Origin of the sequence: Nocardia pseudobrasiliensis NBRC 108224 (assembly GCF_001613105.1) — a bacterium.
In the GTDB taxonomy this organism is placed as follows: Bacteria; Actinomycetota; Actinomycetes; order Mycobacteriales; family Mycobacteriaceae; genus Nocardia; species Nocardia pseudobrasiliensis.
Map to the genome: position 1 here is coordinate 1 of NZ_BDBS01000070.1, position 48,212 is coordinate 48,212.

At 68.3% G+C, this 48,212-nt stretch carries 30 protein-coding genes and 1 tRNA gene; 11 read left to right on the forward strand and 20 right to left on the reverse strand.

The genetic code is table 11. The annotated features are described in order from the left end of the window. The 5 genes from NP4_RS37510 to NP4_RS37530 all read right to left on the reverse strand — a co-directional run. Window positions 1-5,841 (reverse strand): non-ribosomal peptide synthetase (locus NP4_RS37510; protein ID WP_373863902.1); only part of this gene is annotated, 5,841 nt, incomplete at its 3' end. Window positions 5,842-6,022: 181 nt separating this feature from the next. Further along, on the reverse strand, window positions 6,023-13,357 hold the full coding sequence (locus NP4_RS37515; RefSeq protein ID WP_068008715.1) for a non-ribosomal peptide synthetase: 7,335 nt from the start codon (window positions 13,355-13,357) through the stop codon (window positions 6,023-6,025). Window positions 13,358-13,602: 245 nt separating this feature from the next. Continuing rightward, window positions 13,603-20,928, reverse strand: a complete 7,326-nt coding sequence (locus NP4_RS37520; protein ID WP_068008718.1) for a non-ribosomal peptide synthetase — start codon at window positions 20,926-20,928, stop codon at window positions 13,603-13,605. Window positions 20,929-21,078: 150 nt separating this feature from the next. Further along, entirely contained in the window at window positions 21,079-22,056 is a 978-nt protein-coding gene (locus NP4_RS37525) for a helix-turn-helix transcriptional regulator (protein WP_068008721.1), read from the reverse strand. Between the two features lie 31 nt (window positions 22,057-22,087). Then, a complete protein-coding gene (locus tag NP4_RS37530) occupies window positions 22,088-22,960 on the reverse strand; it encodes a M23 family metallopeptidase (RefSeq protein WP_068008724.1) in 873 nt (290 codons plus the stop codon). Window positions 22,961-23,147: 187 nt separating this feature from the next. Here NP4_RS37530 and NP4_RS37535 point away from each other — a divergent pair, with 187 nt between their 5' ends. Next, window positions 23,148-24,191, forward strand: coding sequence for a nitronate monooxygenase (locus NP4_RS37535; RefSeq protein WP_174556220.1), 1,044 nt, complete (start codon window positions 23,148-23,150; stop codon window positions 24,189-24,191). 58 nt (window positions 24,192-24,249) lie between these two features. After that, window positions 24,250-24,642 (forward strand): SCO5389 family protein, encoded by a 393-nt coding sequence (locus tag NP4_RS37540; RefSeq protein WP_062507133.1) that lies wholly within the window; start codon window positions 24,250-24,252, stop codon window positions 24,640-24,642. Between the two features lie 93 nt (window positions 24,643-24,735). Here the strand turns inward: NP4_RS37540 and NP4_RS37545 are convergent, their stop codons facing one another. From NP4_RS37545 to NP4_RS37560, 4 genes are all read right to left on the reverse strand, one after another. Then, on the reverse strand, window positions 24,736-25,569 hold the full coding sequence (locus NP4_RS37545; RefSeq protein WP_068008726.1) for an SAM-dependent methyltransferase: 834 nt from the start codon (window positions 25,567-25,569) through the stop codon (window positions 24,736-24,738). 222 nt (window positions 25,570-25,791) lie between these two features. Beyond that, the gene (locus NP4_RS37550) at window positions 25,792-27,408 is read right to left on the reverse strand and encodes an acyl-CoA synthetase (protein WP_068008729.1); all 1,617 of its coding nucleotides are present in this window, start codon (window positions 27,406-27,408) and stop codon (window positions 25,792-25,794) included. Between the two features lie 69 nt (window positions 27,409-27,477). Continuing rightward, window positions 27,478-27,948 (reverse strand): YiiD C-terminal domain-containing protein, encoded by a 471-nt coding sequence (locus tag NP4_RS37555; RefSeq protein WP_082876569.1) that lies wholly within the window; start codon window positions 27,946-27,948, stop codon window positions 27,478-27,480. Window positions 27,949-28,027: 79 nt separating this feature from the next. Further along, window positions 28,028-29,677, reverse strand: coding sequence for a long-chain fatty acid--CoA ligase (locus NP4_RS37560; RefSeq protein WP_068008778.1), 1,650 nt, complete (start codon window positions 29,675-29,677; stop codon window positions 28,028-28,030). Window positions 29,678-30,118: 441 nt separating this feature from the next. Here NP4_RS37560 and NP4_RS37565 point away from each other — a divergent pair, with 441 nt between their 5' ends. Both NP4_RS37565 and NP4_RS37570 read left to right on the forward strand, forming a co-directional pair. Beyond that, complete coding sequence (locus NP4_RS37565; RefSeq protein WP_068008733.1) at window positions 30,119-31,258, forward strand: acyl-CoA dehydrogenase family protein; 1,140 nt, start codon at window positions 30,119-30,121, stop codon at window positions 31,256-31,258. Between the two features lie 73 nt (window positions 31,259-31,331). Beyond that, the gene (locus tag NP4_RS37570; RefSeq protein WP_068008737.1) at window positions 31,332-32,801 is read left to right on the forward strand and encodes a flavin-containing monooxygenase; all 1,470 of its coding nucleotides are present in this window, start codon (window positions 31,332-31,334) and stop codon (window positions 32,799-32,801) included. Here NP4_RS37570 and NP4_RS37575 read toward each other — a convergent pair. Continuing rightward, window positions 32,771-33,214, reverse strand: a complete 444-nt coding sequence (locus NP4_RS37575; protein ID WP_082876570.1) for a VOC family protein — start codon at window positions 33,212-33,214, stop codon at window positions 32,771-32,773. The two genes, NP4_RS37570 and NP4_RS37575, sit on opposite strands and share 31 nt — an antisense overlap. A 64-nt stretch (window positions 33,215-33,278) precedes the next feature. On the opposite strand from NP4_RS37575, the gene NP4_RS37580 reads away from it, so the two are divergent. The 7 genes from NP4_RS37580 to NP4_RS43020 all read left to right on the forward strand — a co-directional run bounded on the left by NP4_RS37580 (window position 33,279) and on the right by NP4_RS43020 (window position 38,861). After that, a tRNA-Arg gene (locus NP4_RS37580) sits at window positions 33,279-33,351 on the forward strand. Window positions 33,352-33,706: 355 nt separating this feature from the next. Further along, the gene (locus NP4_RS37585) at window positions 33,707-35,401 is read left to right on the forward strand and encodes a PHA/PHB synthase family protein (protein ID WP_068008739.1); all 1,695 of its coding nucleotides are present in this window, start codon (window positions 33,707-33,709) and stop codon (window positions 35,399-35,401) included. A 10-nt stretch (window positions 35,402-35,411) separates the two neighbouring features. Then, complete coding sequence (locus tag NP4_RS37590; RefSeq protein ID WP_068008742.1) at window positions 35,412-36,233, forward strand: alpha/beta fold hydrolase; 822 nt, start codon at window positions 35,412-35,414, stop codon at window positions 36,231-36,233. A gap of 100 nt (window positions 36,234-36,333) precedes the next feature. Next, entirely contained in the window at window positions 36,334-36,960 is a 627-nt protein-coding gene (locus NP4_RS37595; RefSeq protein WP_068008745.1) for an HdeD family acid-resistance protein, read from the forward strand. Between the two features lie 159 nt (window positions 36,961-37,119). Next, window positions 37,120-37,317: a three-helix bundle dimerization domain-containing protein gene (locus tag NP4_RS37600; RefSeq protein ID WP_068008784.1), complete on the forward strand. Its 198-nt coding sequence runs from the start codon at window positions 37,120-37,122 to the stop codon at window positions 37,315-37,317. Next, window positions 37,310-38,527: an AI-2E family transporter gene (locus NP4_RS37605; protein WP_114755896.1), complete on the forward strand. Its 1,218-nt coding sequence runs from the start codon at window positions 37,310-37,312 to the stop codon at window positions 38,525-38,527. Before NP4_RS37600 ends, NP4_RS37605 begins: the two co-directional genes overlap by 8 nt. 211 nt (window positions 38,528-38,738) lie before the next feature. Next, window positions 38,739-38,861 carry a hypothetical protein gene (locus tag NP4_RS43020; protein ID WP_255285629.1) on the forward strand — a complete coding sequence of 41 codons (123 nt, stop codon included), beginning with the start codon at window positions 38,739-38,741 and terminating at the stop codon, window positions 38,859-38,861. A 71-nt stretch (window positions 38,862-38,932) separates the two neighbouring features. On the opposite strand, the gene NP4_RS37615 is transcribed toward NP4_RS43020, so the two are convergent. The 10 genes from NP4_RS37615 to NP4_RS37660 form a co-directional block, all read right to left on the reverse strand. Beyond that, the gene (locus NP4_RS37615; RefSeq protein WP_082876571.1) at window positions 38,933-39,502 is read right to left on the reverse strand and encodes a hypothetical protein; all 570 of its coding nucleotides are present in this window, start codon (window positions 39,500-39,502) and stop codon (window positions 38,933-38,935) included. 10 nt (window positions 39,503-39,512) lie between these two features. Then, a complete protein-coding gene (locus tag NP4_RS37620) occupies window positions 39,513-40,451 on the reverse strand; it encodes an MlaD family protein (RefSeq protein WP_068008751.1) in 939 nt (312 codons plus the stop codon). After that, window positions 40,448-41,434 (reverse strand): MlaD family protein, encoded by a 987-nt coding sequence (locus NP4_RS37625; RefSeq protein ID WP_068008753.1) that lies wholly within the window; start codon window positions 41,432-41,434, stop codon window positions 40,448-40,450. Before NP4_RS37625 ends, NP4_RS37620 begins: the two co-directional genes overlap by 4 nt. After that, window positions 41,434-42,324, reverse strand: a complete 891-nt coding sequence (locus NP4_RS37630) for an MlaD family protein (protein ID WP_169813860.1) — start codon at window positions 42,322-42,324, stop codon at window positions 41,434-41,436. The genes NP4_RS37625 and NP4_RS37630 overlap by 1 nt, the downstream gene beginning before the upstream one ends. A gap of 1 nt (window position 42,325) precedes the next feature. After that, window positions 42,326-43,261 (reverse strand): MlaD family protein, encoded by a 936-nt coding sequence (locus tag NP4_RS37635; protein WP_147288087.1) that lies wholly within the window; start codon window positions 43,259-43,261, stop codon window positions 42,326-42,328. Further along, window positions 43,258-44,253, reverse strand: coding sequence for an MlaD family protein (locus NP4_RS37640; protein ID WP_068008760.1), 996 nt, complete (start codon window positions 44,251-44,253; stop codon window positions 43,258-43,260). The genes NP4_RS37635 and NP4_RS37640 overlap by 4 nt, the downstream gene beginning before the upstream one ends. Beyond that, the gene (locus NP4_RS41865; protein ID WP_068008763.1) at window positions 44,250-45,233 is read right to left on the reverse strand and encodes an MlaD family protein; all 984 of its coding nucleotides are present in this window, start codon (window positions 45,231-45,233) and stop codon (window positions 44,250-44,252) included. The genes NP4_RS37640 and NP4_RS41865 overlap by 4 nt, the downstream gene beginning before the upstream one ends. 2 nt (window positions 45,234-45,235) lie before the next feature. Then, entirely contained in the window at window positions 45,236-46,030 is a 795-nt protein-coding gene (locus NP4_RS37650; RefSeq protein WP_245998654.1) for an ABC transporter permease, read from the reverse strand. Further along, window positions 46,027-46,803, reverse strand: a complete 777-nt coding sequence (locus NP4_RS37655) for an MlaE family ABC transporter permease (protein WP_068008766.1) — start codon at window positions 46,801-46,803, stop codon at window positions 46,027-46,029. Before NP4_RS37655 ends, NP4_RS37650 begins: the two co-directional genes overlap by 4 nt. Continuing rightward, on the reverse strand, window positions 46,797-48,212 hold a 1,416-nt coding region (locus NP4_RS37660), incomplete at its 5' end, for an AMP-binding protein (RefSeq protein ID WP_068008769.1). The genes NP4_RS37655 and NP4_RS37660, both read right to left, overlap by 7 nt.

Sequence of the window (48,212 nt, forward strand, 5' to 3'; positions counted from 1 at the left end):
GTGATCGCGCGCCAGGCTCATCAGCCCGGCATGGGTCCGCGCGTCCACCGCGAACGGCACCCGTCCGCCCGCCAGGCTCGCGACCGCGGGCCGCGGGCGATCGGTCGGCAGGTCGAGCAGATCCGGCAGTCCGGCCAGTTCGCGACGCCAATACGAGATCTGCTGGGCGGCAATCGAATCCGGATCCGATTCATCGCCCAGGACGGCGCGCTGCCACAGCGCGTAGTCGGCGTACTGCACCCGCAGCGGCTGCCAGGCGGGGGCCTCCCCCGCGATGCGCGCGGCGTAGGCGATCATGACATCGCGCACCAGCGGGCCCATGGACGAGGCGTCGGCGGCGATGTGGTGCACCACGACCCCGAGCACGTACTCCGGCGTGGGCGCGTCCGAAATGCGCAGCAGCCGAACGCGAACCGGCACCTCGGCGGTCACATCGAACGGCGTCGCCGCCAGCGCGTACACCGCCGCGGCCACGGCGTCGGCCGTCACATCCTCGACGGTCACGCCCAGGCGGGTGTCCGGCGGCAGGATGACCTGCGCCGGGCCCTCGGGAGTTTCGGGATAGATCGTGCGCAGCACCTCGTGCCGCAGGATCACATCGTCGAGCGCGTCCGACAGGGCGTCGGTATCCAGCTCACCGCTCAACCGCAGCGCGAACGGCAGGTTGTAGGCCACCGAACCGTCGGCCTGATCGAACCGGTTGAGGAACCACATGCGCCGCTGCGCCAGCGACAGCGGCAGCCGCTCGGGCCGCCGCACGCCGCCCAGTGCCACGGTCGGGCGGGCGTGGGTCTGCGATTCCACGGCCGCGGCCAGCCCGGCGACGGTCGAGGTCTCGAACAGCGCCCGCACGGGGATCCGGCTCTCGAGCAGCGCGCCCAGCCGGGCGACCACCCGGGTGGCGATCAGCGAATTGCCGCCCAAAGCGAAGAAGTCGTCGTCGGCGCCGACCCGGGCCACCTCGAGCACATCGGCGAACACCTCCGCCACCATTTCCTCGACCGGTGTCGCGGGAGCGCGGAATTCGCGCGCCGCGAACACCGGTTCGGGCAGCGCGCGGCGATCGAGTTTGCCGCTGGCATTGAGCGGGAACGCCTCCAGCGCCACGATGGTGGCCGGAACCATGTATGCGGGCAGGGTTTTCGCGATCGCGTCGCGCAGTTCGTCGGCGTCGATCCGATGACCGGGTACCGGCACCGCGTAGGCGACCAGCTGATCACCCAGCGCCGACCCCATCACCAACGCCACGGCCTGACTCACCGACGGCTGACCCAGCAACGCCGTCTCGATCTCACCCAACTCGATCCGCTGACCACGGAACTTCACCTGAAAATCGGTGCGCCCGAGGTAATCCAGCCGCGCGGGCAGTTTATCGGTCGCATCGCGCCAGACGACCAGATCGCCCGTGCGATACATGCGCGAGCCGATATCGGAGAACTCCGCGGCCCCGAAGGGGTTGGCCACGAACCGATCCGCGGTCAGATCCGGCCGCCGCACATAACCGCGCGCCAACTGATCACCCGCGAGATACAACTCACCCGGCACACCCGCCGGCACCGGCCGCAACCGCGAATCCAACACGTAGACCCGAGTGTTCCACTGCGGCAGACCGATCGGCACACTCGACCGGTCGGTGTCGCGGGCCTCCCAGTAGGTCACCGAGACCGCGGCCTCGGTGGGCCCGTACAGATTGTGCACCTTCGCCGGGCAGACCAGGCGCAGCGCCTGCACGGTCTCCGGCGGCAGCGCCTCACCGATGACGAAGATGTCGCGCAGCGTCGGGCAGGCGCCCGCGGTCAGATGCGCCGCGAAGACGGTGAGCATGGACGGTACGAAGTCGGTGACCGTGACCTGCTCGGCCGCAATGGTTTCCGCGACGTACACCGGATCCCGATGTCCATCGTGGGTGGCCACCACAAGCTTCGCGCCCGTACGCAGCGGCATGAAATAGCCCCACAGCGACACATCGAAAGTGGTCGCCGTCTTCTGCAGATACACATCACCCGGCCACATCGGGTACTGCGCGAGCATCCACTCGGTCTGATTGTGGATCGCGCCGTGCGAGACGGCCACGCCCTTGGGGCGGCCGGTGGAGCCCGAGGTGAAGATGACATACGCCGGATGCTCGGCCCGCACCGGGGCGAGGAGTTCGGCGTCGGCGATCGGACCGGCCGGATAGAGCGACAGGTCGAGGCGATCGATCTCGATCGGGTCCGGTCCCGCGATCGCGACCCGGTCGCGGGCGGTGGTCAACACGCACAGCGGCCGAGCCGTATCGAGGATGTGCGCGATGCGGTCGGCCGGATGATCCGGATCCAGCGGCACGTACGCACCACCGGCCGCCACGATCGCGTACATGCCGACGACCAGATCCAACGACCGGCGAATCGCCAGTCCCACCAGGGTCTCCGGACCGACGCCGCGCGAAATCAGCAGCCGGGCAAGGCGGTTCACCCGGGCGTCGAATTCGGCGTAGGTGAGCGATTGCCCCTCGTAGCTCACCGCGACCGAGTCCGGGAATGTGGTCACCGCCCGGCGGTAACCGTCGAGCAGCAGCTCCGGCGCGATTTCATGGCGGGTCTCGTTCCAGCCGTACAGAATTCGGCCGCGTTCGACCTCGGAGAGCAGGTCGATCGCGCCGACCGGACGTTCGGGCTCCTCGGTGACCGCGGTCAGCACCCGCACGAACCGATCGGCGAAACGGGCGATGGTCGCCTGGTCGAACAGATCGGTGGCATAGGTGAACAGCGCCGAGAAACCGCCTGGACCGCTGTCGTCCTCGCGCGGCACGATCGTCAGCTGCAGATCGAATTTGGCGACCGCACCGTCGAATTCGACCGCGCGCACCGACAGATCGGGCAGTTCCAGATGCGGCTTGTCCATATTCTGAAAGAACAACGCCACCTGGAACAACGGATGATGCGCTTGCGAACGCACCGGATCCAACACCTCGACCAACCGCTCGAACGGCAACTCCGCATGCGAGAACGCCCCGAGATCGGACTCCTTCACCACCGCCAGCAAATCCGCGAACGAACCGGCCGCGTCGACCCGGGTCCGCAGCACCAAGGTGTTGACGAACATGCCGACGAGCTCGTCCAATTCGCGCTCACCGCGCCCGGCCACCGGGGTGCCGATGGTGATGTCCTCGGTGGCCGACAACCGCGCCAGCAGCACCGCGAACGCCGCATGCGCGGCCATGAACAGCGATGAGCCATTGCGCTGCGCCAATTCGAGCAGCCGCGCGTGAATCTTGGCGTCGACCTCGAAGCCGTACTCCCCGCCGCGACCGGAGGCCACCGCGGGCCGCGGCCGATCCGCGGGCAGATCCAGCCGATCGGGGATACCCGCCAAAGCCGTACGCCAGTAATCGATCTGACGCGCCGCCACCGAGTCGGCATCGGATTCGTCACCCAGTACCGCGCGCTGCCACAGCGTGTAGTCGGCGTACTGCACCGGCAGTGGCTCCCAGCCGGGTGCCCCACCCGCGCGCCGGGCCAGATACGCGGTCATCAGATCGCGCACCAGCGGCGCGACGGACGCGCCGTCGGCCGCGATGTGGTGAATCGCCACGGCCAGCACATAATCGGATTCGGCCGAGCCGGAATCGAGCTGCAGCAGCGCGATCCGCAGCGGCACCTCGGCCGTCACATCGAATCCCGCGAACGCGAACGCGCCCAGCCAGTCCTCGATCTCGTCGGGGGCGATGGGTTTGGCCGCGACATCGGGCAGGGCGCGCTCGGGCGGCAGCACGACCTGGTAGCCGGTGCCGTCCACGGCCGGGTAGATCGTGCGCAGCGTCTCGTGCCGTTCGACCACATCGGCGACCGCGGCCTGCAGCGCGTCGATGTCGAGCTCACCGGTCAGACGGATCGCGAACGGGATATTGCCCGCCGCCGAGGCGGTATCGAACCGGTTGAGGAACCAGACCCGCTGCTGCGCGGGTGAGAGCGGTATCCGCGCCGGACGCGGCATGGGCTCGAGCGCGATGCGGCCGCCCACGTCGGTGAGCGCGGCGATCGCGGCGGCCAGCAGGGCGACCGTTGGCGCGTCGAAGATCAGCCGCGGCGGCACGCGGGTGCCCAGCGCCGCGGCCAGGCGTGCGGCGACCTGCGTGGCGATCAGCGAATTGCCGCCCAGTTCGAAGAAGTCATCGTCCGCGCCGACCGGCGTTGCCGGGCCGAGCAGTTCGGTGAACACCTCGGCCACGAGTTCCTCGGCACGACCGGATGGCGCGCGGAACTGCCTGGTGTGCAGGACCGGCGCGGGCAGGGCCGTGCGATCGAGTTTGCCCGCCGGGGTCAGCGGGATCTCATCGATGAGCATGACGCTGGTGGGCACCATATGCGCGGGCAGCGAGCGACCCGCGAAGGCGATCAGCTCCGCGGCGTCGATCTCGGGCGCGGTGGCGTGCACGTAGGAGACCAGCACCGTCGCGCCGCTGGGCAGCGCGTGTCCGAGGGTGACGGCGAAATCCACCGATTCGTGCGCGGCCAGCACGGCATCGATCTCACCCAGTTCGATCCGGAAGCCACGGATCTTGACCTGGAAGTCGTTGCGGCCCAGGTATTCCAGCTCACCATCGACCGTCCGGCGCACCAGATCCCCGGTGCGGTACAGGCGCGGGGGCGCGCCCTCGGTCTCGGCGAAGGGGTTGGCCACGAAGCGCGCGGCGGTCAGCTCGGGTCGCGCGTGATAGCCGCGCGCCAACAAGGCACCACCCACGTACAGCTCGCCCACCGCGCCCGCGGGCACCGGCGAAAGCCGGTCGTCGAGAATGTATTCGGTGACCCCGCGGATCGACCGGCCGATGGTCACCGACGCGTCGGGATCCAGTGGGCCGCCGATATTGGTCGCGACCGTCGCCTCGGTCGGGCCGTAGGCATTGAAGAACTGCCGCCCGGGCCCGTCGACATCGGCCGGAATCGTCCAGCGCCGCACCAGTTCCGGCGGGCAGGTGTCGCCGCCGACCACCACCACGCGCAGCCGGTCCAGTCCGGCCGGATCCACCGAGGCCAGCGCGGCCGGGGTGACGAAGGCATGGGTGAGCTGCTCGCGGGCCAGCAGCGCCGCGAGTTCCTCGCCACCGAGCACCGACGGCGCGGCCACGACCATGGTGGCACCGCCGCCGAGGGCGAGCAGCAGTTCCAGGATCGACGCGTCGAATGACGGCGTCGCGAAATGCAGTGTGCGCGAACCACTGTCGACGCGATAGCGCTCTCGCTGCTCATCGCACAGATTCGACAGTCCGGCCTGGGTCACCACGACGCCCTTGGGCTTGCCGGTGGAGCCGGAGGTGTAGATCACATAGGCCGGATGTTCCGCGCGCAGCGGGCGCACGCGGTCCTCGTTGGTGACCGGTTCGGCCGAGCACCGTTCCAATGTGGTGCGAATACCGCCGTCGACGGCCAGCCATTCCACGCCGCCGGGCAGCCGGTCGCGCACCGACGATATGGTCAGGCCGAGCGCCGCACCGGAGTCGGTGACCATATGCGCCACCCGCTCCGGCGGATAGTTCGGATCCACCGGCACGAAGGCCGCGCCGGCCTTGGCGACCGCCCATACCGCGACGACGGATTCCACCGAGCGCGGAATGCCGAGCGCCACCCGGTCCTCCGGCCCGATACCGCGTTCGATCAGCAGTCGAGCCAATCGCGTGGATCGTTCATCCAATTCGGCGTAGGTCAGCTCCGCCAACCTGGCGTTCGCGTCCGCGAATACCAGCGCGATGCCATCCGGATTCGCCTCGACCGCCGTGCTCATCAGGCGCGGCAGCGTCGTGACGCGCGCCCGTCGAACCCTGGTCGGCCGCTGACGTGCAGGGCGCGTCATGCGCTCCACCCAGCCCGCAGACGGTGAGTCGTCTCGTGTTGCAAATCTCCCCAGCCCCCGACTGCGAGCATCAAGATGAAACCTTCTGTGCGCTTACGTAGAACCTTCGCAATCTTGCCTTGCCCGGGCTGTTAGCGCATCCCTGCTGGTGACGCACGCCCTAAGGTTCAGGGTCACGAAATGTCAATAGCTATTTGCTATCTCCAGGAAGCAGTTCCTCGATGGTCAGGACGACCTCGGCCGCACCGAATTCGGACACCGGGCTCGGGCCCTGTTCGATCACCACGGCCCGCAGGTCCTCGAGCGGTTCCGGATCCAGCTGGGCCAGTCCGACGCCGTCGGTGAACAGGTGCGTCACCCATTCATCGGCCAGCGCCTCGGTAGTGGTATCAGCGGGCACCACCAACGACGCACCGGTGGCTCCGGCCGCGACGATCTCGAGCACACCCGCGACCGAATCCGCCCGGCCCTGCCGGAATGTCCGCGATTCGAAAGTGAGCTCGGTCCGCGACCGTACGCGATCCACCGCGACGGCGAGTCCGTCGTAGCCGAGCACGGTCGCCTCGGTGACGAAGGCCGGATCGACGCCGCGCAGCGCGCGGGTGCGATTGGCGTAGGTGACCGGTCGCGCCGATTCCCCGGCGATCTCGGCGACCACGCCCGGATCGTCGAGCACCAGCCAGTCGATGCCGCCGGGCTCTCCGGCCCGGGTCGCGGCCGTGGTGAGTCCCACCTTGATCTCGAGCGCGGCGGGCAGCGCGGCGCCATCGCTCACCGGCACCACGGCCGCGCCCGCCTTGAGCACGGCCCAGGTGGCCACGGCCGCCTCCACGCCGCGACCGAGCCGCAGCGCGACACCGACACCCGGACCGCAGCCACGTCCGATCAACACCCGGGCCAGACGCGATGAGCGAGCATCGAGTTCGGCGTAGCTGACCGCATCCTCGCCGAAAGCCAGGGCGGGTCCATCCGGATCATCCTCCACGGCCGCGGCCAGCGCCTGCGCCAGCGTGGTGCCGATGGTGGCGGCGGCCTCGACGGGTTCGGCGTATTCGGGTTCGGCGCGGTGTTCCTGCTCGTCGAGCAGGTCGATCGCGCCGACCAGAATCTGCGGATCGGCGGCGACCGCGGTCAGAATGCGCTCGAAGCGACGCCCCAGAGCCTGCACGCTGGATTCATCGAAAAGATCGGTCGCATAGGTCAACACCGTGATCAACTCACCCGGCGTACCGTCCACCCCATACTGCGGCTCGACGGTAACCTGCAGATCGAACTTCGCCGCCACCGCATCGGTATCCAGCCCGGCAATCGTCAAACCCGGCAACTCCAACGCGGGCTGCTCGGTGTTCTGGAACGACAGCACCACCTGAAACAAACTCTGCGCCCCCGACCGACCCGGCGCGACCACCTCGACCACCCGCTCGAACGGAATATCGGCATTCGCGAACGCGGAAAGATCCGCCTCCCTGGCCTTCTCCACCAACTCATGGAACGTATCGGCGGTACTGACACCGGTCCGCAGAGCCAACGTATTGACAAACATACCGACCAAATCATCCAACGCACGCTCACCACGACCCGCGATCGGCGTACCGACCACGATATCCGCACTACCGGACTGCCGCGCCAACAGCACCACCAACGCCGCATGCACAACCATGAACAGCGACGAATTATGCTCACGCGCAACCCGAACCAGACCCTCATGCACCGCAGCAGGCACCAGGAAGCCGACCGCGCCACCCCGCATCGACGGCACCGACGGACGCGGACGGTCCAGCGCGAGCACCGGGCCGGTGGACAGCCCGGCCAGCTGTTCGCGCCAGAACTTCAACTGCTTCGCGGCAACCGAATTCTCATCGTCATCGCTGCCTATGACGGTGCGCTGCCAAATCGCGAAGTCCGCGTACTGCACCTCGAGCGGAACCCAACCCGGGTCCCCACCCTGACTGCGAGCCACATACGCGGTCACCAGATCACGAGCCAACGGAGCCATCGACGCACCGTCACCGGCAATATGATGGACGACCAGGGCCAGCAGATATTCCTGACCGCTCTGCAGCAGCAGTCCACGCACCGGAACCTGCTGTGTCACATCGAATCCGGTCGACATCAGCTCGGTAATACGACCCATCGGATCGACAGTGGTCTCCACCACCAATCCGTCGGGCAGCGCCTCACTCGCCGACAAAATCTCCTGATACGGCAGCCCGCCCGGACCACCGGCCGGATAGCGCGTGCGCAAGACCTCGTGTCGCTCGACCACATCGGCGACCGCCCGCCGCAACGCGTCCACATCGAGCGCACCGGACAGCCGGATCGCCAACGGGATATTGTACGAAGGAGATTCGGGATCAAGCTGATTGATCACCCACATCCGCTGCTGCGCCAACGACAACGGCACCCGATCGGTACGCGCAGCCGGGCCCAGCTTCAGCCGCACCGCTCCCGCCGCTGCGCCGGGCACGATACGGGCAGCGAGCAGCGCGACCGAGGACGCCTCGAACAGTTCGCGCACGGCCAGATTCGCATCCAACGCCTCATTGATCCGCGCGACCGCACGAGTAGCCAACAGCGAATTACCACCCAAAGCAAAGAAGTCGTCATCCAAACCGACCTCCCCCACACCCAGCAGATCACCGAACACATCGGCCACCGCCTGCTCGATCGGCGTACCCGGCGCACGATAGACAGCCGAGCCGAGGAACTCCGGCGCGGGCAGCGCCCGGCGGTCGAGCTTGCCGTTGGGAGTAAGCGGCAGCACGTCGAGCACCACAATGGCGTCGGGAATCATATAGCCGGTGAGGAATTCGCCCACCTCGGCGCGCAGCGCGGCCGAATCGAGCTCCACGCCGCCCTCGGCCACCACATAACCCACCAGCCGATCACCGGCATGCTCATCGGCCCGCACGATCACCACGGCCTGACTCACACCCGAGCAGCGCAGCAGCGCCGCCTCGATCTCACCCAGTTCGATACGGAATCCACGCAGCTGAACCTGCTGATCGCTACGCCCCGCGTATTCCAGATTCGCTTCACCATTGAATCCGGCCCAGCGACCGATATCGCCGGTCCGGTACATCCGCGCGCCGGGCGGACCGTACGGATCGGCCACGAACCGGGATGCGGCCAGCGCCGGGCGGCCGAGATATCCGCGCGAAAGCTGTTCGCCCGCCACATACATCTCACCGGCCACCCCGACCGGCGCGGGATGCAGCCGATCGTCGAGCACATAGGTCTGCAGACCCGGCAGGGCCCGGCCGATCACGCTGGCCGGGCTGTCGCACAGCCGCTCGTCCAGCTCCAGGAACGATACGTGCACCGTGGTCTCGGTAATGCCGTACATATTGATCAGCTGCGGCGCGTCGGAGGCATGCCGCTCGTACCAGCGTTGCAACTGCCGCAGATCCAGCGCCTCGCCGCCGAACACCACGTAGCGCAGCGCGAACTTACCCGCGTCCGCATGCGCGGCCCGATCGGCCTCGGCCAGCTGGTAGAAGGCGGAAGGCGTCTGGTTGAGTACGGTCACCTGTTCGCGAATCAGCAACTCGCGGAACAGCTCCGGCGATCGGGAAGTCAGATAGTCGACCACCACGACCGCGCCGCCGTTGGCCAGCGCGCACCACAGCTCCCACACCGAGAAGTCGAAGGCGTAGGAGTGGAACAGCGTCCAGACGTCGGTCTCGTCGAATTCGAACAGCAGCTGGGTATTGGCGAACAGCTCCAGCACATTGCGGTGCGAGACGCCCACGCCCTTGGGCACACCGGTGGAACCGGAGGTGTAGATGACATAGGCCAGATTCTCCGGTCGCAGCGGCGCGATCCGGTCGGCATCGGTGACCCGATCGTCGGTGTAGCCGTCGGCCTCCGACAGCAGCATGATCGGAATATCGGTGTCCGGCAGCGAGTCCCGCATCTCGGCCGTGGTGAGGATGCAGGTCGGAGCGGCATCGTTCAGCATGAACTCCAACCGCTGCGCCGGATAGGTGGTGTCGATCGGCAGATAGCCCGCACCCGAGGTCAACGTGCCGAGCAGTGCGATCGGCAGGGCCTCGTCGCGCGGAACCGCCACGGCCACCAGGGTTTCCGGTCCCGCGCCCCGGTCGATCAGCGCCCGCGCCACCCGATTGGCGCCCCGCTGCATCTCCCGGAAGGTGACCCCGGTTTCGCCGAATCGGATCGCGACCGCGTCCGGACGTCGACGCGCCTGCGTCGCGACCAGATCCGCCAGCGTGACCGACGGCACCTCGACGCCGGGCGAATTCCATTCGCGCAGTACCAGTTCGCGCTCGCCCGGAGCCAGCACGTCGATATCACCGACCACCGCGCCCGCATCATCGGCCACCGCAGCCAGCACCCGGCGGAAACGATCGGCGAAATCCTGCACCGTCGCCTCGTCGAACAGATCGGTGGCATAACTGAACGCCGCCGACATACCCAGCGGCACACCGTGCTCATCGATCCGCTCGGCCAGCGTCAGCTGCAGATCGAACTTCGCCAGCGGCACCGACATATCCACACCCGACACCACCAGACCCGGCAGCTCCAGATGAGTCTGGGCCAGATTCTGGAAGGTCAACATCACCTGGAACAGCGGATGCCGACTCGTCGAACGCACCGGATCCAACAGCTCCACCAGCCGCTCGAACGGCACATCGGCATGACCGAAGGCTTCCACATCGATCCCACGGACGGTGCCGAGCAGACCCTCGAAACGGGCGGCCGGGTCGACATCGGTGCGCAGCACGAGGGTATTGACGAACATGCCGATCAGATCGTCCAGCGCCGCCTCGCCACGACCCGCGACGGGGGTGCCGATCGCGATGTCGCGAGTGCCCGACAGTCGGGCCAGCAGCACCGCCAACGCGGCATGCACGACCATGAACAACGTTGAATTGTGCTGGTGTGCCAGGCGATTCAACGCCGCATGCACACCGGCGTCGATCTCGAAGTCGAAGGTCGCGCCATGATTGGTGGCGATGGCAGGGCGCGGCCGGTCGGCGGGTAGATCCAACTGGTCGGGCAGCGCGGCCAGGGTGCGTCGCCAGTAGTCGATCTGCTGCGACAGCAGCGATTCCGGATCGTCCTCGACGCCGAGTGTCTCGCGCTGCCACAGCGCGTAGTCGGCGTACTGCACCTCGAGCGGGGTCCATTCCGGCTGGCCACCGCGGACGCGATCGAGGTAGGCGGTCATGAGGTCGCGGGTCAGCGGGGCCATCGAGAAACCATCACCCGCGATGTGATGCACCACGCACACCAGCACATAATCACTGCCGGACAGCCGAATCACCCGCAACCGCACCGGCGGAGCCGTGGTCACATCGAACCCGGCGGTCACCGTCTCCGCGACCAACCCGAACACCTCGGACTCACTCGCATCGACGACCGGAAGCTCCGGCACCGCACGAGAATCCGACGCCGAAAGCACCAACTGGTAACCCTCACCATCAAGTTCGGGATACACCGTCCGCAACACCTCGTGACGCTCCACCAGATCCCGCACCGCCGCCCGCAGGGCGTCCACGTCCAGGCTGCCGGTCAAGCGAACCGCGACCGGGATGTTGTTGACCGCACTGGCCGGATCGAACCTGTTGAGGAACCACATTCGCTGCTGCGCGTAGGACAGCGGAATCCGCTCGGGGCGCGGCATCGGGCGCAGTTGCTGCCCGGCGGCCGAACCGGCATGGCGCTCCACGCGTTCGGCCAGCGCGGCCACGGTGGACGCCTCGAACAACAACTGCACCGGCACCCGCAGATCCAACGCCGCACCGATCCGCGCGGCGGCCTGCGCGGCCAACAACGAATTACCACCCAACTCGAAGAAGTCGTCGTCGACGCCCACCCGCCCCGGATTGTCCGGGGTGCCCGGCACGAGCAGCGCGGCGAATACGTCCGCGACGATCTCCTCCACCGGCGTGACCGGTGCGCGGAATTCCCGTGCGACGAAAGTGGGTTCGGGCAACCGCGCCCGATCCAACTTGCCGACCGGCGTCAGCGGAATCTCATCGAGCACCATGATCGAAGCCGGAATCATGTACGCGGGCAACGACTCCGCGAGGAATTCCGCCAGCGCACCGGTGTCCAGGGCGGCTTCCCCGCGCGGCAGCACATAGGAGACCAGCGCGGTCGCGCCCGAGGGCAGCGTGCGGCCCAGGGTGGCGGCGTAGTCGATATCGGGGTGGGCGGTCAGCGCATTGTCGATCTCGCCCAGTTCGATGCGGAAGCCACGGATCTTCACCTGGAAGTCGGACCGACCCAGATATTCGATGGTGCCGTCGGATTCATTGCGGCGCACCAGGTCTCCGGTGCGATACAGCCGTGCGCCCGCACCCTCGGCGGCGGTGCCGAACGGGCTGGCCACGAAGCGATCGGCGGTCAGGCCCGGACGTCCCAGATACCCCTGGGCCAGCGCCGGGCCGGACAGATACAGTTCGCCGATCACCCCGGCGGGCACCGGACGCAATCGCGAATCCAGTACGAACGCACCGACTCCCGCGATCGGGGAGCCGATGGTGATCGGCTCGCCCGGCTCCAGCGGGGCGCTCGAGGTGGCGAGGATGGTCGCCTCGGTCGGGCCGTAACCGTTGTAGAACAGCCGCCCGTCGCGGGCCCAGCGGTGCACCAGTTCGGGGCCGAATTTGTCACCGGCGACGACGACCGCCTCGAGGTCGTCCAGGCCGGTCGGATCCACCGATTCCAGCGCGCCCGGTGTGATGAGCATGTGTGTGATCTGTTCGCGGCGCAGCAGATCGGCGAGCTCGAAGCCGCCGAAGATCTGCGGCGGCGACACCACCAGGGCCGCGCCCGAGGAGAACGCCAGCAGCAGTTCCAGCACCGAGACATCGAAATTGGGCGAGCAGACGTGCAGAACCCGCGAATCCTCGCCGACGCCGTAGTGCTCGCGCTCGGCGGCCACCAGCGCGCCCAGACCGGTGTGGGTGACCACCACGCCCTTGGGGCGACCGGTCGAACCGGAGGTGTAGATGAGATAGGCCGGATGCTGCTCGGTCAGCGGGCGCACCCGGTCGGTGTAGGAGATCGGATGCGACGGCCGCGTGGCCACCCGCCCGGCCACCACCGGATCGTCGAGCTCGAGCCAGTAGACGCCGGTGCCGAGTGCGGCGCGATGCGCACTGGTCGTCAGACCCAGCACCGCACCGGAATCGGACACGATATGAGCGATCCGCTCGGCCGGATAGGTCGGATCGACCGGGACATAGGCCGCGCCGGTCTTGGCGATCGCCCAGACCGACAGCACCGATTCGATCGACCGGGTGATACCGATCGCGACCACGTCACCGGCGCCGATCCCACGGTCGATCAGCTCCCGGGCCAGCCGTGAGGAGGTCTCGTCGAGCTCTCGGTAGGTGAGTTCACGCGCGTCGGCCGACTCTCCGGTTCCAGCGAACCGGATCGCCACCGAATCGGCCGCGGACTCCACGGACGCGGTAAGCAGCTGCCCGAACAGCGGGCTGCCCGACCGGCGACGACGGCTACCACGAGCAGAGCGGCGGGCAGTATCCATTCGAGTGCATTCACCTCTCGCGTTCATCAGGTCCGCACGGCCGAACAATGTCGGCGTCCCCACCCCGCGGTTCGAGCAATCATATAGGGGCGCGCGGTAGGGCGGTGGCCGCCCGAGCTACCTACTACTCATCGGTAGAAGGGTGCCCGAGCGTTGCGCCAATACCCCAATTGGATGGGCTGTGTCACAGCCCGCGCAACCGCTGGGGGATACGAACCGTGCGGTCTGTCGAGAGGTGCAGGCTATTACCCCAGGCCCTCCCCACGTACCTCCGCGAGTTCCTCGAGGGTGAGGACGACCTCGGCGACGCCGAACCCATTCGCCGGGATCGTCCCGGATTCGATCACCACGGCCCGCAGGTCCTCGAGCGGTGCCGGATCCAATCCGGCAAGACCCACACCATCGATGAACAGGTGCGTCACCCACTCATCGGCCAGCGCCTCAGAGCCGAGCTCGGCGGGAACCACCAGTGACGCACCCGCGGCCCCGGCCGCGACGATCTCGAGCACGCCAGCGACCGAATCCGCCCGGCCCTGCCGGAACGTCCGCGATTCGAAGGTCAGCTCGGTGCGCGAGCGCACTCGATCCACCACCGCCGCCAACGCGTCATAACTCAGTACCGTCTCTGCGGCCGCGAAGGCCGGATCGGGGCCGCGCAGCGCACGGGTGCGGGTCGCATAGGTGACCGGCCGCGCGGACTGTCCGGCGATCTCGGCGACCACGCTCGGATCGTCGAGCGCCAGCCAGTCGATGCCGCCGGGCTCCCCGGTGGCCGAATCCGCCAGGCCCACCTTGAATTCCACCGTGGTCGGCAGGGCCACCCCGTCGGCCAGCGGTACCATGGCCGCGCCCGCCTTGAGCACGGCCCAGGTGGCCACGGCCGCCTCCACGCCGCGACCGAGCCGCAGCGCGACACCGACACCCGGACCGCAGTCGCGCGCGATCAGCACCCGGGCCAGCCTGGACGAGCGGGCGTCGAGTTCGTGATATGTGATCGCCTTGTCGCCGAAGGCCAGGGCGGGTCCGTCCGGATCATCGTCGACGGCCGCGCCCAGCGCCTGCGCCAGCGCCGTGCCGACGGTCGTGGCGAGTTCGGCGGATTCGCTTCGGTCGGATTCGATGCGGTGTTCCTGCTCGTCGAGCAGGTCGATCGCGCCGACCAGAATCTGCGGATCGGCGGCGACCGCGGTCAGAATGCGCTCGAAGCGACGCCCCAGAGCCTGCACGCTGGATTCATCGAAAAGATCGGTCGCATAGGTCAACACCGTGATCAACTCACCCGGCGTGCCATCCGCTTCATGCTGCGGCTCGACGGTGACCTGCAGATCGAACTTCGCCGCCACCGCATCGGTATCCAGCCCCGCGATCGTCAACCCCGGCAACTCCAACGAAGGCTGCTCGGTGTTCTGGAACGACAACACCACCTGGAACAAACTCTGCGCCCCCGACCGGCCCGGCGACACGACCTCGACCACACGCTCGAACGGGATATCCGCATTGGCGAACGCCGAAAGATCCGCCTCCCTGACCTTCTCGACCAGCGCATCGAAGGTGTCCGATGTGCTCACTGCGGTCCGCAGAGCCAGCGTATTGACGAACATGCCCACCAAATCATCCAACGCACGCTCACCACGACCCGCGATCGGCGTACCGACCACGATATCCGCACTACCGGACTGCCGCGCCAACAACACCGCCAACGCCGCATGCACAACCATGAACAGCGACGAATTATGCTCACGCGCAACCCGAACCAGACCCTCATGCACCGCCCGAGGCACTAGGAAGCCGACCCCGCCACCCCGCATCGACGGCACCGACGGACGCGGGCGGTCCAGTGGCAGTACCGGGCCCGTCGACAGGCCCGCCAACTGCTCACGCCAGTAGGCCAATTGTCGCGCCGCAACCGAATTCTCGTCGTCGTCGGAGCCGATCACGCCGCGCTGCCAGATCGCGAAATCGGCGTACTGCACCTCGAGCGGAGCCCACCCCGGATCACCACCCTGACTGCGCGCCACATACGCCGTCACCAGATCACGAGCCAGCGGAGCCATCGACGCACCGTCACCGGCAATGTGATGGACGACGAGTCCGAGCACATGCTCGGACTCGGTCAGTCGGATGACCCGTAGTCGCACCGGCGGCGCCGCGGTCACATCGAATCCGGTCGACATCAGCTCGGTAATACGACCCATCGGATCGACAGTGGTCTCCACCACGAGCCCGTCGGGCAGCGCCTCACTCGCCGACAAAATCTCCTGATACGGCAGCCCGCCCGGACCACCGGCCGGATAGCGCGTGCGCAGCACTTCGTGTCGCTCGACCACATCGGCGACCGCCCGCCGCAACGCGTCCACATCGAGCGCACCGGACAGCCGGATCGCCAACGGGATATTGTACGAAGGAGATTCGGGATCAAGCTGATTGATCACCCACATCCGCTGCTGCGCCAACGACAACGGCACCCGATCGGTACGCGCAGCCGGGCCCAGCTTCAGCCGCACCGCTCCCGCCGCTGCGCCGGGCACGATACGGGCAGCGAGCAGCGCGACCGAGGACGCCTCGAACAGTTCGCGCACGGCCAGATTCGCATCCAACGCCTCATTGATCCGCGCGACCGCACGAGTAGCCAACAGCGAATTACCACCCAAAGCGAAGAAGTCGTCATCCAAACCGACCTCACCCACACCCAGCAGATCACCGAACACATCGGCCACCGCCTGCTCGATCGGCGTACCAGGCGCACGATAGACAGCCGAGCTCCCGAACCCCGGCGCGGGCAGCGCCTTCCGGTCCAACTTGCCGTTGGGAGTAAGCGGCAACGCATCCAGCACCACGATCGCATCGGGCACCATATAGCCGGTGAGGAATTCACTCACCCGCGTACGCAGCCCGGCCGGATCGAGCGCCCGATCGCTCTCGGCCACCACATAACCCACCAGCCGATCACCCGCGTGCTCATCGGCCCGCACGACGACTGCGGCCTGACTCACACCCGGGCAGCGCAGCAGCGCCGCCTCGATCTCACCGAGTTCGATACGGAAGCCACGCAATTGGACCTGCTGATCGCCGCGCCCCGCGTATTCCAGATTCGCCTCACCATTGAATCCGGCCCAGCGACCGATATCGCCGGTCCGGTACATCCGCGCGCCGGGCGGGCCATACGGATCGGCCACGAACCGAGCCGCCGTCAAGCCCGAACGCCCCAGATATCCGCGCGAAAGCTGTTCGCCCGCAACATACATCTCCCCCGCCACCCCGACGGGAGCCGGATGCAGTCGAGCATCGAGGGCCCGCACCTCGAGGCCCGGCAGCGGGCGGCCGATCACACTGGCCGCGGCCTCGGTCAATCCCTCGTCGAGCGCCAGGAACGACACGTGCACCGTGGTCTCGGTAATGCCGTACATATTCACCAACCGCACCTCGGGATGATCGGCCCGCCAGCTCGCGACCCGGCGCAAATCCAGCGCCTCACCACCGAACACGACATGCCGCAACGCGAAACCACCGCTCACGGCGGCTCGATCGGCGGCCAGCAACTGATAGAACGCCGACGGCGTCTGATTCAGCACCGTCACACGCTCACGAATCAACAACTCACGGAACTGCTCCGGCGACCGCGAAGTCAGATAGTCGACCACCACCACAGCACCACCGCTAGCCAACGCCGCCCACAACTCCCACACCGAGAAATCGAAGGCGAACGAATGGAACACCGTCCACACATCGGACTCATCGAAACCGAACAACGGCCGCGCATTCGCCAACAACTGCAACACATTCCCATGCGAAACACCGACACCCTTGGGCACACCGGTCGAACCGGAGGTGTAGATGACATAGGCCAGATTCTCCGGCCGCAGCGGTGCGATCCGGTCGGCATCGGTCACGGGATCGGCCGCCCCGGTCTCGGCGTCGTCGAGCAGCATCACCGGAATATCGCTGTCGGGCAGACTCGCTCGCGCCTCGGCGGTGGTCAGGATGCAGATCGGGGCGGCGTCGGCGAGCGTGAACTCCAACCGCTGCCGGGGATAGCCGGTATCGATCGGTAGGTAGCCCGCACCCGAGAGCATCGCGCCCAGCAGTGCGACCGGCAGCTCCTCGGTTCGTGGAACGGCCACGGCCACCAGGGTTTCCGGTCCCGCGCCCCGGTCGATCAGCGCCCGCGCCACCCGATTGGCTCGGCTCTGCAACTCGCCGAATGTCAGCGTGGCCCCGTCGAAGCGGACCGCGACGGCATCCGGCCGATGTCGTGCCTGCTCCCCGACCAGATCGAGCAGCGTCGCCTGCGACGTCGCGGCACCCGGCGAATTCCATTCGCGCAGTACCAGTTCGCGCTCGCCCGGAGCCAGTACGTCGATATCACCGACCACCGCGCCCGCATCATCGGCCACCGCAGCCAGCACCCGGCGGAAACGATCGGCGAAATCCTGCACCGTCGCCTCGTCGAACAGATCGGTGGCATAACTGAACTCGGCCGACATACCCTGCGGGGCACCGTGTTCGTCAGTGCGCTCGGCCAAGGTCAGCTGCAGATCGAACTTCGCCAGCGGCACCGACATATCCACACCCGACACCGCCAGACCGGGTAGTTCAAGGCGGGTCTGGGCCAGGTTCTGGAAGGTCAACATCACCTGGAACAGCGGATGCCGACTCGTCGAACGCACCGGATCCAACAGCTCCACCAGCCGCTCGAACGGCACATCGGCATGACCGAAGGCCGCGATATCGGAGCCGCGGACCGCGGCCAGCAGTTCATCGAAACGGGCGGCCGGATCGACATCGGTGCGCAGCACGAGGGTATTGACGAACATGCCGATCAGATCGTCCAATTCGGCCGCGCCGCGACCCGCGATCGGAGTGCCGACGGCGATATCGCGGGTGCCCGACAATCGGGCCAGCAGCACCGCCAACGCGGCATGCACAACCATGAACAGGGTCGAATTGTGCTCGTGCGCCAGGCGATCGAGCGCCGCGTGCGCCTCGGCGTCGATTTCGAAGCCCAGTGTCGCGCCTCGATTGGACGCGACGGCCGGGCGTGGGCGGTCGGCGGGCAGATCCAACTGGTCGGGCAGGGCCGCGAGGGTGCGCCGCCAGAATTCGATCTGCTGCGACAGCAGCGATTCCGGATCGTCCTCGGTACCCAGCGTCTCGCGCTGCCACAGCGCGTAATCCGCGTACTGCACCGGCAGCGGCTGCCAGCTCGGCTCGACGGCATCGGCGCGGCCGAGGTAGGCGGTCATGAGGTCGCGGGTCAGCGGGGCCATCGAGAAACCATCACCCGCGATGTGATGCACCACGCACACCAGCACATAATCACTGCCGGACAGCCGAATCACCCGCAACCGCACCGGCGGAGCCGTGGTCACATCGAACCCGGCGGTCACCGTCTCCGCGACCAACCCGAACACCTCGGACTCACTCGCATCGACGACCGGAAGCTCCGGCACCGCACGAGAATCCGACGCCGAAAGCACCAACTGGTAACCCTCACCATCAAGTTCGGGATACACCGTCCGCAACACCTCGTGACGCTCCACCAGATCCCGCACCGCCGCCCGCAGCGCCTCGATATCCAGTCGCCCGCTCAGCCGCACGGCGACGGGGATATTGTTCACCGCGGTATCCGGATCGAACCTGTTCAGGAACCACATGCGCTGCTGCGCATAGGACAGCGGAATCCGCTCCGGCCGCGCCATGGGCCGCAGCGGCGCACCCGTCGCACCCACCAGCTGTTCGATCCGCTGCGCCAGCGCGGCCACGGTGGACGCCTCGAACAACAACTGCACCGGCACCCGCAGACCCAACGCCACACCGATCCGCGCGGCGGCCTGCGCGGCCAACAACGAATTACCACCCAACTCGATGAAATCGTCGTCGAGTCCGACCCGGCCGGGATTGTCCGGGGTACTCGGCACCAGCAATGCCGCGAACACCTCCGCGACGATCTCCTCCACCGGCGTGACCGGTGCGCGGAATTCCCGTGCGACGAAAGTGGGTTCGGGCAACCGCGCCCGATCCAACTTGCCGACCGGCGTCAGCGGAATCTCATCGAGCACCATGATCGAAGCCGGAATCATGTACGCGGGCAACGACTCCGCGAGGAATTCCGCCAGATCGCCGGTGTCGACCGAGGTTCCGGCCCGCGGCAGCACATAGGACACCAGCGCCGTCGCGCCCGAGGGCAGCGCCCGACCCAGCGTCGCCGCGTAGTCGATATCGGGGTGGGCGGTCAGCGCATTGTCGATCTCGCCCAACTCGATGCGGAAGCCACGCACCTTCACCTGGAAGTCCGAACGACCCAGATATTCGATCGTGCCATCGGATACATTGCGGCGCACCAGATCTCCGGTGCGATACATCCGCGCGCCCGGATTGCCGGTATCGGCCCCGAACGGGCTGGCCACGAAGCGGTCCGAGGTCAGGCTCGGGCGGTTCATATAGCCCCGCGCCAGCGCGGGCCCGGACAGATACAGCTCGCCGATCACCCCGGCGGGCACCGGACGCAAGCGCGAATCCAGTACGAACGCACCGATTCCCGGGATCGGCGACCCGATATCGATCGGCTCGCCCGGCCGCAGCGGGGTGCTGGCGGTGACCAGAATGGTGGCCTCGGTGGGACCGTAGATGTTGTAGAACGACCGGCCGTCGCGGGCCCAGCGGTTGACCAGCTCGGGACCGAACCGATCACCGATGACCGCGACCACCCGCAGGTCCGTCACGCCCGTCGGATCCACCGATTCCAGCGCGCCCGGTGTGATCAGCATGTGCGTAATCCGTTCGCGGCGCAACAGATCCGCGAGCTCGAAGCCGCCGAACACCCGGGGCGGGGATACCACCAGCGTCGCGCCCGAGGAGAACGCCAGCAGCAACTCCAGCACCGACACATCGAAATTCGGTGAGCAGATGTGCAGCACGCGCGATCCGACGCCGACGCCGTACCGCTCGCGTTCGGCGGCCACCAACGCACCGAGCCCGGCATGGGTGACCGCCACGCCCTTCGGGCGGCCGGTCGAGCCGGAAGTGAAGATCACGTAGGCCGGATGCGACTCGTGCGGCGGCCGGACCCGATCGGCATACGAGATCGGATACGCGGCCCGGCTCGCCACCCGCTCGGCCACCGCCGGATCGTCGAGCTCGAGCCAGTCGACATCGGCGCCGAGCGCCGATCGGTGTGCGACGGTCGTCAGGCCCAGCACCGCACCGGAATCGGCGAGCATATGCGCGATCCGCTCGGCCGGATAGGTCGGATCGACCGGCACATAGGCGGCACCGGTTTTCGCGATCGCCCAGACCGACAGCACCGATTCGATCGACCGGGAGATACCGATGGCGACGACGTCCCCCGCGCCGACACCGTGTTCGATCAGCTCCCGGGCCAGCCGCGAGGACGCCTCGTCGAGCTCCCGATAGGTGAGTTCACGCTGATCGCCCGGCTCCCCCGTCGGATTGGAACGGATCGCGACCGAATCCACCGCCGATTCGACCGCGGCACCCAGGATTTGCCAGAAGAGAGCAGCCCCCGATCTGCGTCGGCCCGCGCCGCGCACGCCGCGCTGAACTCTGCTCATGTCGATACTCCCACCCGCTAGGCTCCGTTGACCCCGCGCAGCACCGTGATCTCACCCCCCGAACCGTGGATGCGGATCCCGAGGCACCGCGCGGTAACCGGCCAATGCTAATTGGGCATTTCGAAGATCAGATAACGGTTGCGAGCGAACTCACAGCCAGCCGCGGCGGATAGCCTGCACGCCTGCCTGGAAGCGGGTGCTGGCGCCGAGTCGCTCCAGCAGGCTCGCGGTTCGACGCACCACCGTGCGCCGGGACATGCCCAAACGGCGGGCAATGGTGTCGTCGGTCGCGCCCAGACCCATCAGGGTGAGGATCGCCCGGTCCCGCTCGTCGAGCGGTTCGCTCGGATTCACCGAGATGGGCGCGGACAGCGACCAGAGCACGTCGAAGACCCGAATCAACATATCCAGGCTGGGCGACGGGCCGACGCGCAGACCCATCGGATCGCCGCGTCGCTCGTCGTGATGCAGCATGACGCTGGCCCGCTCGCCATCGGCGATGATGACCTTGATCGGCGGATCGGGCAGGGTACGGGCCTGCGCGCCCGCGGAGGTCACGGCCAGCGCGTGGCGCAGCCGATCGGGATCCTGATAGATCGTGTCCTGATACAGCAGTTGATAGCGCACGCCCGCATCGATGCGCGCGGCCTTGAGTTCGAACAGCCGCTCGGCCTTCTCGTCGTCGCAGACGTAAGGGCCGCGTTCGACCAGACGGATGGTCTTGCGCGCATTGCGTTGCAGGTCCTCGAATTCCGCGACCATTTCGCGGGTTTCGTACATCGGCACGACGGTTCCGTCGCCGCGGGCCGAGCGGCGCACCGAGCGGAACGTCTCACCCAGTCGGGCCGCGGCGGCGTGCATGCGCGCGGTTTCGGCCTGCCGCCGCCGGGATTCGGCCTCCGACAACGCCTCCGGCGCATGCGCGTCCCAGACGACCACGCCGTCGCTCTCGATCCGGACGACCGCCTGCCACTCGCACAGCACATTCAGCGCGTCGGCGACCATCTCGGCCGACAGGCCCAGATCGGCGGACAGTTCTGTCAGGCCGGACCGCGGGCGCTGGATCAGCGCCGCGTACGTGCGCCCGTACAGCGAATCGGTATCGAACAGCTCGTGCAAACCCGTCAACCCACCACACCCCCGGCGGAAACCGGTGGCCTCAGTCCCGGGGACCCCACTGCTGCGACAGCAGTACGCCCTTGCTCGCCAGATACGAGGCCGGATCGATTTTAGCGTCGCTGGGATCCCAGATCTCCAGGTGCAGATGCGGTCCGGTGGAATCGCCGCGATTGCCGACCGTCGCGATCACATCGCCCGCGTTCACGCGCTGGCCGACATGGGTGAGGATGTCGTTGACGTGGCCGTACACCGCGGTGGTGCCGTCATCGTGCTTGACCCGCACCCACAGTCCGAAACCCGAGGCCGGACCGGCATCGATGACGGTGCCGTTCTCGATCGAGTGGATGGGCGCGCCGATCGGATCGGCGAAGTCGACACCGTAATGGAAAGCGCCCCACCGGGAGCCGAAGCCGGAGCTGACCACACCGGCGACCGGGCGCACCGCGGGCGCGGTCGGGATCGCCTGCTGCTGCAAACCCTTGATCACCTGCTCGGCCTGTGCGAGCGGACCGGCCACCTCGGGCGGAAGATTCTGCAGGCCGAACGGCGTCGCGACCGGAGCGGGCGCGGCGGCGGGCGTGACTTCCGGTGCGGTGGGCGCACTCTCGGCGACCAGCGCGAGGCCGGTGGGCGCGGGCTTGCCCTCCTTCGCCTCCTTGATCGGCTCCGAGGCGACCTCGAGGGTGACCGGATCGTCGCCACCGGCATTGTTTCCGGGCAGCAGCGGCGCGGCGTGCGCGAGCTGGGAAGCCGTGCCGATCAGGGCGCCAGCGGCGACCGCGGCGCTGGCGGCCAGCTTCATCCGATCGGCGGCCCGGGATTCGGACCGGTGCCGGGTCGGCCGTCCGGCAGCACCATCTTCCAGCAAATCCCAGACCGATACGGATGTGGAGGTCTCACGGTGATGCGGCAAGGCTCGTCCTAGCGTCGATCAACTAAGTGGCCGCCGGACCGAAACCATCGTTCGGTAACGATTCGGCATCTCTTGTGACGGAAACTGTACTCCGTCGTGACCTTTCCGCAACCTTCCGCACAAAACACGCTGCTCGAGACGGGGATCACAGCGGCGCGACCGGCGTCACACGGGTCAGACTGGGACGGTGATCCTCGACGAGCTGCGGACCCCGATCGTGCTGGCCCCCATGGCCGGCGGACCCTCCACCCCCGAACTCGCGGCGGCGGTTTCCGAGGCCGGCGGCCTCGGCTTCCTCGCCACCGGATATCTGAGCGCCGCCGATACCGGCGAACGCATCGCGCGCCTGCGCGAGCTCAGCGCCGCGCCGTTCGGGGTGAATCTGTTCGCCCCCGGCGCGGCGACCGCCCCGGACCGCTTCGCCGCCTACCTCGATCGACTCGGCCGCCAGTTCCCGCTCGGCGAGCCGAAATTCGACGACGACGATTGGGACGCGAAACTCGAGCGGCTGACCGCCGATCCGGTGCCGGTGGTGTCGTTCACCTTCGGCTGCCCGTCGGCGCAGGAGATCGAACGCCTGCACGCGGCCCGTTCGGAGGTGTGGGTGACGGTCACCTCGGTGCCCGAGGCGCGCATCGCGATCGAGGCCGGGGCCGATGTGCTGGTGGCCCAGGGCTCCGAGGCCGGTGGGCATCGGGCCAGTTTTCTGGATCGCGCGGAAGACGATGCGACCGATCCCCTCTCGGTGCTCGCGCTGTTGCAACTGCTCACCGCCGCCGTCGACCGCCCGATCGTGGCGACCGGCGGCCTGATCACCGGGGCGGGCATCGCGGCGGCGCTCGCGGCGGGTGCGGCGGCCGTGCAGTTGGGTACCGCGTTCCTGCGCTGTCCCGAGGCGGGTACCTCGGCGCTGCATCGCGATGCCCTGCCGATCGAGACCCCGACCATGCTGACCCGAGCGTTCAGCGGACGCCGGGCGCGCGGACTGCGCAACCAGTTCATCCTCGACAATCCCGACGCACCGGTCGCCTACCCCGAAATCCATTACGCCACCAGCCCGTTGCGTAAGGCCGCACGCGAGGCGGGCAACGCCGACGCGGTGAACCTCTGGGCTGGTCAGACCCACACCCTGGCCGTGGAGGCGCCCGCGGGCGAGGTGGTGCGCAACCTGTCCGCAGCCGCGAAATCCGCTCTGAACCAGGCACTCTCGTCGCGAATCCAGTCTTGTTGACAACGTTTTTCGTTTAGACTCGTGGGGGTCAGCATCCGCCATCCCTGAGGAGAGCGTCATGTCACTGGACGTCCCAACCGCACTACTCGAGCGGGCCGAACGCGGCGAGGTCAGCGACGACGAATTCGTCGAATGCGTGCGCAATTCCCTGCCCTACGCGTATGAGGTGGTCAGCCGGGTGGCGGCCGACTTACGTTCGGGCACAGCAGAATTCGCGGACAACCAACTCGCCCCGCCGGATGAGACGGCCCGCGGCCAGCTGCTGCGCGCGATGGCCTCCGACGCGATCCGCGGTGGCCTGGAACGGCACTTCGGCGTGAAGATCGCCTTCCAGAACTGCCACCGGGTGGCGGCCTTCCCGCTGTCCGCCGTCGGCGGCGACACCTACAGCCGCTTCATCTCCACCCGCGCCCAGCTCCTCAACCAGAGCCCGGAACTGCGCAACTGCTGATCCGGCCGGGGAACTGGCAACAGGCCCGGCCCCGAAAGAACCGGCGCGAGCGAACCCCTCCCGCTCGCGCCGGTTTCGGCCGTTGTCAACGGGTCAGGGCTTGCGGCCGACTCCCGCCCAGTACCAGGCGGATTTGGGGTCGGCCGGGGCGGCGGTGGCCGAATCGTCGGCGAGTTCGGGCCGCCACGTGATCACCGGGACGACGCCGGGTTCGATGATTTCCGTTCCGCCGAAGAGACTTTCGGTTTCGGCGTGGCTGCGCGGATAGAAGGTGATTCCGGCCCGTTCCGAGGCCAGCACCACATTCATCATCGCCCGCGGGTCGAAATCGGCTGTGGGATGGGTGATCACGAGACAGCTGCCCGGCGGCAGGGCTTTCAGCAGGCGGGTGACGATACCGTGCGGATCGTCCTCGTCGCGGAAGTACATCAGCACCGCGACCAGCATGAGCGCCACCGGCCGGTCCAGGTCCAGCGTCTCGGCCAACACCGGCTCGGCCAGGATCGCCTCGGGATCATGCAGATCGGCGTGGATGAACGCGGTCCGGCCCTCGCGCGTACTGGCCATGAGCGCCCGCGCGTGCGCCAGCACGATCGGATCGTTGTCCACGTAGACGATGCGGGCGGCCGGATCGATCTGCTGGGCGACCTCGTGGGTATTGCCCGCGGTCGGGATACCGGTCCCGATGTCGAGGAACTGGTTGATGCCCAGATCCTGGATCACATAGCGCACGGCCCGGCCCAGAAATGCCCGATTGGCACGGGCCATCTCACGAATCGCGGGGACGTGGGCGGCGATCGCGTCGCCGAGCGCGCGGTCGGCCGGATAGTTGTCCCGGCCACCCAGCCAATAATCGTAGACCCGGGCCTCGTGCGCGACATTGGTATCGATCTTGGTGGGTAATCGGGAAGCGGTCTTGTCCGACATGGTGGAACTCTTTCCTGTCACTTGGCGACAGAATAGTTCAGCGAACACCTGGCATGCGGGCCTTCGGGCGATAATTCACCGAACCGATCCGGCCTCTCCAAAAACTAGAGATCGACCGGTTTTCCTTCGAATATCCCCTTCGGACGGGATTATCCAGCGCCCGTATTTCCCGAACGGAAACATTCGGCAGTCCCGTCCCCGCAACGCGACAGCAATGCTCGATCAGTCCCCGCGCAACAGCCGCTTGAGCACCTTGCCCGTCGGGTTGCGCGGCAGCTCCTCGAGGAAAACCACCCGCCGAGGCACCTTGTAGCGAGCCAGATTCGCCTTCACATGCGCTTTGACGGTGTCGTCGTCGAGGTCGGGATCCTCGCGCACCACGAAAGCCTCGACCCGAGCGCCGAATTCGTCGTCTGGAACGCCGAGTACGGCCGCCTCGCGAATTCCGGGATGGGCGTTCAGCAGTTCCTCGATCTCACCCGGAAAGACATTCTCCCCACCCGATACGATCATGTCGTCGTCGCGCCCATCGATGAAAAGCCGACCGGTCGAATCGAAATGGCCGATATCGCCGGAGGACATCAGCCCGCCGACCCGCTCCTTGTCCCCGCCGCCGGTATAGCCATCGAATTGCACGGCATTGGCCACGAAGATCCGTCCGGTCACCCCGCGCGGCGTCTCGCGACCCTCGTCGTCGAGGATCTTCACCACCGAGCCGAGCACCGGCCGCCCCACGCATCCCGGTTCCGCCGCAAGATCTTCCGGCGTCGCGACGGTGGCGTAGGCGACCTCGGTCGAGCCGTAGAGGTTGTAGACCACCGGCCCGAACAGTTCGGTCGTCCGGCGGCACAGATCCGCGCCCAGCTGCGAACCCGCCACGAACACGATGCGCAGCGCCGACAGATCCCGTCCGGTCAGCGCGTTCGGCGGCAGCTCGGCGATGCGGGCCAGCATGACCGGCACGGCGACGAGCGCGGTCGCGCGGTGGCGCGACATGCTGTCGATCACCCGCTGTGGATCGAATCGCCGCCGGATCACCAGCGTGGATCCGAAGCCGATGGCCAGCAGCGCCATCGCGAAGCCGAGCGTATGAAACAGCGGCGCAGGACATTCCGTCACCTCGCGGGTGCGGAAGGGCACTTTGCTCAAGATCGCGCCCAGCGGTTCCAGCGAGCGCGGTTCCGGCCGCGTGGCGCCCTTCGGCGTTCCGGTGGTCCCGCTGGTCAGCAACACCACCTTGGCGCCGTGGGCGGGCGCGGGCGGCGGTACGGGCGAACCCGCGCCGATGAGCGATTCCAGACTGCTGGTGTGCGCGGAATCGGTCCAGGCGCGATACGCGCCGCGCCGGGGGCTGAGCGTGCCGAGGATCGGCTCGTACTCCTCGTCGTAGACCAGTAGATCCACACCCTCGCGGGCGGCCACGTCGTGCAGCTGCGGGCCCGCGAAATCGGTGTTGAGCAATACGATTCGGGTTCCGCACTTGGCCGCGGCGAATACCGCGTCGAGCAGCCCGCGATGATTGCGCGCCAGAATCGCCACGCCCTCACCGGAATTCAGCCCGCGCCTACGCCATTCGTTGGCCAGGCGCGTGGAGCGATCGTCGAGTTCGCGGAAGCTCAGCGTGCCCGATTCGTCGACGAGCGCGGCCCGATCGCCGTAGCGCGCGGCCGACAGTCGCAGCAGCGCGGGCAGCGCGCCGTAGCGCAGCAGCGTGGCGCCCGCACTGAGCAGGGGTAGCGGCGATTCGACGCCCACCAGACCGCTGCCGACGGCCAGGCGCAGCGATTCCAGTTCGATCCAGGCGCGGATGCCCAGATTCCGGAGCAGGGTCGAGGTCATGGCGAACTCCGTTTGCTCTCCATCAGGTGGCACGTCGCCCGCGGCCGGTCGGCCGCGGGCGACGCGTGACTAGCGACCGTGCGTACGCAGCTGATACAGCCCGGTAGTCTCGGCGACCACCGTGCCGTCGGCGTCGATCACCTTCGCGTGCAACGTGAACTCACCCTTCCCGTTGGCGTCGGCGTCGGCGATGATGCGGTCGATCTCCTCCTGCGACAGATGCGCCTCGGCCCGCACATCGGATTTGGCGGGCCGGCGGAAGAAGATCTGCAGATCCTTCACCAGCGGGTAGTACTTCGACATATCGAAGCTGGCCAACTGGATCGCACCACCGAGCACCTCCGCCACGGTGAACAGCACCCCGGCGTACATCGCGCCGAAGTGATTGCCGTTGCCCTCGATCGGAACGGTGGACGAGGCGTAGCCGGGCCGCACCTCGACCGCCCGCACTCCCATCCGGTACGCGACCGGGATGGTGAGCTCCAATCCGCTGTTCACCATGTCCGCGAACGCCGGGGCGTCGCTGTTCGTCTCGGTCATGCCCACATCCCTTTCTGCACCACTACGTGCCCGGTCCGCGACCGGTGGGCTCAGGGTACGACATGCTGTTGGCGGTCCGTCAATACCGCGCGTGCGGCAGTGTGGCCACCTTCAGCTCGCCGTCGGCGTATCGCGCGCGCAGTCGCTTCTTGTCGAATTTGCCGACGCTGGTCTTGGGGATCTCATCGATGAAGGCCCAGTGCTCGGGCAGCTGCCACTTGGCGAACTTGCCCGCGAGGAATTCGCGCAACTCCTCCGCGTCGGCCGTCGCGCCCTCCTTGAGCACGACCGCCACCAGCGGGCGCTCGTCCCACTTCTCGTCCGGAATGCCGATCACCGACGCCTCGGCCACGGCCGGATGGCCCATGATCGCGTTCTCCAGATCGACCGAGGAGATCCATTCGCCGCCGGACTTGATCACATCCTTGGAGCGGTCGACCAGTGTGAGATAGCCGTTGGGACTGATCTTTCCGACATCACCGGTGCGCAGCCAGCCGTCGTGGAACTTGTCCGGATCCACGCTCTCGCCCTCGGGCGAGTAATAGGAGGCGGTGATCCACGGCCCGCGCACCTCGACCTCGCCGAGCGCCTCGCCGTCGTTGGGGACTACGGATCCGTCGTCGGCGACCAGCCGCGCCTGCACCGGCGCGGGGAATCGGCCCTGCGTGTAGCGGTAGGCCCATTCCTCTTCGCCCGTAACGCCTTTCGGCGCGTGCGCCACACTGCCCAGCGGTGAGGTCTCGGTCATACCCCACGCGTGCAGCAGTCGCACGCCGTGCTTCTCCTGGAAGGCCCGCATCATCGACGGCGGCACCGCCGAACCGCCGACCACCACGGTCCGCAGATGCGAGATGTCCTGCGGCTGCGCGTCCAGTCCCGCCAGCACGCCGCCCCAGATGGTCGGCACCGCGGCGGCGAAGGACGGTTTCACCTCGCCCATCAGTTGCAGCAGCGGACCGGGCTGCAGGAAGCGGTCGGGCATCAGCAGATTCGAGCCCGCCATCATCGCGGCGTAGGGAATCCCCCACGCGTTGGCGTGGAACAGCGGCACGATCGTCAGTACGGTGTCGCGCTCGGTGAAGCCCATACTGTTGGGCGAGATCACCTGCATGGCGTGCAACCAGTTCGAACGATGGGAGTAGACAACGCCTTTCGGGTCCCCGGTGGTGCCGGAGGTGTAGCACATACCGGCGGGCGACCGCTCGTCGATGACCGGGAAGTCATAGGTATCCGGTTGTCCCGCAAGCAGTTCGGTGTAGGAGTGCACCTCGACCCCGGCGGGCGCCTGCAGTGCGGCGGCGTCGCCGTTCACGACGATCACGTGGCGCACGGTCTTCAGATTCGGCAGATACTGGGCGAACATCGGCACCAGCGACCCGTCGACGAGCACCACCTTGTCCTCGGCGTGGTTGGCCACGTAGACGACCTGCTCCGGGAACAGCCGGATATTGAGCGCGTGCAGTACCGCGCCCATCGCGGGCACGGCCATATAGACGACCGTATGTTCGTTGTTGTTCCACATGAAGGTGGCTACCCGGTCGCCCTCACCGACCCCGAGACCGCGCAGCGCGTGGGCCAGGCGAGCCGCCTCCGCGCCGAGTTCCCGGTAGGTCATGGTGCGCACCCCGTCGCCGGTCCAGGTGGACACCGTACTGTCGCCCTGGAATGTCGCCGCATACCGCAGCAGCGTCGCCAGCGACAGCTGCTCGTCCTGCATCGTGCTCCACATCTGTACCGCTACTCCTTCATCGGTGAACGGGGTCACACATGCGCGAGGATAGCCGAAACCGTTACCGCCGGTATCCGGTAATCGGTGACGATCGGGACCGTGGAAGACGACCTGTCGAACAGGTATAACGACCGCGCGCGGCGAGCCCCACACACGCCGCGCGCGGCCGTCCTGCCGGCGGACGCTACCCGACATGAAGCGCCCGGCCCGGCAGACCGCCCGGTGCGCGCCCTACCCGCGGCGATACCCCCTGCGGCATCGCCGAACGGCCAAATGCGCACCGAGACAGGTCATTTGGAGGAAAAAGGTTAGTGCAAAATACTAGGTGCGAACCAGACGGTTGTCCAGTCAACCGCGAACATCGGTGTTCACAGCCGTCGGTCCGCCTCCGCACCGATCGACATACAGTGCGTGGGGAGAACCCCCGCTGGAAGGACGACCATGCCCGTCGAACGCATGCTGCCCACCCCGGAGGCCCGGGACCTGATCGAGCTGACCCGCGAGATCGCCGACAAGGTGCTCGAGCCGAACGTCGTGGACTACGAGCGGCACGAGACCTATCCGGCCGAGGCGTTCCGGGCGCTCGGCGCGGCGGGACTGCTGAGCCTGCCGTATCCGGAGGAGTTCGGCGGCGGCGCGCAGCCTTACGAGGTGTATCTGCAGGTTCTCGAGGAGCTGGCCGCGCGCTGGGCGGCGGTCGCGGTCGCGGTCAGCGTGCACAGCCTGTCGTGTCATCCACTGTTCGCCTTCGGCACGGCCGAGCAGCGGCAGCGCTGGCTGCCGGATATGCTGAGCGGCAATACGATCGGCGCGTACAGCCTGTCGGAACCGCATGCCGGTTCGGATGCGGCCGCGCTGCGCTGCCGGGCCACCGCGGTCGAGGACGGCTATCGGATCACCGGCTCCAAGGCGTGGATCACCAACGGCGGCAAGGCCGATTACTACACGCTGTTCGCTCGCACGGGTGAGGGTTCGCGCGGGATCTCGTGTTTCCTGGTGCCCGCCGACACCGCCGGACTGTCGTTCGGCAAACCCGAGGAGAAGATGGGGCTGCGGGCCGTGCCGACCACCACCGCCGCCTACGACGATGCCGTGATATCCGCCGACCGTCTCATCGGCGAACCGGGACAGGGACTTTCGATCGCGTTCAGCGCCCTGGACTCCGGACGGCTCGGCATCGCCGCCGTCGCGACCGGGCTGGCCCAGCGCGCCCTCGACGACGCGGTCGCCTACGCCCGCGAGCGGGAGGCGTTCGGCAAGCACATCATCGACCATCAGGGCCTGGGCTTCGTCCTGGCCGATATGGCCGCCGCGGTCGACTCCGCCCGGGCCACCTATATCGACGCCGCCCGCCGCCGCGATGCCGGACTGCCGTATTCGCGCCAGGCCAGCGTGGCCAAACTGGTGGCCACCGACGCCGCCATGAAGGTCACCACCGACGCGGTCCAGGTCTTCGGCGGCTACGGCTACACCCAGGACTTCCCGGTCGAGCGCTATATGCGCGAGGCCAAGGTCATGCAGATCTTCGAGGGGACCAATCAGATCCAGCGACTGGTCATCGCGCGCGGCCTGGCGGGCTGAAGCTGGCCGAAAATCTCGATTCCTGTCCGCCGATCTCTTCGATCTCGCAGGTGGACGGTCATATTCTTATCGTATGAGTCACACACCGTCCATCCTGATCATCGGCGCCGGATTCGGGGGCCTCGGGCTGGCGCTGGAGTTGCGGCGCGCCGGTATCGAGAACTTCACGATTCTCGAGAAGGCCGCCGATCTCGGCGGGGTGTGGCGCGAGAACACCTATCCCGGCGCGGCATGCGATGTGCCGTCACCGCTGTACTCGTGGTCGTTCGAACCGAAATCCGATTGGCCGCGGCGGTTTTCGGAGCAGCGCGATATCCACGCGTACATGCGGTCGGTGGCCGAGAAGTATCGGCTGCCGTCGAAGATCCGCTTCGACACCGAGGTCACCGACGCGGAATTCGATGAGCGCCAAGGGATCTGGCAGGTGCGCACGGCCGACGGCGCGACGCTGACCGCGGATGTGCTGGTCTCCGCGGTGGGTCAGCTGTCGCGTCCGGCCATGCCGAATCTGCCCGGCCTGGACACCTTCACCGGGCCCTCGTTCCACTCCGCGCAGTGGGATCACAGCGTCGATCTCACCGGTAAGCGGGTGGCCTGCATCGGTACGGGAGCCAGTGCGATCCAATACATTCCGGAGATCCAGCCGAAGGTCGGGCATCTGACGCTGTTCCAGCGGTCGGCGGCGTGGGTGCTGCCCAAACCCGATACCGAGTACACGCCCACGCATCACGCGCTGTTCAAGCACGTTCCGGCCACTCGGCTGGCGGAACGGTTCCTGATCTTCGCGACCTTCGACATCCTGGCCCTCGGCCTGACCGATGTACCGCTCATCAAGTACCCACTGATCGCGATCGCCGATCGCCATCGCACCAAGCAGGTTCCCGATGAGCAGCTGCGCCGCAAGCTCACTCCCGACTACGCGGCCGGATGCAAGCGCGGACTGTTCTCCAACGACTACTTCCCCGCCCTCACCCGTCCCAATGTGACCGTGGAGACCACCGCGATCGAGGCGATCACCCCCACCGGTATCCGCACCGGAGACGGCGTGGACCACGAGGTCGACGTGATCATCTTCGGCACCGGCTTCAAGGGCACCGAATTCCTGTCCCCCATGAACATCTACGGCCAGGGCGGCCGCAAGCTCTCCGACGAGTGGGCCCCCGAGGGCGCCCGCGCCTACCTCGGCATGTCGGTCCCCGGCTTCCCCAACCTGTTCATGATGTACGGCCCGAACACCAACCTCGGCTCCGGCTCGATCATCTACATGCTGGAGGCCCAGGCCCGCTACATCCGCCAGGCCACCCAGTACCTGTCCGCCCACCCCGGCCGCTTCATAGCCGCCCGCGCCGCCGTCGAACAGGCATGGGACGACTGGCTCCAAAAGCGCCTGAAGGACACCCCCTGGAACTTCTGCTCCAGCTGGTACCGCAACGCCTCCGGCCGCATCACCAACAACTGGCCCGGCGCGACAATCCTGTTCCGCTGGAAGACAAGACGTTTCAATCCCGCCGACTACGACGAGGGCTCCGCACTGAAAAGCTGACCCTGCTCACCGAACACCCACGGCGCCAAGACCACCAGCCACCCGTCCGGATCCTCGAACAACACCGCCCCATTGCGCTCCCAATACGGATTGGCGGGCGCGACGGGCCGATGCCCGTACTCGCGCATCCGGTCCACAACCACCGCCAACGCCTCGACCCCCCGCAGATACAGCACCAGCTGATTCTCCGGATGCGGCTCCGGCACCACCGGCGGCTCCCCATGCTGAGTGATCTCGAGCTGCACCCCACTCCCCGGCAACCCGAACACCACCCCGTCATACCCGTCATGCCCCCGCCACCGAGCCAACACCGGCAACCCCACCGCCGCCTCGTAAAACGCCATCACCTCGACATACCGCCCCGTAGGCCGCGCAAACCGCACCGCCCCCACCCCCAAATGCTCAGGCCACACATACCCCCCAACCCCACGATGCGACCATTCCTTCCCTCACCGGGTAAACTCCGCCCAAAGCCCAGCCTCCGTAGCTCAGGGGATAGAGCAACCCTCTCCTAAAGGGTAGGTCGCAGGTTCGATTCCTGCCGGGGGCACAGAACAGATGGGAACACCATCACCGTCGGTGACAGCCGCAGTTGCGGCGTCACCCTCGGTGGGGGGTCGCGCCGTGCAGGGGTACGGATGTCTCGGCGAGGGCCGCATTCGCTGTTTCTCGCAGCAAATGGATGGTTTGGGCCGCCCACGGCCGCGTAGTGGGAGACAACGATCCGGCCCGAATTCGTCTCCGCGCGACAATGCCACCGGTCCCCGTACGGCCTACCGTTTCGGCACGAATCGCGGAGAACTCGAAACCAGCGACGACAGCTCGGTTTCCGGCAGAGTGGCCATGAGACCCCCGCCTCGAGAACAATCGCTCGGTCGGCACGGCCGACAAGGGGAGAACAGACGATGGTCGCGAAGGACGCACCCACACCCGACGAACTGGCCGCACCCCTGGATCTGCTGTTGACCGGATCCGCTCTCGGTATCGGCCGTCGCATGCTGCCGAACACGTCGTGGACCCGGCTCGCACTCGAGCTGGCCAGGCGGCCGCGGGTGGTCGCCGACCGGCTCGGTGGGCTCGGCACCGAACTGGTGGACATAGCCCGCGGACGCGGCGACCGCGCACCGGCCAAGGCCGACAAGCGCTTCACCGACGCGGCATGGCGCACCAACCCGCTGTTCCGGCGCGCCATGCAGAGCTATCTGGCCACCGACGAGACGGTGCACGCGCTGCTGGCCGACGCCGAGCTGGACTGGCGCGACGCGGAGTGGATGCGGTTCGTGATCGACAACATCACCGAGGGCCTGGCGCCGAGCAACAATCCACTGCTCAGCCCGCTGGCGTGGAAAGCGCTGGTGGACACCGGCGGAGCGAGCGCGGTCCGGGGCGTGCGGCATTTCCTCGACGACTTCTCGACTCCACCGCGAGTGCCGTCGATGGTGACGCCCGACGCGTTCACCGTCGGTGAGACCGTCGCGGCCACGCCCGGAGCCGTGGTGGCCCGCACCGAGATGTTCGAACTGATCGAGTACGCGCCGCAGACCGAGCGCGTGCACCCGACCCCGCTGCTGATGGTTCCCCCGGTGATCAACAAGTTCTACATCACCGATATCGCCCCCGGCCGCAGCATGATCGAATATCTGGTGCGCCAGGGGCAGCGGGTGTTCACCCTCTCGTGGCGCAATCCCACTGCCGAGCACCGGGATTGGGATCTCGACGGCTACGGCCGCGCCATACTGGACGCGCTGGAGGTGGTCGAGCGGATCACCGGCTCCGACCGCACCCACCTGCTGGCTTCCTGCTCCGGGGGCATCATCGCCGCCATGGTCGCGGCCCATCTGGCCGCGATCGACCAGGCCGAGCGCCTGGCGGGACTGACGCTGCTGGTGACCGTGCTCGACCAGAGCCGCGCCGGGCTGGCCGCGGCGGCCGTGGACGAGGACACCGCGAAGATCGCGATTGGATTGTCCGCGCGCACAGGCTATCTCGACGGGCGGGCCCTGGCGGAGGTCTTCGCGTGGCTGCGGCCCACGGATCTGGTGTGGCGCTACTGGGTCAACAACTATCTCCAGGGCCGCACGCCGGAACCCTTCGACGTGCTGTTCTGGAACGCCGACACCACCCGTCTACCCGCCGCGCTGCACCGCGATCTGGTCCTGATGGGTGTCCGCAATTCGCTTGTCGCACCGGACGGAGCAGCCATGCTCGGCACGCCGGTAAATCTGTCGGCGCTGCCGACCGACACCTATGTGGTGGCCGGGGTCGCCGATCACATCTCGCCGTGGCAGGCCTGCTATCGCAGCGCACGACTGCTGGGCAGCAAGGAGCAGCGCTTCGTGCTGTCCACCAGCGGGCATATCGCCGCACTGGTCAATCCTCCCGGAAATCCCAAGGCCTCCTACCGCATCGGGCCCGCCGATCGGGTCGAGCCCAACGACTGGCTGGCAGCCACCGCGCCCGAGCCCGGCTCATGGTGGCCCGACTACGCCCGATGGCTCGCCGAGCACGATGGCACGGATATCGACGCACCCGCCCAGCCCGGCAGCGCCGAATTCCCGCCGCTCGCACCGGCTCCCGGCAGCTATGTGCACGAGCACTGAAGGGACGGGTATGTCGTTTCCGCACGGTCTGGGTGAACAGCGCCTCATTCCCGTTCTCGGGCAGCAGATCCGCGTCGATGTGCGCTGGGGCAGCGGCATTCCCCTTGTCCTGTGCAACGGCATCGGGGCGAGTCTGGAGGTGCTCGATCCGCTGATCACACGGTTGAATCCGGACACCACGGTGGTGCGGCTCGATGTGCCGGGAACCGGCGGATCTCCGGATTCCCCACTGCCCTATGGGTTTCCGTATCTGGCCGCCGTGCTGGCGCGGCTGCTTCGCAAACTGGGCCTGCGCGATCAGGTCGACGTGCTCGGCTTCTCCTGGGGTGGGGCCCTGGCCCAGCAGTTCGCCTTCCAATATCCCCGACGCTGCCGCACGCTCATCCTGGTAGCCACTGGCACCGGCCTCGTCATGGTGCCCGGCCGGCCCCGCGCGCTGCTGAAAATGCTCACGCCACGCCGGTTTCTGGACCACGAATACGCCGCACGCATCGCCGGGGAACTCTACGGCGGCAGCGCACGCGACAATCCGATACTCGTCCAGCTCCTCCTGGACCGACAACTCATGGCGGGCTCCCGGATCGGCTACCTGCATCAGCTGCTGGCGGGCGCGGTCTGGACGAGCCTGCCGGCCCTGCCCCTCATCCGGCAGCCCACCCTCCTCATCGCCGGCACCGACGACCCCATCATTCCGCTGGCCAACGTCCGGCTCATGCGGCGGCTGCTCCCCCACGCCACCGTGCACCTGCACTCCGGCGGGCATGTCGAGCTGATCACTGCCGCAACCGAATTAGCGCCGGTCATCGAACAGTTCCGCACCGCGCGGGCATGACAAAGCCCGCCACGGCAGCGTTTCGAGGGCCTTCGTCCCTATCCCGACCCCCACCGACAACGAAACCATGGAAACACCACAACTGAAGCAAGGAGCTGTCATGACAACCATCGAAGCACCCGGTTTACTGCGTCACCTGTGGGAAGTCAAGCTCGTCTCGGGACTCGCCGCCCTGGTTCTGGGCGTGATCGTCCTGGTCTGGCCCGGGATCTCGATCCTCGCCGCGGCCGTCCTGTTCGGAATATATCTGGTGGTATCCGGCCTGGCCGAAGTCGCCTTCGCATTCACCCTGCACGCCTCGGTGCCCTACCGCATCCTGCTGTTCCTGTCCGGCGCACTGTCGATCGCCCTGGGAGTCTTCGCTTTCCGGCACTTCGGAGCCGGATACGCGGTGCTGCTACTGGCCATCTGGGTCGGCATCGGATTCCTGTTCCAGGGCGTGGCCGAGACCGCGACAGCGCTCAGCTACGACGGGCTGCCCGGCCGCGGCTGGCACCTGTTCTTCGGCGCCATGAGCATGATCGCCGGACTCGTCATGCTGGCGTGGCCGTTCGACTCGATCGTCGTCCTCACCATCGTGACCGGCATCTGGCTGGTGATCCTGGGAGGCTTCCAGCTCGGATCGGCCTTCATGACCCGCCGGGCGGTGACCTCGACGGAACAGCGGATCGGCCGAGTCGTCCGTGGCGAACCGACCTCCGGCGGCGCGATCCCGTCCCACGGCTGACCGCCCGGCCGCGCGAGGGCAGCCCAGGACCTTCGGCCCTGGCAGCCGCATCGTAATCGGGCGCAGTCTTTTCCCGTACGGCGCGTCCACTCGGTTCGACAGGGAGTCGGCGGTGAAATCGCCGGGGGATCGCGCCGGTGACGAATCGAAGCCATGCTCATGAGAACCGACGAGAACACGCTGATCCGCTACGTCGCAGAGCGACTCGTGACGCGGCACCCCGACCTGCCACCGGCTCGGATCGCCGACATGGTGCATCACGCGCACGCTCGGTTCGACGGCGTCAAGGTGCGCGATTTCGTTCCATTGCTCGTCGAGCGCAGGGTCACAAACGAACTGGCGACGATGCATGGATGAACCCGAACAGGCCGGAGCGGTGGGCGAGGACGAAAATAGGGAGGTCGACGATAACCGCCTCGCCGAACGTGGACACCACCGCCGCGTGGGCCGCCCGCACAGCGCCGACGAAGGCGCGATCGTGGCGGCGGAAGCCGTTGCGGCACAGCTACGATCGGACAATCCGCCGCACGGCCCACGCGGTCGGCGATTCGATCAGCGGTCACCGTTTCGGATCGGGTTGATGGCGTCGGCGGGTGTCGCCGTCACCTACGGCGCGGTGCGACTGCTCGGCGCGGCGTCCTCGGTACTGGTATTGGTCGGCGCGGCACTGTTTTTCGCGTTGGGCTTGGAGCCCGCCGTGTCGGGACTGGTGAATCGCAAGGTCCCCCGATGGGCGGCGGTGAGCCTGGTGCTCGTGGCGGTCTTCGGCGTCCTGGCCGCGATGATCGCGGCGGCCATACCGCCACTGGTTCAGCAAGCACAACAGTTCCTCGAACAGGCCCCGCACCTGCTCGAACAGGCCCAGAACCACTCCAGCGCGATCGGCCGACTCGACGAGCGCTTCCATATCCGACAACGAATCACCGACGGGATCGATCACCTGGGCGCCCCGGCGATCGGAACGGTTTTCGAGGCCGGACGGACGGTGTTCGGTGCGGTGTCGGAGGTGGGGATCGTGGCCGTGCTCACCGTCTATTTCCTCGCCGATATGCCGCGGATCCGGGCGACGATGTACCGGTTCGTGCCCAACTCCCGGCGGCCTCGTGCGATCCTGCTCGGCGACGAAGTGATGGCCAAGATCGGTGACTACGTCTTCGGCAACGTATTGACCTCGCTCATCGCCGGAGCGGCCACGTTCGTGTGGTGCATGTTCCTCGATGTGCCCTACGCGCTGCTGCTGGGCGTTTTCGTCGCGATCATCGACCTGTTCCCCTACGGTTCCACCGTCGGCGGAATCGTCGTCGCCCTGGTCGCGCTGGCGGTCTCGATCCCGGTCTGTCTTGCCACGGTCGGGTTCTACATCGTGTTCCGGCTGGCCGAGGACTACCTGCTGACACCCCGGATCGTCGGCCGGGCGGTGCGGGTGCCGGGCGGTGTGACCGTGGTGGCCGTGCTCATCGGCGCGGCGCTGCTCGGCGTCGTCGGGGCACTGGTGGCGATCCCGGTCGCCGCCGCACTACAGCTACTCGTCTCCGAACTGCTGTTCCCCACACTCGATGACACATAGCCCCGGATCTTGCGCGCCATATCGGCGAGGGTACTGGCACGAAGTTCCCACGAACCGGCCGCGTTCACGCACCAACAGGCGAAGCGAAAGCGACGCTCTGCAACTGCGTGACAGCCTTCGTGCCGGCATGCGATGTCGCTCAGGGCTCGTGGTCGCTTGCCGCGGCAGATCAGGATCCACCGGGCAGACCGCGGCGGATACCGTGCCTTCGGTGCTGGAGCTGGATGCCGAGCCTGTCGCCGGGATCCAGTTCTGCTCCTACGGCTTCGGCGGTATCGGGCCCTATCTGGTGGTGAATGAGCGCGATACCGCTGTCACCGATGTGCGAAGTTGATCCGGTTCTTGTTCGTTGTACGTCCGCGCCGGTTCCACACCATGTGACCTGAACCCGGCCGCGCCGGATGGTCAGCGGGCGTGATAGTCCGATACCAGCCAGCGCCCGTCGGCGTGCTGCACGGTGACCGTCAGCAGCGTCGAGGCGGTGACCGGATCGGGATGCTGCACGTTCTGGGTCGTCTGGCTGGCGAAGACCGTGACGGTGTAGACGCCGTTGTCGCCCGGAGTCACCGCGGTGGCGGTCACCTCGCCGCGGGCGATGACCTGGGCGTCGGTCATGATCTTGCCGAGGGTGTCGTGGACGGTGGTGTACCGGTCGGCCAGGGCGCCGGTGGTACCGGCGCGCACGCTGTCGAAGAAGGCGTCGAGCCGGTGGAAGTCGTAGGTCAGCGACTTCGTCGCGTAGTCCCTGGCGACCGCGGCGGCCCGCTCGGCGTCGGCGGAGCGCTGCCGCATGGCCCGCAGGTCGTCCGCGTTCCGGTGCCACTCCCAGGCCGACCAGCCTCCCGCGGCGACGAGCACGGTCGCGCCGAGCGCACCCAGCCTCCTCCCCCAGGGCGATCGGGTCCAGCGCGCCCGCCCTCCGAGGGCGGCGTCGGCGTCGAGAGTCGGTGCGGTGCGGTCCATTTCGAGGGTCATGGTGGTCCTGTCAGTTGGGGATGGCGAGGTGCGCGGCGCCGTCGCCGGGGAAGGTGTGGTCGAGCAGGTCGACGATCGAGCCCGCGTCCAGGCGCAGGGGCCGCAGGGGTGCGGTGGCGGGGCGCACGGCCGTGGCCAGCAGCGCCAGATCGGGGGCGAGGGCCGCGGCGTAGTCGTTCATCTTGCGCATCACCGGATTCAGGGAGTCGTCCCAGATGTGCTCGCCCACCACGGAGTAGTCCTGGAATGCCTTGATCAGATGCACCACCTCGGGGTCGGCGCGGGCCACGATCGGGGCGACCTCGGCGAGGGTGGCGCCGTGGCCGTCGAGGTCGTCGGCGAGGGTCTGCAGGTTGCGCCACAGCCGGGCGACGGCCGCCCGCTTGTCGCGTAGGGTCTTCGCGAACAGGTCGGCGCTCTCGGCGAGGCGGTCCAGCTCGCCGTCGCGACCCCGGGTCGCCGCGTCGACGGTGGTCACCAGGCCGTCCACGACCGCCGGATCCACCTGTCCCAGCAGCGTGTTCAGCCCGGCCATGGCCTCCGCGGCGGTCACCGCGACCCGCACCCGGTCCCGCGGCACGACCGCCCCGTCGCCGAGGTACGGCCCCGCCGCCGAGTCGGGCCGAAAGTCCAGATACTGCTCCCCCGCCGCCGACAGGTTCGCCACCCGCACGGTGCTCGCGGCCGGGATGCGGTGGCGCGCATCGAATTCCACGACCGCGTCGACACCGTCCGGCGTCGGCGCCAGGCCGCGCACCCGGCCGATCGCCACGCCCCGCAGATCCACCGGCGAGGTCCGCATGAGGCCACCCGAACTCGGCAGGTGCACGGTCACGGTCGTGGTGTGGCGCAGAGGGTTCAGGCCGAGCACGCCGGCACCGAGGTAGGCCAGGCCGACGAAGGTCGTCGCGAGCAGCCCGGCCAGCGAGGCGAGCGAGCGCGCGGTCATGGCACCATCCCGATCGAGCGCAGGATCGTGATGAGGCCGTCGGCCCGCACGCCGGGATCGCTCACCCGGATGTTCGGTGGTGCGCCGAGATACGGAATGAGCTTGTCGCGCAGCAGATGTATCAGCTTGTCGGCGTTCATCGGCACCGTGGTGTCGGCCGAGGCGACGGTGAGCAGCAGCGGCCGCATGGCCCGATAGATGTCGACGGTCTGCGGGTAGATCGGCCAGACCAGCTCCCCCGCCGGACCGGCGAGCGCGCCGAGCCCGACGGCCAGATCGACGACACCGAACAGCACATCGGCCAGCCCGGCCGCCCGACCCGGCCCGAGCACCAGCGCACGGTCGACCGCGCTCTTGCGGGCGGCGAGATCGCCACTCATCCGCTCGGCCGAGTCCAGAATGCGGTCCAGATCCGCCGTGCCCGAGGACAGGTCGTGCAGATCCGCGTGGATCTCCGCGGCCAGCCCTCGATATTCCGCCTCGGCGGGGAAGGCGGCATCGGCCCGGGCCACCGCCGCGGCCAACCCGTCGAACCGGCCGTTGGCCAGGACGTTCGACATGCCGCGCAGCAGATCCTCCACGCTGTCGGGCGGGCGGGTGCTGCTCGCCGGAATGACCGCGCCCGCCGCCAGCTCCGGCGCCGCCGAATCGCGCGGCGCGAGCAGGGCGACATACGGCTCACCCAGCACGGTCGCCTGCCGGATCTCGGCCCGCGTGGACACCGGAAGCCGCAGTCCCGCACGGACTCTCACCGTGGCGACCGCGAGCCGGTCGCGCAGTTCGACATGGTCCACCACGCCGACCTCGAGGCCGTCGGCCCGCACCTTCGCCTTGCCCGGCAGATTGAGCACGCTGGTGAACTCGATCCGGATCGGATAGCTCGCGCCCCGCACGGTCGCACCCGGCACGGGGATATCGGTGGGATCGAGACCGCATCCGCAGGCCAGCGCGAGCACCGTCAGAGCCAGTAGTCCGCGGCGCATCACCGCGCCCCGGCGGTGGTGGCCAACTGCGCCAACAGATCTCGGATACCACCCGCGTTCCGCAGCGCGGTATGAGCCATCGGCACCAGCCCGTCCAGCATCGGATAGATCCGCGGACCGTAGGTGTCGGCGGTTCGGGCCAGCACCGGCAGCAGCTGGTTGGACAGATCGATCATGGGCGCGAAGTTGGCCGACAGCCCCTCGACCACCTCCAGCCCGTCGCGCAGGTGCTGGAGCAGAAGCCGCATGTCGGGCCAGTTTCCGGCGAACATCGTGGTCAAGGTGTCCAGGTTGTCGATGAGCCGCCGCAGGGAGGCGTCGCGGGCGCGCGGGTCGCCCGCGACGGCCGCCAGCCCACCGAGCAGCTCGTTGGTGGTGGCCTCGGTCCCGCGCGCCGCGCGCTCGAGATCCCGCAGGGTGTCACCGGCGGTACCGTCCGCGCCCAGATCCGCGCTCACCTGCCGCATGGCGGCGAAGGATTCGCTGACGCCCAGCGGAGTCCTGGTGCGCGCGAGCGGGATACACCCCTCGCGCGCCGACTCCGGCCCGGAGCTCGGCCGGATCAGTTCGACCCGGCGATCGGTGACGATCGAATCCGCCAGGGTGACCGCGTCGGTGCCCTCGGGCACCGCCACATCGGGGCGCACCCGCATCGATACCCGCACCCGGTCACCCTGCGGGTCGATCCGATCCACCACCCCGACCGGCACGCCGAGGATCGAGACTTGATTGCCTCGGTACAGACCGGCGGCGTCGGCGAAATCGGCACACACCGGCTTGCTGTAGCGCAGTCTCGCCGCCGGCGTCACCGCGGACGAACCCGACACCGCCAGCATCGTCAGCACGACACCGCCGACGGCGGCGTACCCCAACCGCTTCCTACCACGCATCTCAACACTCCCGTCCCGGCGCGGGCACGCACGGCCGTTGGCCGCCGACCGCGACACCCACCAGGGGTCCGACCTTCCGGATGAATTCGTCGATGCCCGCGATCGCCGCGTCGAGCCGCTGCGGCGCATCGCCGACCGTGGCGACCAGTCGCTCCAGCTCCCGCACGATCGGCTCCACCTGATCGGCGTAGGCCATGATCGGCCGGTGGGTCACCTCGATCAGCGTGCGCAGCAGCCGGAATGCACGGATCACCTCGGTCTTGCCCGTGGCCAGTTCGGCCGAGATCGTGCCCAGCCGCCGCACGAAATCGGCCAGGACCTCGCGGTCGGTGGCGGTGGCCGCGACGTACTCGTCGGCGACCGCCACGGCCCGGTCCACTCGATCCGATTGCGCCGCAACGACTCCCACCAGATTGTTCAGATCACCGAGGAGGCCGCGCACGGTATCGGGCCGGTCGGCCAGCGCCCTGTCCAGCTCGGCCATGGTGGCCCGCAGGGTCGCCCCGTCGGCCTGCTCCAGTGGCGGCGTCGCCCGCTCGAGGACGTCGGTGAGCTCATAGGGCGTGCCGGTGCGCTCGCGCGGAATCGGCTGGTGGCCCAGCGGTTTCGATCCCGCCGGGGCCACCGACAGATAGTGCCCACCGGTCGGTGCGAGCAGCCGGACCTCCGCGCTCGATTCGTCACCGACGCGGGTGCCCGAACGCACCGTGAAGTCGATCCGCACGTGGTCGCCGGACAGGTCCACCGTCCGCACCCGCCCGACGCGCACTCCCGCCACGCGAACCTCGTCATCGGGCCGCAGCCCGCCCGAGTTCCGGAATTCGGCCACGTAACCGTCCTCTCCGGCGGACGTCACTCCGACCAGCCCGAGACCGGCCAGCACGGTGACCGCGACCGCCAATACCGCTATCCCCCACCGCAAGTCCGAACGCCTCATGAGCACACCACCAAGCGCTGGGTCGCCAGCACCGCCGCGGCGATGTCGGGTGGGATGATCGGGCGGGTGGAACAGCTCAATTCGCCCGGCGCCTGGGCGTTGAGGCCGCGGATCAGCTGCGGGACCAGCACCAGCAGCTGGGCCAGTTGATCGGCGTCGGGCACCAGGCGATGCACCAGGTCCACCAGGGGTGGCGCGCTGTCGTCGTAGAGCGACGCGAGTTCGGTGAGGATGCCGACGTCGGGTTCCAGCCCGTGGGCGGCCACGCGCAGCGAGTCCACCAGTTCGCGGGCGCGGCCGCTGAAGACGCCGATGATGCCCGCGACCTGTTTGATCAGCGCGCCGACCTGTTCGGATTTGCCGCCGATCTGCGCGGCGATCTCGCCCAGATTGCGCACCAGCAGCGCCACCACCGCGTCGCGGTCGGTGGCGAACCGCAGCAGCGCGTGCACGTCGTCGAGCACCGGACCGATGCCGGTGCCGTCGCCCTGCAACACGCGTAACAGGTTCTGCGCCAGCCGATTCAGCGCCGCGGTGTCCAGGGATCGGAACAGTGGTTTGAAGCCGTTGAACAGCCGGGTCACATCGAAACTGGGGACGGTGCGCTCCAGTGGGATCGTGGCGCCCCGGGGCAGCGGAGTTCCCTGGCTATCGGAGTCGTTCAACTCCAGATAGCGCTGACCCAGCAGTGTCTGATACCGAATCGCGGCGCCGGTCGTGGTCAGCACCCGTCCGGACGCGCCGATCGAGAAGCGCACCCGGGCGGTCGCCTCGCCGGTCACCGCGATGCCGGTGACCCGGCCCACCTGCACCCCCGACATGCGCACGGCATCGCCGACCGCCAGTCCGGACGCATCGGTGAACAGCGCCGCATACGGCGTCGTCCTGCCGAATCCGGGCCCGCGCAGCGTGGACAGCAACAGGCTCAGACACAGCCCGACCAGCACGAGAAACAGGCCCAGCTTCACGGCCGCGCCCCCGACCCGGATCACCGCGCCCCCTCCGGTCCCGCGACCGACCGCGCGATCTGCGGCATGGTGTCGCCGATGATCCGCAGCTGCAGCTGCACCCGCCCGTCCACCACCGGGAACGCCGCACCGATCCGGTCCAGCAACTCCGGCAGCCGCGCATAGGCCGGGGCGAGACTGCCGTAGGACATGCCCAGCGGCACACCGAGATCCATGACGACCGCCAGAATCTTGGTGAAAGAGTCCAGATTCCCGCCGAACAGCGTGGCGTAGCCGGGCAGGAACTCGGTGCTCAACCCGGCGATCGCCGTACGCGTGCGGGCCCGGTTGGTCTCGTCGTCGAAGTAGGCGCTCTGGTCCAGCAGGGCGACCAGCGCGTGGGCCATGGCCGGTTCCAGATCCGCCGACCCGCGCGCCAATTCACCGGCGATGCGCAGATAGTGGGCGATATCGCCGCGACGATCCCGCGACACCGCGCGGGCGAGCTCGGTGACCGCGTCCACGGTCGGCGCGAGCAGGCCCGGATCGCGCGCGGCCAGGTCCAGCAGCCGCCGCACCCGCGGCGAGTCGAGCACGGCCGTGAGCCGTCCGGAGGCCTGCAGCACGGCCGCGCTCGACCCGGCGCCCGCATCGCCGACGACCGGTACGACGGCGTGCTCACGAATCCGGCCGCCCTCGCCGCGCGCGGTCAATTCGACGGCGGGCGAACCGAAGACATTCGCCGAGGTGAATCCGGCCGCCAAGGCCGCGGGCAGCATCGACGCGGGCCCGGGCTCGATCCGCAGGCGTACCCGCCCGGGCGTCACCTCGGCCACATCGCCGATGACCATACCGTGGAACTTCACATCCGCGCCCGGGGCCAGCCCGTCGGCGAGCACCGGCGCCTCGACGACGAGCTCGAACCCGTCGCGACACCGCCCCGTCGCCTGGGCTCCCACCGCGGCGGCCGCGACCGCCGCGGTCACCACGACGGCCGCGCCCCGCCACCGCCTCGCTGCGCTCATGTTCACCCCGAGATCCTGATTCCGCTGTCCGCGCCCCAGAACAGGCCCGTCAGCACCATGTCGACGACGATCACCAGCACCAGGCTGGCTCGGATGGCGCGCCCGCAGGCGCGCCCCACTCCCTCGGGACCGCCCGAGGCGAAATATCCGTGATAGCAATGGATCACGATCACGGCGGCCACCAGCACGACGGCCTTGACCACCGCGCACGCCACATCCGCGGGCCGCAGGAAGGCCCCGAAATAGTGGAAGTAGGTGCCCGGCGACTGCCCGTGCACGACATTCACCGCGACCGCGCACGACAGGTACGCCGCGATGAGCGCGATCAGAAACAGCGGCACGATGGCGACCACGCCCGCGAGCACGCGGGTCGCGACGACGAACGCGACGGGCCGCACCGCCAGGGAGCGCAGCGCGTCGATCTCCGCACCGATCCGCATGGCCCCGATCTCGGCGGTCATCCGGCAGCCCGCCTGCGCGGCGAAACCTACGGCCGCCACGATGGGCGCCAGTTCCCGGGTATTGGCGTAGGCCGAGACGAAGCCGGTCAGCGGCGCCATACCGACCCGGTCGAGCGCGTCCAGCCCCTCCACCCCGACCGATCCGCCGATCGCGATGCCCAGCAGCACCAGGACGACGGCGGTCCCGCCACCCACCACCAAACCCCCACTGCCCCAGACGATATCGGTCAGTGCGAGCATGGTCTGGCGGCGATAGGCCCGCGCCGCGTGCGGCAGTGCGGCCAGGACACGAAGGACAAAATCCAGCTGATGTCCCAGCCGATCCAGCACGGTCACCACGCGCCCCGTTCGCCGAATATCGACAGCGCCTGGGTCAGCACCAGATTCAGTGCGAAGGTGGCCACCACGCCGAGCACCACCGAGGCGTTCACCGACTCGGCGACGCCCTTGGGCCCGGCGGTGGCCGCCAGGCCGCGCTGACCCGCCAGCACCACCACCACGAAACCGAACAGTGCCGACTTCGCCAGCGCGGCAACCAGATCCGGCACCGTGACGAACGCGGCGATCGAGGACAGGTAACCGCCCGCGGTCCCCTGCTGCACGGCGACATTGATCACATACCCGGTCGCCAGGCCCATGAACACGATGACCACGCACAGCAGCGGGGCCACCAGCACCATCGCCGCCAGCCTCGGCACCAGCAGCCGCCGTACCGGATCGATGCCCATCACCCGCAGGGCGTCGATCTCCTCGCGCACGGTCCGCGATCCGAGATCGGCCGCGATCGCCGCGCCCGCCGCGCCGCCCAGCAGCAGCGCCGCCACCAGCGGGGCGCCCTGGCGAACCACGCCCACCCCGGCAGCGGCACCGGCCAGCGAGGTGGCGCCGATCTGCTGGGTCAGCTGCCCCACCTGCACCGACACGATCACCCCGAACGGGATCGCCACGAAGACGGCCGGAACGACGGTCACGCTCACCACGAACCAGCCCTGCACGAGCGCGTCGCGCCACGGGAACCGGCCCGCCACCACATCGCGCACCAGCCAGCCCAGGGCCGCCCCGGCCAGCCGCGCGGTGTGGCCCACGGTGGCGATCGCCGGGCTCAGCACCGGATCGGATCCCCGGTCAGCAGCGCCGCCGCGTCGATCCTGCGCGGCTTTCCCGAGGGCGTCTTCGGAAGGCGCCCCGGCGCAACCACTTCCACCCGCCGCGGCCCCACCCCCAGCCCCGCCTGCACCCGGTGGGCGACCTCGCGCGCGATCCGCTCCCGCTCGGTCGGGTCACCGCTGGCCGCGGATTCGACGAGGACCGCGAAGGTCTCCCCACCGGTCCGCACGGCCACCGCGTTTCCGGCCCGCACCCCGTCGACGCCCGCGGCGAGCCGTTCGACGTCGACCGGGTAGAGGTTGCGGCCGGAGACGATGAGCACGTCCTTCTTGCGCCCGCACACCACGATCTGACGGTCGCCGGTGCGATAGCCGAGGTCGCCGGTGGCCAGCCAGCCGGAGTCGTCGAGGGCGTCGAGCACACCGTCGGCGGTCCGGTAACCGCGGGTGATGCTCTCGCCGCGCACCTCGATCTCGCCGACCTCGCCCGTGGCCGCGAGCGCACCGGATTCGGCGCGCACCCGCACGTCGATGCCGGGCAGCGGCGGCCCGAGCCGGACCTGACCGTCGGCCTCGACGCTCAGCCCGCTGCCCGGGCGGACGAACGAGACCGCCAGGGTCGCCTCGGCCATGCCGTAGGCGGGCACGAGGGCCTGCGGGCGCAGGCCGAAGCGGGCCCCGGCGGCCAGGAACCTCTGCGCCACGGCCTGATCCACCGGCTCGGCCCCGTTGAGCGCGAAGCGCAGCGTGGACAGGTCGTAGGCCCCGTCGGCGGCTCGCTCGAGTGTGCGGGCCAGTAGGCCGTAGGCGAAATTCGGTGCCGCGGTCATGGTTCCGCGATGCTCGCCGATCAACCGCGCCCACACCGGCGGGGACGCCAGGAAATCGGCGGGCGTGACCGAGATCAGTTCCACGCCGAGGAACATCGGCGCCACCAGAAAGCCCATCATGCCCATGTCGTGAAACAGCGGCAGCCAGCTGACCATCACATCGCGGCGCAGATTGATCAGCGAGGCGAACTCCATCGCGCGGATATTGGCGTACATATTGGCGTAGCTGATGATTACGGCCTTCGGCGCCCCGGTCGAGCCCGAGGTGAGCTGCAAGAACGCGGGATCCTCGGCGCGCGTGGGCACCGGCTCGAGATCCGGTCCCGCGCCGAGCCTTTCGACGGTGACGCACTCGACGCCCGGCAGCGCCCCGTCGGCGACGGCCTCGAAGGGGTCGCCGAGCACGACCAGCCGCGCGTCGATGACCGCCAGCGCGCGGCGGGTGTCGGCGGCCCACTGCGCGAGATCGGCGCGCGGGGTCGGCTGATGCAGCATCGTGACCGTCCCCCCGGCCAGCCACACGCCCTGCACGACCGGGGCGATATCGGCGGGCGCACCGGCGAGGACGGCGACCGCGCCGCC

What these genes read in the sequence shown, in the direction of transcription:
- NP4_RS37515 (WP_068008715.1), bottom strand. Translation starts at nt 13,357, where the DNA reads ATGGATACTGCCCGCCGCTCTGCTCGTGGTAGCCGTCGTCGCCGGTCG.
- NP4_RS37520 (WP_068008718.1), bottom strand. Translation starts at nt 20,928, where the DNA reads ATGAGCAGAGTTCAGCGCGGCGTGCGCGGCGCGGGCCGACGCAGATCG.
- NP4_RS37540 (WP_062507133.1), top strand. Translation starts at nt 24,250, where the DNA reads ATGTCACTGGACGTCCCAACCGCACTACTCGAGCGGGCCGAACGCGGC.
- NP4_RS37545 (WP_068008726.1), bottom strand. Translation starts at nt 25,569, where the DNA reads ATGTCGGACAAGACCGCTTCCCGATTACCCACCAAGATCGATACCAAT.
- NP4_RS37550 (WP_068008729.1), bottom strand. Translation starts at nt 27,408, where the DNA reads ATGACCTCGACCCTGCTCCGGAATCTGGGCATCCGCGCCTGGATCGAA.
- NP4_RS37555 (WP_082876569.1), bottom strand. Translation starts at nt 27,948, where the DNA reads ATGACCGAGACGAACAGCGACGCCCCGGCGTTCGCGGACATGGTGAAC.
- NP4_RS37560 (WP_068008778.1), bottom strand. Translation starts at nt 29,677, where the DNA reads ATGTGGAGCACGATGCAGGACGAGCAGCTGTCGCTGGCGACGCTGCTG.
- NP4_RS37565 (WP_068008733.1), top strand. Translation starts at nt 30,119, where the DNA reads ATGCCCGTCGAACGCATGCTGCCCACCCCGGAGGCCCGGGACCTGATC.
- NP4_RS37570 (WP_068008737.1), top strand. Translation starts at nt 31,332, where the DNA reads ATGAGTCACACACCGTCCATCCTGATCATCGGCGCCGGATTCGGGGGC.
- NP4_RS37585 (WP_068008739.1), top strand. Translation starts at nt 33,707, where the DNA reads ATGGTCGCGAAGGACGCACCCACACCCGACGAACTGGCCGCACCCCTG.
- NP4_RS37590 (WP_068008742.1), top strand. Translation starts at nt 35,412, where the DNA reads ATGTCGTTTCCGCACGGTCTGGGTGAACAGCGCCTCATTCCCGTTCTC.
- NP4_RS37595 (WP_068008745.1), top strand. Translation starts at nt 36,334, where the DNA reads ATGACAACCATCGAAGCACCCGGTTTACTGCGTCACCTGTGGGAAGTC.
- NP4_RS37600 (WP_068008784.1), top strand. Translation starts at nt 37,120, where the DNA reads ATGAGAACCGACGAGAACACGCTGATCCGCTACGTCGCAGAGCGACTC.
- NP4_RS37605 (WP_114755896.1), top strand. Translation starts at nt 37,310, where the DNA reads ATGGATGAACCCGAACAGGCCGGAGCGGTGGGCGAGGACGAAAATAGG.
- NP4_RS37615 (WP_082876571.1), bottom strand. Translation starts at nt 39,502, where the DNA reads ATGACCCTCGAAATGGACCGCACCGCACCGACTCTCGACGCCGACGCC.
- NP4_RS37620 (WP_068008751.1), bottom strand. Translation starts at nt 40,451, where the DNA reads ATGACCGCGCGCTCGCTCGCCTCGCTGGCCGGGCTGCTCGCGACGACC.
- NP4_RS37625 (WP_068008753.1), bottom strand. Translation starts at nt 41,434, where the DNA reads ATGCGCCGCGGACTACTGGCTCTGACGGTGCTCGCGCTGGCCTGCGGA.
- NP4_RS37630 (WP_169813860.1), bottom strand. Translation starts at nt 42,324, where the DNA reads ATGCGTGGTAGGAAGCGGTTGGGGTACGCCGCCGTCGGCGGTGTCGTG.
- NP4_RS37635 (WP_147288087.1), bottom strand. Translation starts at nt 43,261, where the DNA reads ATGAGGCGTTCGGACTTGCGGTGGGGGATAGCGGTATTGGCGGTCGCG.
- NP4_RS41865 (WP_068008763.1), bottom strand. Translation starts at nt 45,233, where the DNA reads ATGAGCGCAGCGAGGCGGTGGCGGGGCGCGGCCGTCGTGGTGACCGCG.